Below are 57,671 nucleotides of genomic sequence, written 5' to 3'. Positions count from 1 at the left end.
GGGACTAAGTTTCCGAATGCAGGATATCGACGCTCTAAGTAGTAGTCTCTTTCTTCTTCTGGAATATCATTTCCAGCACGCTTATCATCTTTTTGTTTTGGCACCCAAATTCTACCATCGTTACGCAATGATTCTGACATCAAAGTAAGTTTCGACTGGTGGTCACCTGATACAGGGATACAAGTTGGGTGAATTTGTGTATAACAAGGATTGGCAAAATTTGCTCCTTTTTTATGTGCTTTCCAAGCGGCAGTTACGTTACTACCCATTGCATTGGTTGACAAATAGAATACGTTTCCGTATCCACCTGTACAAAGCAATACTGCGTGTCCGAAATGACGCTCAAGTTCGCCGGTTACTAAATTTTTAGCGATAATTCCACGAGCTTTTCCATCAATCATTACTACATCAAGCATTTCATGGCGAGTGTACATGGTTACGTTACCGATACCCACTTGACGCTCTAAACCAGAATAAGCTCCTAACAATAATTGTTGCCCTGTTTGACCAGCAGCATAAAAAGTACGTTGAACTTGCGTACCACCAAATGAGCGATTAGATAAAAGTCCACCATACTCACGAGCAAACGGAACACCTTGAGCCACGCATTGGTCGATGATATTACCCGAAACCTCTGCTAGACGGTGCACATTTCCTTCTCTTGCACGGTAATCACCACCTTTAATTGTATCATAAAATAAACGGTAAACAGAATCACCATCATTTTGATAATTTTTAGCAGCGTTGATACCACCTTGAGCTGCGATTGAGTGAGCTCGGCGAGGTGAATCTTGAAAACAAAACGCTTTAACTTTATAGCCGAGTTCGGCCAATGTAGCAGCAGCCGAAGCTCCAGCTAAGCCTGTTCCAACCACAATAATTTCCAAACTACGCTTGTTAGCCGGGTTTACTAATGGTACAGTTGAGCGATACTTTGTCCATTTGTCCGATAATGGACCTTCAGGAATTTTGGCATCTAATTTATTTGACATCTTATTATTATCAATTAGTCTATTAAAATCAATTACCCATTAAATGTTTTGCAAAGAAATATATTGGCATTGCTGCAAAGCCCAAAGGAATGGCAATAGCAAAAACCCAAGTACCAATAAATTTTACTAAAGGAGTATATTTAGGGTGATTCCAGCCTAAAGTTTGGAACGCACTTTGAAAGCCGTGATACAGGTGATATGCCACTGCAAACATTCCTAAAATATAAAAAATCACTAATAAAGGATTTTGGAACGAAACCCCAACTTCTTGAAATAAATCTTTCACGATTACAGAATGTGTACCTGCTGCTTCATTGCTCATTTCTACAATTTTCACTTCTTGTGTATAACCAGCGTCCATTGTTTTTGTTACAACTTCTCCTGTTGTTACGTTTTCGGTATATTGTACGTAAGGAAGTGGCTCATTGTGAAATTTATACCAAAAATCACCCATGTGAACAACAATGTAAACTAATAAGATTGTACCAAGGATGGCCATGTTGCGGCTTGAAAATGACGATTGATTTCTTACAACAGCGTAAGCTACTGGGCGAGCCTTTCGGTTCTGAAATTCAAGGTATAAACCCCAAAAAGCGTGAAAAAGAATCAAAGCGTAGTTTACATAAGAAACTATTTTGATAAGAGGAAACGTAGTCATAAAGACCGCATACTTATTGAAAGCATACCCTCCGTCATTTTTGAAAAGTTGTAAGTTTCCTATGAGATGAACCAATAGAAAAGTACAAAGAAATAGCCCTGTGAGTGACATCAGGACTTTCTTTCCAATTGAACTTGATAATGTTTTTGTGAGCCAAGACATAGCCTTATTTAATAATTTTAATGGACAATTGACGAATTTTGTATTCCTTTGAAAAATACAATTATTTTCATTGCCCAAAAGTAAGCCACAAATAGCTTAGAATCAATAAAACTTTTCACTTTTTTGATAATTTGCTATCGAATTAAAAATCCAACAAGTTGTTTTGTAAAATTGTTTTCAAAAAATCCATTCAATCTTAACACAAGGTTTATTTTTTTTCGTTTATATTTATGTAAATCCTAATCAATAGTCTATGAAACCATTGAAGTTTATATTTTTTTTAATCATTTTTAGTGTTTTAGGCCTGTCAAGTGCAATGGCTACCCACATTAGAGCGGGCGAAATTACAGCCAAAAGAATATCAAATACGAGTTTAACTTATCGTGTTACGCTCACAACTTACACTGACCAAATCAATGGAGTACAAGCCAATGAAGGGCAAAACTTTGTAAAGTTTTATTTTGGTGTCACGGGTGTTCCATTATATGATGTTAAACGTAAGAAAAAAACACTTATCAACGCCTCTACAATGTGTAATGTTTATGACACAACATTCACATTTCCTGCTCAAGGACGATACACTATTACTTGTGCAATTACTAATCGAAATGCAAATACAGTAAACCTTCCAGGAAGAACAGATGAAATTAGTTTTTTTGTAGAAACAACCATCGTTGTTAATGGAACTTTGGGGTTAAATAATACACCCGTACTGCTTAATATTCCGATTGATACTGCGGGTGTAGGAAAAAGATTTATACACAACCCTGGTGCTTTTGATGCTGATGGTGATAGTTTAGCTTACCGATTGACCATTCCCAAAAGAGATTTTGGTGAAGGCTCTGGTCTTGGAGAAACAATTACTGGCTATAAAGACCCAGCTACATTAGGACAACCGTTGCTCACTGAAGATGGTTCGGGGGCTTCTTTTTTCAAGATTGATGCAATTACTGGAGATTTAATTTGGGATGCCCCTGGCAAATGGACAACCCCTCAATATCAAATAAATGTTGCTTTCATAATCGAAGAATGGCGGAAAGGAAACAATGGACTTTATTCCAAAATCGGAGAAATTACGAGAGATATGCAAATTATCGTAGTTGAAACGCCCAATAATCGACCCTTATTAACCGTGCCAAATCAGATTTGTGTGGAAGCAGGTGAAAAAGTTGAATTTAAGGTAACAGCCATTGATAAAGATAATAATAATTTAAAAATAACCACAAATGGTGGCGTCTATAATCGTGATGCAGGGGGCCTAAATGCGAGTTACGTTGCTCCTCTCGAAGCCAAATTTACTCCTTTAAATCAAACTCAAAAAAGTCCAGCTTCTGGTACTTTTACATGGGAAACCAACTGTAAACACGTTCGAGGGCAAGCCTACGATGTATTGTTTAAAGTAGAAGATTTCCCTGGAAGGTTTGCTGTGCAGTTGACTGACATTAAGACCGTCAAAATTAAAGTCATTCCACCTAGGCCAAGAGGTTTAAATGCTAAAAATACCGAACGTGGAGTTGAATTGCGTTGGCAGCAATATCCTGATTGTAATATTCAAAACGCAGAAATAGTTGTTTACCGTAAAGAAGGATGTTCAAACTATATTCCTGCTCAATGCGAAATTGGCTTACCTGCTTCATTAGGTTTTGTGGAAGTTGCTAGAGTTTCGGTAAAAGATACTTTCTTCCTCGATACAAAAGCACAAAATGGTAAGATTTATAGTTATAGTTTGGTAGCAAATTTGGCTAGTTCGGAGTTTGTTTCGATTCCGAGTGTACCTTCTAATGAAGCCTGTGTTGGAAGTGAACTCCCACAAAGAGCTCCAGTGATTACGAATGTAAGCGTTGAGAAAACTGATAATCAGACTGGTCGAATTTTGGTAAAATGGACTCGTCCATTAAATTTTGATTCGACCGAACACAAAGGGCCTTATCAATATAAACTTTACCGAGCAACGGGTATAAATGGCGGAACTTTTCAGCTCGTAACTAGTATTTCTACAAAAGTTAACAAAACGGCCGATACTGTTTTTGTTGATGATGGTCTTAATACTGTTTCAAATGGATATACATATAAAGTTGCTTTTATTTACGAAAGCGATAAAGTTTTGGCAGAAAGTCAAGTAGCTAGCAGTGTTCGATTAACTGTAAATTCGGATGCTCAAAAAGTAAAACTGAGCTGGCAAGCAAATGTCCCATGGAACAACGATAATCGTAAACATCGAATTTATAGAGAATCAAAAACCAATCCAGGCACGTTCAATATCATTGCAGAAGTATCAGTGCAAGCAGTCAACACATTCACATATTTTGATGATGGCACTGACAAATTTCCTGATGATGGCATAAATACTATTCCGATGGTAGTTGATACCTCGTATTGTTACAAAGTTGAAACCGTCGGAGCATACGCTCGCTTGCCGCAGCTAGGTTTACTTTATAACTTTTCACAAGTAAACTGTGGAACACCGATTGATAATACGCCACCTTGTCCACCAGTATTTAGTACCGAAGAAATAAACTGCCAAAATCTCGACCGAAAAGCCATTTGTGAATCGAATAGCATTTCAAATAAATTTACTTGGCGAACGCCTATAAGTGCAAGCGGTATTGTCTGTAGAGTTGATATTTTAAAATACAACATTTATTATGCACGTTATAAAGACGAACAACCCAAACTTTTGGCAACAGTTTCAGCACTCGAAAATTCGTTTATTCATGTAAAACCGTTGCAAGATGGTTTTGCGGGCTGCTATTACATCACGGCAGTTAATCGTTTGAATATTGAAAGTGGCCCAAGTAATATTATATGTAAAGATAATTGTCCGATTGTTGAATTGCCGAATGTATTAACACCAAACAGCGATGGCAAAAATGACACATTTACGCCAATGACTTGTTCGGCATTTATCAAATCCATTAGTATTGAAATTTATAACCGCTACGGCACGAAAGTATATCAATCAAGTGGAGAAAGCCTCAATTGGGATGGAAAATCTAATAATGGAGCAGAACTAGCCTCTGGTACATATTATTATATTTCTCAAGTTGTAATTCAGCGATTAGATAAAAATGACGAGATTCCAACAACAATCAAAGGTTGGATTGAGTTGATAAGATAACGGCTCTGTTTTTAGTAAAAATAGTTTGTTCTATTTGACCGATAAAGTTAAACAGAACAAACTATTTTTTTGAATGACACTTTTTAAGAACAAAATACTATCTTTGCCCTCCGTTTTTGGTATAATTTTTGAGATTTGTACTAGAAAACACTAAAATTAAGGCTAAACAAACACTAGATTGAATTTAAAATGAACATTTTACGTAATATTTTGGGCTTCTTCAGCCATGTTTTTCGCAGTATCACTAATGGAATCACTCAGTTTTTTGCTTTTATTAGTAAACAAATCACTGCTTTAGTCTTATCATTAAAAAAACCAATGGCTACTTCCATCAACTCAATTAGAGGATTTATTATTTCTCTTTTAGTGGGTTTGTTTGTTGCTATCGTTGCTATCGGCGTACAACCTTTCGGAATTTCTGAATTTGCTAGCGAATCAAAAACCTTATATTTAATCGGTTTTGGACTAGTTGCTTTTATAGGCATGCTGATTGCAAAATTCGTTTTGCCTGCAATTTTATCAAGTTTTTATAACGACCAACAATGGACAATTAGCCGACAAATCATTCATCTTTCGGCCACAATATTGATTACAGGTTCATTGATTATGATTTATAGTAATGCTTTCAAAATTACATCTTTTGAGTTTTTAGATATTCTAAAAGCGGTAGTTGTTAGTATCATTCCGATTACAATTATTACTTTTATTCAACAAAAACTCTTTCATGCTAAGTTTTCAACTACTGCTGAAGACATCAATAATAGTCTTGATTCGTTGAACCCTCCAACCAGCAAACATTTATTTCCAGTATTAGTTTTTGGTGAAAGCGGGCAAAAGTTAAGTCTTGTTCCGAATCAATTGATTTATGCCGAAACATCAAAAGATTCAACTGATTTTTATTGGCAAAGCCTCTTAGGCGTTGAAAAAACAACCATTCAAACGCCACTAGCCAAAGTAGAAAAGGAATTGGCAGCACATCCACAATTTGTGCGTTTACATAGAAATTTCGTTATCAATTTGCGTGGTATTCATAAAGTTGAAGGAAATGCCAGAGGATATCGTTTACGTATTGCTCGAACAGCACACGAGATTCCTGTTTCTTGGAAATTTCATAAAAAACTAGAAAAAATAGGTCAATAAATAATTGACACACAAACAAAAAGAGCAGCTCTTATTTTTACAGAGCTGCTCTTTTTGTTTGTTTTGATTGTTACAATCTAAGCTTCCATTATCATTCCTGCCACTTCCCTACCCGTTTGCATAGCTGCGTTGAGCGATGGATATGATAAATAATCTCCACAACGATAAAGATTATCCGCTAATTTTAAATCTTGTTTTACACTTCCTGCACGATATTGTACCAACGATTCTGGGATATGATAAGTTTTTAAATGCTTCCATACATTTACTTGAGCTCCAAACCAATCAAATAATTCACGTTTGATTCGACTCGTCAGGTTTCGTTCATCCAATCTATCCAAACCTTGTGTACTCACCGAAATCAATGATTTACCAGCACTACCATAATTTATCGAAATATCGCTCGGAACACAAACATTATGCACAACTCCTCTACGATTTGGATTTAGAGCGATAAACTTTTCTCCTTTAAGCGGTGACGATTCGGCAGAGAAATACGTGCAAGTTGTTATATTATAAGTTCGTTTATTTGTTTCACCCAATAAATCATCGCTTGTATGCGGGTCTGTTGCGACAACTATTTTATCGGCTGTTAGCACTTCTCCTCCTTCTAAAAATATCTGATTTCCTTCAAAACCTTTCACGCGACTATTTTTTCGAATGCGATTATTAGGAATCATTTCAGCAATTTGTTCGGGAATTGCTTGAATTCCATCAGCAGGAATGGCAGCATCTCCTCTAAAAAACTGTTTAAACACAAACTGAAAAAAATTACTCGAAGTCACCAAGTCATTTTCGAGAAAAACTCCACCAAAAAATGGTTTGAAAAAATTATTAATCATTTTATCACTCCAACCATAATTTTTCAAGAAGGTAAGTGTATCGGTTGCATCCATCTTGAAAAAATCTTCATCAGGAATTTCGGCTAAATCATTGGCAAATTTTCTTATTTTAAGTTTATCACTCAACGAACCCACCGAAGAAAAAGCCATTGTGATGTATGCCATTTTATTCCGAAAAGGATTTTCCATTTTCATAAATCCCTTTTCAGCTTTAATCATAGACCCCGAAGTAAAATACTTTAAGTCTAAATTATTATAATTAAGTATTTTTTTTGCTTCTGGATAATTCGTTAACAATACCTGAAAGCCCCTATCTAACAAAAATCCATCTACTTTATCAGTACGAACTCTTCCACCAAGAGCATCAGACCCCTCTAAAAGCATAAAACCATACCCTTTTTCATTAAGATATTTAGCACAAGTTAGCCCTGAAATACCACCACCAATGATTACTGTTGAAAAATCATTCATAAACTTTTATTGAAGGTTTGACGTTTTTAAATTAAAAGTTTTGAAAATTCGATTTTAAAGCCCTATTTTGTCTTTAATAAGCACAAATATACCAAGCATTATTATACCTTTTACCAATTAGGTTCTCAGAATTATCAATTCGTTGTTTAATAAAACAGTATATTTTAAAAATTTAGTACAACACAAACATAATAGTAATTAGAAATTTACATTTATCGAATGAATTACGAAATAAAACAAGAAGGCGAATTCAAATACATTGACGAAGGTCAAGGTGATACTTTACTTATTTTACATGGGCTTTTTGGAGCATTAAGTAATTTTGATGATGTTATTGAAGGATTCAAACACCGTTGCAGAATTGTTATTCCTGTAATGCCGATTTATGATATGCCTATGCGAGAAGCAAGCCTCGAAGGTTTACAATCATTTATCGAGCGATTTGTGGCATTTAAACAATTGGATGACATCATTATTTTAGGAAACTCTTTGGGCGGACACGTTGGCTTACTTTATACACTTGCACATCAAGAAAGTATCAAAGCGTTAGTGTTGACGGGTAGTTCGGGTTTATTTGAAAACACGATGGGTGGTTCTTTCCCAAAACGTGGTAATTATGAATACATCCGAGAAAGAGTCTCATACACTTTTTACGACCCTAATACTGCTACAAAAGAATTGATTGATGAATGTTTTGAAATTACTTCGAGCATTCCAAAATGTATGAATATCGTACAAATTGCTAAATCGGCTCAAAGACATAACATTGCCAAGGAAATCCAAAGTATTCATGTTCAAACCTGTTTAATTTGGGGCTTAAATGATACAATTACACCTCCTCACGTAGGTTTTGAGTTTAATCGTCTAATCAAAAACTCTGAATTATATTTTATTGACAAGTGCTGCCATGCCCCAATGATGGAACGTCCAGTTGAATTTAATATTTATCTCGAAAATTTTCTTGATAAAATTCAAACAGAAGTGGTAGCATAGCGTTTAATTATAAAACTTAGCCTCCAATGACAACTGCTGAAATTATTAACCACGAATTACCAATCTTAAAGCCATCGGATACCGTTGGAAATGCTTTAAATTGGATGGAAGAAAATCGCATTGGGCAATTAGTAGTTGCTAATGAAGGCAAATATTCTGGCATTGTGAGTGAAGAAGTTTTGATGAATTATGACGAAGACAAGCAGCTTTCTGAAGTAATGTTGCAGTTTTCCGAAATATTCTTGTATGATTATCAACACATTTATGAGTGTTTGGGCTTAATCTCAAAATATTATTCGGGAGGTATTCCACTACAAATTGTTGGAGTTGTTGATGAAGAGCAAAATTTTGTTGGAACAATAACTGCAGCAGATTTATATAGCAAATTTGCTGAATTATTAGGAAGTCAAGAGCCTGGTGCTGTTTTGGTTGTTTCTATTAAAAACCGAGATTATTCGCTTGCCGAAATCAGTCGTTTAGTTGAGTCTGATAATGCTAAGATTTTGAGTAGCTATTATTCAGGAAATACTTTTCTAAGTAACGATTCGGCAAGCCTTACACTGAAAATTAATCGAGAAAGTGTTACTTCGATTATTGCTACACTTGAGCGATTTGGTTATATCGTTGAAGCAAGTTACGCTCACGAACCCATCGAAAGTATTGAGCAAGAACGTTATAATATGCTAATGAAATACCTAAGTGTCTAACTTACTCTGTATGACTAGGATTTTTCTTTAAAGTCCTGATTATCAACAACAAACTCATTGCTGTCAATATTGCTCCAGCCATAAATGCAACTCCTGGAAAATAAATTGGAGCATCTTTCGCCGTAAATTTATAAAAAAGAAAAGTCATCAAAATTGGGCCAATAATTGCAGCAACGCTATTTAAACTGGTGAGCGAACCTTGTAATTCACCTTGCTCGTTGGCTGGCACTTGCGATGAAATAATGCCTTGCATGGCTGGCCCTGCTAAACCTCCCAACGAAAATGGAACCATAATTGCGTACATCATCCAACCTTGATTAGCAAAAGCATAAGCAAATGAGCCTAAAATAGAAAAAGTAAAACCCACATAAATGGCATTTTTAGTTCCTAGTTTTGGAATCGCAATTCTTGTGAGACCTCCCTGCACTAAAGCAATCATAAATCCGATGAACGTCAATGACCAGCCAATTTCTTTACTTGACCAATTAAATCTTTCTTTAGCAAAATATGACCAAGTGCCTTGCGTAGAAAAGTTAGAAATATATACCAAAAACAACGCCGTAATCAAACCAATTAACATCGGAAAGCGACGTAAATTTATTAACGCACCAATAGGATTTGCTCTTTTCCAGTCAAATTTCCTTCTATTTTCGGGTTTTAATGATTCAGGAAGTACAAAATAGCCATAAAGCCAATTGATTAAAGTTAAGATTCCTGAAACCATAAAAGGCACTCTGGTACCAAAATCACTTGCAATTCCGCCAATAATTGGTCCAACTATAAACCCTAAACCAAAAGCCGCACCAATCATTCCAAAGTTTTGGGCTCTTTTTTCGGGAGTACTAACATCTGCCATGTAAGCAGCAGCCGTAGTAAAACTAGCTCCCATAATACCTGCAATTATTCTTCCAACAAATAACCAACCAATTGTAGGTGCAAAAGTTAGCAATAAATAATCTAAACCAAATCCAAAAAGTGATGCTAAAAGAATGGGTCTTCGTCCGAACTGGTCACTCAAACCACCCACAATCGGCGAGCAAATAAATTGCATAACTGAATAAGCTGCAAATAAAAAACCTCCATAACGAGCCGCACCGCTTACATCTGTATGAGCCAATTCAGAAATTAATGAAGGCATCACTGGAATAATTATTCCAAAACCAATCGAATCAATTAAAACAGTAATAAAAACAAAAATTGTAGCGGCACTTCGTTTTTCAGACATGAGAGCTTATTTTTAAATTAAAATGAATTATGCTATTTTTTGGCTTTGATTTTTTGTACTTTTTTTCTTTCGCAAATTAAAAAAAGTAATTCCTACCCCAAAAAGTAAAACTGAAAATAATGACAAATAAGTGCCTTCTTTTACGTAAGGTGGCTCAAATGTAAGTTCAATTTTATGATTTCCTTTTTCTAATAAAATCCCCATCAAACCAGCATCAACTTTTTCTATATTAGCCATTTTTCCATCAACTGAGGCCGACCAGCCTTTATCATAAGGAATGGAAAGAAATAATATTTTTGAATTTTTAAGTTGAATCTCTCCTTTAATCTGATTTGGTAGAAATTCTTTAATTTGGAGCGTATCTTGTGTTGCTTTGACTACCCAATTTTTTAAAACTTCAATTGTAACACCTCCCGTCGGTAAATTTGCCGATGTAGTTTCGTTAAAACCTTTCAACCGTGCTTGAAAATCTTTAGTCACAGATACGGTTTGTAACAAAATTGCCTGACGACTTACAGAATCAAGTTTTTCAAAATTTTCATTTGAAATATAACTATCAAATGTAACACCCAAAGGAAAAGTATCTTTTATACGAAAAATCTTCACATCTTTAAACATTGCTACCGAATCTTGGTTCGCATTACGAAGATAAGAAGCATTTATATCCTTTGTTAAAAAATATTTCACCCCGCAAAGTCGCTGGATAATTGGTGAAGCAAAAACACCCAAAAGCCATCGGCTACTATTTTCATCATTTTTTTTAATCAATTTTACGCTTTCTAAAAAATTTACATAATTTAATTGATTAAAGGAATGATACGAACGAGTTCCATAATATTCTTGAATTTTAGCGTCATTCACACTTCCATGAATTGCAGTGCCTGAAGCATAATTTTTTTCTATTCTATAAAAATTCGCATCTTTCTTCTTCAAATAGTCAACGGCTTCGATTGTAGCATCTTTAAAACCTACATTTGTATCATTGAGTTCTTGTTTAGTATAAGCATCACGTTTTTTAAGGGAGTTTGAAGAAAAATATATAACCTCAACTATTACAAAAACGCCTAGCAATACAAAAGCAAAAACTCTAAGTTTGGCATTCCGAGCCGTAACCAATAATCCAGTGTAAAGAATTATAAAAATATTGATTATACTTTTAAGTCCTTTATCAACAATTTGCCCTTCGGAAGCAACTGTATTTATTATCAATAATAGGACTAATGCAGTTATTCCTAAAGCAATTAGGTTAATTTTTCCAGTTTCATACAAATAATTTAACGCTCTCATGCTATAAAAAAGCAAAAGACTAACAATTAGTAGGGAAATTGTTCGGTAATAATCTCCTGTAAACAGCCAAAATGCATAACGGAAATAAGGAAAAATAATAAGTATCAAACAAAGACCTATAAGTGTTCCATATATGATTTTTTGTTTACGGTTTAACTGAAAGAATAACTGTGGTGTTAATAATAAGCTCAAAAAACCACAATAAAATATAGGAGCTTCCATGTAATTTTGCCAGCCACTATAACTTTTTCCATCACCTAAAATATCGCTAGAAAACATTCTCAATAAAACCGTTGAGTATTCTTTCCATTCTGCAAAGCTAAAGATTGGAATATTTTTAAGTGTAGAACCATAAGAATAATTGCCACTTACGCGTGGACTATCAATCATTTGTTGCAAATTGCTCCACGTTTGAAAAGAACCTAAGCCAATACCTAATAATCCTAGTCCTAAGAAAACGCCCGCATACTTCGCGAAACGTAAAGTCTTCAATGAGTTTTTTTCGGCATATCTGGCTGTCACATAAACAAGGAGCATTAGACTATATAAGTACAAATCAAATGGTTGATGAATACCAACTAATGCTATCGCAATTGGAAAAAGTATCCAATTCTTTCTAAAAAGCAATTGTTCGACACTATAAAGCAATAGAGCAACATGTAAAACCTCAAGAGGAAATTTATCAACAGTCCAAGTCCCCCCAATAATTACATAGCCACAAAAAGTAAAAAGAAATCCTCCAATCAATGAAGGGAAATTTTTCAACTGCAAACTTTTCAGGTATAAAAAGAAGAAAATACCTGCTAAAAACATATATATAACCTGCATCCAAATCATTACAGATGCACTATTTGTTTTAAAAATCAGGAATAATACAGAGCTAATGGGGTCGAACCAAAACGGGTGAACATTTTGTCCTAATCCTTGTTGAAACGACCACTTCGGCATCGAACCAAATTTTTCAAGGTAACTGGCGTGATGATAAAACTGAGGATATATTAGATTATATGAATCACTTCCAATATCTCTAAACATATATGCGTACTTACCCCAAATAAAACCTTTATAGATCCAGGCAAGCATCAAGATAATAATACTTGAAAACAATACTAATAGTTTGATTTGTGGTAATTTTTCAAGAAAACCTATCTCCGAAGATAAAGAGGCTTCTACATCCTCCCGCACTTCGTTATTAATATTGTTATTAATATTATTTGTAAGAGTTTTCCCTTGTCCTTTTTTAGTCTTACTCATATTCAAGCATTGGTTTGATTACTTCATTTGCAAAAATAGCAAATGACTTGCCAAATTTTTCATAAATGTATAAAAACAAAAAAGCGTTCTCTTTCGAGAACGCTTTTTATATTTTCAGCTTAAAATAAATTAAGCAAGGATTTCTGTTACTTGACCAGCACCTACAGTACGTCCACCTTCACGAATCGCAAAACGAAGACCTTTATCCATAGCAATTGCACTGATTAATTTAACTTCGATAGTGATATTATCACCTGGCATAACCATCTCTACTCCTGCTGGTAACGTGATTTCTCCTGTTACGTCAGTTGTACGGAAGTAGAATTGAGGACGGTATTTGTTAAAGAATGGAGTATGACGTCCACCTTCTTCTTTGCTCAATACATAAACCTCAGCTTTGAAATGAGCATGTGGTTTTACCGAACCTGGCTTACAAATAACCATACCACGCTTGATATCAGCTTTCTCAATACCACGAAGCAATAAACCTACGTTATCACCAGCTTCTCCACGGTCAAGGATTTTACGGAACATCTCAACACCAGTTACAACTGATTTTAAGTTTTCAGCACCCATACCTAAGATTTCAACTGGCTCAGAAGAGTTAATTACACCTGTTTCGATACGACCTGTAGCAACAGTTCCACGACCAGTGATAGAGAATACGTCTTCAACTGGCATCAAAAATGGCTTGTCAGTTGCACGTGGAGGAAGTGGAATAAATGAGTCCACAGCATCCATTAATTCATCTATTTTAGCAACCCAAGCTGGCTCTCCGTTCAAACCACCAAGAGCAGAACCTTGAATTACAGGGATATTATCACCATCATATTTGTAGAATGATAATAACTCACGAATTTCCATTTCAACTAGTTCTAACAATTCTGGATCATCAACCATATCCACTTTGTTCATGAATACAACTAATTGAGGAACACCTACTTGGCGAGCCAAAAGGATGTGCTCACGAGTTTGTGGCATCGGACCGTCAGTTGCAGCAACTACAAGGATAGCACCGTCCATTTGAGCAGCACCAGTTACCATGTTCTTAACGTAGTCAGCGTGACCAGGACAGTCAACGTGTGCATAGTGACGATTGGCTGTTGCATATTCTACGTGAGCAGTATTAATAGTAATACCACGCTCTTTTTCTTCTGGAGCATTGTCAATTGACGAGAAATCTCTCTTCTCTGCCAAACCTTTTTCTGCAAGTACTTTCGTGATGGCAGCCGTCAAAGTAGTTTTACCGTGGTCAACGTGACCGATGGTACCAATATTTACGTGAGGCTTACTACGGTCAAAATTTTCTTTTGCCATGATTGATAAAGTCTATTATTGTTGTTCTTATATACTTAATTTAAACTAATGCTAATCGGTTGAAACATAATTGTTTCGTTGCTGAGAAGACTCCTTAATTAAACCAAGAAAAGAGCCTTCAAGCAGAATCGGACTGCCGACCTCTTCCTTACCAAGGAAGTGCTCTACCACTGAGCTATGAAGGCTTTTCAGTGAGCAATTTTCAAAAGAGCGGGAGACGGGTCTCGAACCCGCCACCTATAGCTTGGAAGGCTATCGCTCTACCAAATGAGCTACTCCCGCTTGTATTTCATTAAATTAAAGAGTGGGGGCGGATGGATTCGAACCACCGTAAGCGTAAGCTAGCAGATTTACAGTCTGCCCCATTTGGCCACTCTGGTACACCCCCTTTTGTTTACTTTACCCTTTTCAGAAACGATGTTGAATAACTTTGTCGCTGAATTGGAGTGCAAAATTATATCCTTTTTTTGTTTTGTCAAATAGTTGACGATATTTTTTTTAAAATATTTCAAAAAAATATTTTCTACTATCAAAAAAGCACTTTTCAGCGTGCAAAAGTATATAAAACCTCAGATATTTGTTTAAAAATATTCATAAAAACAATTTCCATATCATAATCTGATTTGAACTTAGGTCTGCTTGAATTTAAAAATTGAAAAAGCCATCTGAATTTTTCAGACAGCCTTCTATCTTAATTACTTGTGTAAAACAAAATTCTCAAGTTATAATCTTAGACCAACACTCCATGCTTGTAAACCTTTTGCATTAATTTGCTCCGATTTAAACATTTCACTCAAGTCATATCTAAAAAAGAATGTTACTCCTTTTCGTTTTCCTAATTCGGCAGTTAAACCGTATCTAAAATCATTCAAACTATAACTTCCTTTTAACTTTTCTTTTTTGCCATCATCGTATTTCAACTTGCTATATCCTCCTATTCGATAGCCAACATAACCGCCTAATCCGATTCTGAATTTTGCTTCTTCAAAACCAAAATTTAACATCATCGGAAAATTTAACATGGGTACAACCAGTTTACTTTTCGATAAATTTTGTCCAAAATCTTTGAATACAACTTGTTTTCCTGACATTTGAACGGTATTGTTTTCTTCCAGCATAAAGTTATTCCACGCCACTTCTGGCCCATAGCTAAAAGCTAAATCAACTTGTTTTCCATTGATAAGCGTGGCATTTCGGCGAAATGAAAGGGCAACATACCTTGAGCCCCAAGTGTCAAGTGAAGAGCCTGTTGTTGCTCCTTTTGCCCAATTGTTGAGACCGATATAAAGGCCAAAGTCGCTACGAGAAAAGAAACGTCCTGAACCAGTTTTTTTCTTTTTTACTTCATTTTCTGACTCGGGTTCTTCTTTGTACACTCTTTCTTCATGACTCCAATGGTCGCCATCATTACGAAGGGTATCTTGTTTGACCGATATTTCTTTGGGAGCTTTTAGTACGATTTTAATACTACGCCCATCACGAGCAATGACTAGAATTGTGTCTTGTTTCTCACCCTCATTTCCTGCTAAAACAACAGCTTTTTTTCTTTCAACAGAGTCAACGCCAATGCTTTTCAAGACATTATCAAGGTCAAGCGTTTTGGGTAAATCAAAATCTCGTTTACTGGACGTATATACTGTAACTCTTTTTTTGACTCCTTTGTCTGTAAACTCAACAATAGTCGTATCTGATTTGATATTTGCTTTTACTGATAAAACACTAATCATCAGGAATAAAGCTAGGTATAGTTTTTTCATTGTTTTAATGTATTTTTTCGTCTAAATATTGTTTGGTCTGGCCTGTTGCCAGATATTGATTAATCTCTTTTTTGAAGGCGTCCGACTTTTCTTTGGACAAAATCACGTACATCGGTTATATCTTCTTTCAAAACGCTGTTATCAACTCTTGCCAACACATCTTTTACACCCAATTTTTTCAAATCTACTTTTTCACCATATTTAAAATGCTTGTATTCTCCATAAAGTTTAGCAACAAACGATTTGGCATTTTCTTCCTTCTCGCTGCCCAAGCGTTTGGCCTCAGCGAGCGTTATTTCAGAATCTGAGTCAATTGCAACAATTATTTCAGGTTCACGTTTTTTGGGTTCAAGAACTAGAACTACGGATTCTCCTATATCGGTTTTAAAAAGTCCTTGATTTTTCTCTTCGGTTATGTTCGTATTTTCAATTATTGGATTTGTAAAAATTTGATTCACAGCCACATTGGTCAATACTTCTGGCGAATCATCCATGATTTTATTATCAACTTTATTTGCTTGAATTTCAACTTTAGCGATATTATTTTCAGGAATATAAACAGGCGAAACCCCTGAAGCGTTTTTATTTATTTTGAAATTTTGCTTTATTGATTTTTCTAGCGTTTGATTTTTATTTTCGTTAGAAGCAAGTGCTTGATTATCAATGTTTTTTCTACTATCAACACCCGCTTCTCTTCTTAATTTCAGAACGTGATTGCTAGCTAATGAGCTATTATTTGGCGTATTTGTTTGCGACAAAAACCCTACTGATAGAGCAATTACAACACCTGCGGCAGCAGCATAATAAGCCCAATTACGATTGATTAAGAAAAAGCCACCTTTCGGTTTTTGCTGTTTTTCTGACAAACGTGCCTGAAATTTCTCAAATGCTTTTTGAGAAGGTTCTTGTCGATGTTCTACCAATTTTTTGGCAAAAAGGTCGTCAATCGGATGTTTTTTCATTTTTATTATGGTGTTCATTTATCCCTCTTCATTAATAAATTATCCAAGGGTTTTTCTTTCCAAAGTGCGTGCGTCTTGCGATTTCATTACTTTAGCTTGCAACATTGCCCTTGCTCTACTGAGTTGCGACTTCGATGTTCCTTCTGAAATCCCAAGCATTTCGCCAATTTCTTGGTGATTATAGCCTTCAATGGCATAAAGGTTAAAAACGGTTCGATAACCCACTGGTAATTCTTCAATTATTTGCATCAAATCGGCGGCTTCGAGGTCAGTGCTGAAAGAAGATTCATTTGGTTCTTCGACAGCATATTCTAAATCTACGATAATCATTTTTTTGCTTCTAACATACATTAAAGCTTCGTTTACCATGATTTTGCGTATCCAACCTTCAAAACTTCCTTGAAATGTAAATTGGTCGATTTTATCGAATACTCGCATAAAACCATCAATCATTACATCCTCGGCTTCCATTTTATCACCTACGTAGCGTGTGCAAACCGCCAGCATTTTCGACGAAAACTTTTCGTAAAGTCGCGTTTGTGCTTTGGGGTCTTGACGCTGTACGGCTCTTGCGAGGTCGTATTCGTTCGTAAAAAGTGATAAAAGTTTAGCCATAAAATCTTGTGTTCAATAGCAAGATGCAAAAAAATAAGAATAGGGTTGCATAGCGTTCAAAACTTTTTTAAAAAGTATGATTAAATAAGGCGTATGTAATTTTTTTTTATTTTTTTCGGAAAAGCTTTGGCACTTTGGCACGAGTCTTGTACTTTTGCATTCCGAATTCAAGGCAAGGATAAACAAATCATAAATCTAAGCCTTAACAAAGTAGTATTTGTGATTCGTACATAAAAAATGGTCCTGTGGCCGAGTGGCTAGGCAGAGCTCTGCAAAAGCTTCTACAGCGGTTCGAATCCGCTCGGGACCTCTCAAAACAACAAAAAGCACCTCAAAAGGGTGCTTTTTGTTGTTTTTGGCTTTTGCGGAGAATAAAAATGTATAATTTCGATAAACGCGTTCCTCGTTACTTCAAAATCTTAATCTTAATATCTTTAAAATAGGCGATGCTTTTGGGGTCGTGGCCTTGTAGGGCAACCGTACCCGAACTCAATCTTTTTAGTCCACGGTTTTCAGGGAGCGTGTCGGGCTCGGTATAATCAACCGCTACTTTATCATCAATTTTTATGATGATGTGCTTGTCTTGCACAATGATATGGTATTCGTACCACTCGTTGTCTTTCGCAAAATTTTCTTTTACATCATTTATGCCATACAAACTTCCTGTTTTACGCCAGTCGGTGTGCGTTTGGTTTACTTGCACTTCGTAGCCTTTTTCGAGCCAGCCTTTTGCCTGATAAGCCGTATGAATAAATATTCCTGAGTTTGAGCCAGGTAATGTTTTTGCTTTTATTTTAAGTTCAAAATTCTTAAAATCATGGTTGCCAACAGCTCCTTCATAAAACAAATGGGTTCGTTCGCCAGCTACTTTAATTGTTCCGTCTTCAATAGAAAATGTGGCTGGATGGTCTTCGTTTATATGCCAACCGTCAAAGGTTTTTCCATCAAAAAGTGAAACCCAGCCTTTTTCCTTTTTCTGAGAAAAAGCGAAGTTGATTGACACCAAAAAGCACAATAACAATGATAATTTTTTCATGATTAAATTGATTCGTATGGGTTGAATATTCTTTTAAAGACACTAATTTACACATTCATTTTATCTAACGCTGTGCTATCTGATAATAATTATTCTTGAAATTATTATCAACTCAAATTCTCTGATTTCAAACTATAAACAGCCAGTCCTGTTACCAAAAGAGGCAGCGAGAAAAGGCTAAAAAGCATTTGAATACTTAGTCCAGCATCAGATAAAATGCCAAAAAGTGTCGGTCCAATAATTGCTCCCATACGCCCTACTCCTATCGAAAACCCAACACCAGTTGTGCGAATCTCGGTTGGATAAACCCTCGAAATAGTTGGATACATTCCATTAAAACCGCCTTGTACGAAAATACCAATGAAGAATATCATTACAAAAATCATGGCTGTATTGAGCGTAAAATTGCCATAAATCAACATCACTCCAAATGCCAAAAGCATGAAACTCAACACCGTTTTTTTCAAGCCAAATCTACCTGCTACCCAACCCATCGAGGCCGTTCCGATGGCTGCTCCTGCATTGAGTGCAATACCTACGTAAGTGGCCATTTCAAAAGGTAAACCCGCATCTTTAGCAATGTTTGGCACCCAACTCATGAGCGTGTAGAGCGTAAGAAAACCAAAGAAAATAGCCAGCCAAACCTTAAAAGTAGAGTTTCGGTAAGCTGGTTTGAATAATTCTTTAATTGGTGCGGCAGCTTGTTCTGTAGGTTTTTGCGGCAACGTTTCGATGCCTTGATGCCCCATCTTTTCAAGCAGTTCATTCATTTTTTTATAGGCGTTTTCGGGTTGCTGTTTCGCCAAAAACGCTAATGAATCAGTCATATAAACAAAGACCCCAATAAGCATCAGCAATGAAATACAGCCCGCGAACAAAAAGGCAAATCGCCAACCAAACTCAGGAATGGCATAAGCACAGAAAAAACCCGTAAAAATTGCCCCTACAGGCCAACCCGCTTGCACCAAGCCGACATTAAAATCTCGGTTTTTGTTGTTTGAAAACTCTGATGCTGTTGCAGCCATTGTTGGCAAAATTCCACCAATACCCAAGCCAGTCAAAAAACGCAGCATTAATAATTGGCTGTAAGAATTACAAATGAAAACCAATAACATTCCACTTGTAATCAAAATCAATGAAATTAGAAAAACCTTCCGACGACCAATTTTATCGCCCAAAGGAGCTACAAAAAAAGCTCCCGCCATCATTCCTGCCAAACCTGCACTAAAAACATACCCCAATTCGGTTTTTGAAAGCCCCCATTCTTTAGTAATATCTGAGCCAGAAAACGAAACGACTAACACATCAATACCATCATTCATGTTTAGAACAAAGCAAATAGCCACAATAATGATTTGGAAGGTACTCATTGGACTATTGTCGATGAGATTTTTGAAACGATTTTGTAGGTTAGAATAGATCATAGGGTTGAATTAGAATCAAATCACAAAAATGCTTCATTTCAAATAAATAAGCTATTTTCTCAGTAAAATATATTTTCTTTGCGGCTTATTCTTTTGTTATTTTTTGTTTTCTTGAATATCTTTTGTCAATAAAGCATTGATTAACAATATATTACGAAAACAGAAATACCTTCATAAATGATAGCATGAGTATGCGAGGAGCATTTTTAAACAAACCTAACGAAATACTGATAAAAGAAACCGAAATTCCTGAGCCAAAAGCTGGGGAAGTGCGGGTGCGTTTATCGAAAGTTGGTATTTGCGGGTCGGATGTCCATTTATTTTTAGGACATCGTTTGTTAGCAAATCCAACTATTATTGGACACGAAGGGTTGGGTTTTGTTGATAAAATCGGAGAAGGCGTAATCAATCGAAACATTGGAGAAAGAGTAGCCATTGAACCAAATATCCCATGCCGAAAATGTCAGTATTGCATGAGTGGGCGAGGAAATATCTGCACCAATAAGCGAGTAATTGGCCTAACTGAAGCAGGTTGTTTTGCAGAATATGTCACACTTCCTACTGAATTTGCGTGGAAAATTCCTGATGAAATCTCCGACGAAGATGCAGTTGTACTTGAGCCGTCAGCCGTAGCGATACACGCTCTTTTTATGACAAAAACCAAATCTGGTGATGCCATCGCAGTGATTGGTTTGGGGGCAATAGGTTTGTTGGTTACACATTTAGCTCTTTCGTTGGGCTATCAGGTTTTTGTAAGTGAACTCAACGCTGCAAAAGTAACAATGGCCACTGATATGGGAGCAATTGCAGTTTCACCAGCGGGAGATTTGGATGCTCAAACAGCAGAATTATCAAAAATTTGGCTAGAAAATAATGTTTCGGCTGTATTTGAGTGTGCTGGCTCGGCATTTACGGCTTCGTTGGCAACAGCTGCGGCTCCACGTGGTTCGGAAATTGTTTTGGTTGGACTTTCTGGAAATTTGGCAACTTTCACACCGCTGAAAATAGCTCGTGAAGGTATTCATGTTGTACCTTCAATCATTTATGACCACCCTTTTGACTTTGCTCGAACGATACAACTCATTCGCTCAAAAACTATTTGTCCGAGTTTTATTATATCAAGTTACGCTTCTTTAGAAAATCTTCAAAGTGCTTTAGAAGCAGCCGCAACAGGAAATGAAAGTAAAATCGTAGTAAATATTTTAAATAAATGACTCAAACTAATAATGTTTTTATACTTACCCTTGCCATTATTCTTTTAGGGTTTTTGTTAAAAAAATACAATTATATTACAGAAAAAGAAGGAAAAACAATTTCAAGATTTTTGATGCACACTACTTTTCCCGCTCTGATGATAATCTCTACGGCCAGAGTAGAATTAGACGCTTCTTTACTTTTAATTCCATTATTCTGTATTGTTTTTTGCTCCATAATGATAGCTATTGCGTGGTTTTGGTTTGCAAAATATCCTAATGATTTACGTGGGGTTTTGACAATGGGTGCAGGCGGATTGAACGTAGGGCTTTTTGGTTTTCCGATTATCGAGGGTTTATTCGGAAAAGAGTCTTTGGTTTATGCAGTGATGTTTGATATTGGCAATACAATTATTGTTTTTGGTGTAGTTTATCCTATTGGTAGCTATTTTTCTTCTAATCATAAAGGCTTGCCTGAGTTTAAAACACTTGTAAAAAAAATCTTTAGTTTACCACCTGTCTTAGGAATGGTTATTGGTCTGTCTATTAATTTTTCTTCGGTCGAAATGCCGCCATTATTTTTTGATTTCCTTGACATATTAGCTAAAGCAAACAAACCTTTGGTTTTGCTTTTGATAGGAATTTATCTAAGCTTTGAATTAGACAAAAAACAAATGATGGCAATATCAAAAGTCTTGGTTATTCGTTATTCTGTTGGTTTGCTTTTGGTGATTGTTTTGTATTATACATTGCCCCACGATGCACTTTTATATAGCGTTTTGGTGATTTGCGTAATTTTACCTTCAGGTCTAACAATTTTACCTTTTTCCGACGAACTCAATTACGATTCTCGCATTGCAGGCACGCTCATCAATATTTCGCTGCTCATTAGTTTTGTATTGATGTGGGGATTGGTTTTAGGGTTACACTTAAACTAATTTTTTAGCAAAACTCTTCAAATTATTGCTAATAAAAGTGATAATTCACAGAATTTGGTTACACTATAATTATATTTTGAATTCAGTAATTTGATGGATATATTTGGCTTATCCAAACTAAGCCTTAACATGAAAAACTTCATCAAAACCCTACTTATTTCAATAGTAAGTATCTCTGTATTTGCTCAATCAATTCATATAAAAATTCTGCAACAGCCCGTCGAGGTTTATAAAGACAAATGGGGTGTTTCGCATATTTATGCACAAAATGAGCATGATTTGTTCGTAACACAAGGATATGTAGCTGCCTCTGACCGACTTTTTCAGCTCGAAATATGGCGAAGACAAGCCACAGGAACAGTAGCCGAACTACTCGGCGAACGTGAATTAAAGCGTGATATTGGCACAAGATTATTCAAGTTTAGAGGAAATTTAACCGCCGAATTGCAGCATTATCATCCAAGAAGCAAGCAAGTTATTGAGGCTTTTGTAGCAGGAATAAACGCCTATATTGCCGAAGCACGATTAAAACCCGAAGAACTGCCTTTTGAATTTAAGTTACTCAATACGCTCCCTGACTTTTGGACTCCTGAAGTGGTAATCAGTCGGCATCAAGGGCTTTTGAGCAATATCGAAGACGAAATCAACAATGCTCGTTTGGTCAAGATTTTAGGGGCAGATAAAATGCGAGAACTATCATGGTTTCATCCAAAAAATTCAGACAATGAACCCAATCTCGAGCTTGATAAAATTCTTGATAACGATGTACTTTTTGAACATATTTTAGAATATTATGAAGCTTTTAGAGCTCCATTAAAATTTCCTAAACCCGATAATAAAGTTGGCTTGCTTGATGATTTTCAGGATTGGTACAAAGACGAAAAAGACAATGTTGGCTCAAATAACTGGATAGTTTCGGGAAAACTCACCGAAAGTGGCTACCCAATGCTAGCCAATGACCCACACCGAGCTCAATCTACACCTTCGTTGCGTTATTGGGTACATTTAAATGCACCAAACTGGAATGTAATTGGTGGCGGTGAGCCAACTTTACCAGGCGTTTCGATTGGTCATAACGAATATGGTGCTTGGGGATTAACTATTTTTGAAACCGATAACGAAGATTTGTACGTTTACGAAACCAATCCTAAAAACCCAAATCAGTATAAATATAAAGGTATTTGGGAAAACATAAAAGTCATTTCGGACACAATTAAGGTAAAAGGACAAGCTCCAAAAATAGTTCAATTAAAATATACCCGACACGGGCCAGTTGTGTTTCAAGACATAAAAAATAATCATTTATACGCTGTTCGGGCGGGTTGGCAAGAAGTAGGTTGTGCCCCTTATTTAGCAAGTTTACGCATGAATCAAGCCAAAAGCTGGGAAGAATTTCGTAAAGCCTGTACATTTAGTCGTATTCCAGGAGAGAACATGATTTGGGCTGATAAAAAAGGACATATCGGCTGGCAAGCAGTTGGAATTTCGCCAATTCGTAAAAATTGGTCAGGTTTAGTACCTGTTACTGGCGATGGACGCTATGAATGGGGTGGTTATTTACCAATCGAATCATTACCTAATAAATTCGACCCAAGCGAAGGTTTTGTAGTTACGGCTAATAATAATCTTACACCCGCCAATTTTCCAAATCGAAACGCTATTGGTTGGCGATGGGCTCACCCTGTAAGGGCCAACCGTATCGAAGAAGTTTTAGCTTCGGGCAAAAAACACACTTTAGAAGAATTTGCCTTACTGCAAAGTGATTATGTTTCGCTCACGGCTCGTGTGTTAGTTCCGATGCTAAAAAGATTGCCTATTGATGAAAAGTATCAGTTTATTAAATCAAAACTCGAAAAGTGGGATACTTTTGAATTAAGTCCCGAATCAACCAACACTACGGTTTATGTAGAATGGGAAAGTCTTTTGCAAAAAGCTGTTCATCAACTGGCTGTTCCAGAAAAAGCTCGAAAATACATGAAGACGATTCCGACCAAACGCTTAACTGATTGGCTCGTTACACCACCACCATTTTTGGGAGCAAATCCATTGGTTAGTCGAGATTCGATATTGATTGCATGTTTCAAACAAGCAGTTGATAATATCACCATAAGATTAGGAAAGGATGAAAACCAATGGCAATACGGCCAAGCCAACAATAAACATATCAAACTGACGCATGCCTTGTCTGATTGGGTAACTGACCCTGATTTGAAGGCAAAAGTCAATCTTGGGCCAATTCCTCGTGGTGGTTATGGAGAAACTGTCAATAATTCAAGTAATAATTTAAACCAAACACATGGGGCTTCTTTCAAAATAATTGTTGATACCGAAAACTGGGATAGAACTTTGGGCATTAATAATCCAGGGCAATCAGGCGACCCTCGTTCGGAACATTATGGAGATTTGTTTCATTTGTGGGGAAATGGTGGGTATTTTCCAGTATATTTTACAAAGTCTAAAATTGTAGCAGTTTCGGAGAAAGTAATGGTTTTGAAACCTTGAAAACAAAGAGCCGTAAAATACCTTTATTTTACGGCTCTTTGTTTATTTATCCTAAAATCTCTTTCGCCACTCTTTCACCTGAACGAATTGCCCCATCAATGTAACCATTCCAAATATCGGAAGTTTCTGTTCCTGCCCAATGGATATTTCCAACGGGTTCTCGAAGAGCTTTACCCAATGAAGTCCACCCTCCCGTTGGCATTAGTCCAGCATAACAGCCACGAGTAAATTCTTCGGCCGCCCAACTATGGTCAATATAAGCTAACGGATTTCGGGCTTTTTCGCCATAAAACTTAGCAAATGAATCCAAAATCGATGATTTTCGCTCTTCTTCTGATAGATTTGAAAATGCTTTGGCTTGGTTTCCTAACACAAAACCCATCATAATACCTTTGCTTCCATCTTTAGGTGAGTTATCAAAAGTTACAGTTGTGTAACCGTCATTGGTAGCCGATAAACCATTTAAACCAGCTTCTCGCCAAAAAGGGGTGTCATAAATAGCATACGTTTTCCAAACCGTTCCCATTGGCATTCGTTGTGTCAATTGCTCCCGATTGGCTGGCATTAGCGGATAATAATTGATTCGTCCTGCCAAAGTTGGAGGCAAAGCCACAACCACTTTTTTAGCAGAAAACTCAAAATCATCGCCTTTTACCGTAACAATATCATTTTCTTGTGAAATACTTCTCACAACCGAATTTAGTCGAATATTATCTTTGAAAGTTTCGGCCAAACGCAAAGCAGGCTGCGATGCTCCGCCCAAAATACGTTCTTCTTGAGCTCCATTTTTAACATTCATCAACGTATCTAAATCACGACCCGATTTTGTATAAAATAACGCATGAAGCATCGAAATTTCATTAGGGTCGGCCGCCCAAATTGCTTCGGCAGCGAGTTTAAACATGATTTTGGCTGTTTTGAAACTCATTTGTTTGTCCATCCAAGTGGCCAACGTCATAGAGTCATAATAAGCAGCATTCGGCGATTGCCAAGGATTTTGTAAATCAATGGTTTTCGACAATTTATTCATCCGTTTAATCGCAAAATCTAAACTCAACAATGACCCAATCGGCAATGGCGGAATCAAACCATTATATCTTTTTACTTTTTTATTAAAAAGAAGGGTACTTTTCCCTTCATCATAAGTCGGGAAAGTTTGAACGCCAAACTCTTTTGCCAAAGCATAAATTTTATCTTGCGTAGGGCCAACCCAAGCCGCACCTAAGTCTAAATAACTACCGTCATCGTAATATTTTGTATAAACCCGCCCTCCAACCCTATCACGTGCTTCAAGAAGTAACACCTCTTTTTCGGCTTTGATGAGTTCACGCGTAGCAGTCAGACCAGCATAACCTGCTCCGATTACAATAACATCGTAGTTTTTCATAGTTTAATGCGTTGGAAATTGGGTTTCGGATTTTGCTTTTACAAAGCTGAAATTTAAAAAATAAAATTCACAAAAACCTAAGTCCTAAGCCATAATTCGCATTTTGGCTTTAAAATCTTTTCAAGACCAACTCACTCACAGTTTGACCAATAGAAAGCGACGATGTAGCCGCTGGCGACGGAGCATTACAAACGTTTATTGCTTGTTGATTCTCAAAAATCGCAAAGTCATCCAATAATCCACCTTCACGGTCGCAGGCTTGAGCTCTTACACCCGCTGCACCCGCTACGAGGTCATCAGATTGTATTTCAGGAATCAACTCTTGTAAAGCTTTCGTAAAAGCAGCTTTTGAAAACGAACGATACATTTCGCCCAAACCTGTTTGCCAATATTTTGCTGCAACTTTTCTGAACCCTGGCCAAGCGAGGGTCTCGAACAATTCTCCCAAATGAATATCCAATTTTTTATATCCTTCTCGTCTGAACGCCAAAACAGCATTTGGCCCTGCTTCAACTCCACCATGAATCATACGGGTAAAATGCACGCCCAAAAAAGGAAAATTCGGGTCTGGAACTGGATAAATTAGATTTTTTACCAGATATTGTTTTTCTGGTTTTATTTCAAAATATTCACCTCTAAAAGGTGTGATTCTTAAATTATTTGCTCGTTCGTCAGTCATTTGTCCAACTTTATCCGAATACAAACCCGCACAATTAACAACCAATTTGGTCTCATAATTTCGCTTTGAGGTCTGAATCGTAGAAACCCCCTCTTTAGACGTGATACTTTCTACTTTTTCACCAAAAGCAATTTCACCGCCTAATTTTTGGGTTTTAGCTAAATATTTTTTACAAACATCTGTATAATCAATAATCCCCGTTTGCGGAACAAAGAAACCTTTCAAGCCTTTTACATGCGGTTCATATTCTTTGATTTGTTCAGAATTGAGCATTTTGAAACCATCCAAACCATTTTGTTTGCCACGCTCAAAAAGGCCATCCAAAATCGAGATTTGTTCGGGTTGAGTCGCTACCACAATTTTGCCGCAAAGGTCATATTTAATGTCTTCTTTTTGGCAAAAATCAAGCAGCATATCATACCCTTTGATACAATTTGTGGCTTTTAAACTACTTGGTTTATAATAAAGCCCCGAGTGAATCACGCCACTATTATGGCCTGTTTGGTGTTTTGCAACTACATCTTCTTTTTCGATGATGAGCAATTTTAAACTCGGATTTTGTTCTTTTATTCGTAAGGCCGTTGCCAAACCGACAATTCCTCCACCAATTACAGTTACGTCGTAAATCATTGTTTTTAATTTTTGCTTTTAGCTATTTTAAGCTAAAATTGTTCTTAACGTTTTGACTATATTTCCCTAAAAAGTTTGGTTAATGGATAAAAAACTAGCTACAAACAACCAAATGTCAAGAGTAAAAAGCCCTATTCATTTAAAAAGTACAATTTTTCTTGGCGAATTGAATTACCAAACTTAAATTTGTGCAAATTTAACGACAACATTCAGACATGAAAAAGTTTAGTGTTTTATTATTTGCAGTAGCAGCGGTTTCGTTGGCTTCGTGCGACTATCAAAAAAACAATGTTATAGAACAAAAAGATGTTCGTAAAGGCGATGAGTGGGTTTATGGCGTAAGTCCGGATTCTGCTGCACGTCAATTGAAAAATAAATATACAGCAAATCCTGAGCTTGAAAACCGTACAAACGCCATTCGTGAGAAGTTGTATGGTGCAGGAAAAGTAAATGCAGGGGCTTAATTTTTTAATTCTCTCGTAAATTAGGCAGTTTACAGTTCACTTTGGCTTCAAACGCCACGTTTACTGTAATATGCCTATTTTTATTTTTTAATCCATAATAATTTATAAACGAAACTTCAAAAAATGAACATAGCATTAGTTACAGGCTCGGCGGGTTTGATTGGAAGTGAATCAGTCGCTTTTTTTGCCGAAAAATTTGATTTAGTAATTGGAATTGACAATAATCTTCGCTCATATTTTTTTGGAGCAGAAGCTTCAACCGATTGGAATCGTAAAGGTTTAGAAGAAAAATTTAGTAATTATAGACATTACAAAGCAGACATTCGTTCGGAAGAAGAAATCGGAAAAATCTTTGCAGAATATGGTGCTGACATCAAATTGGTTGTGCATACTGCAGCTCAACCAAGTCATGACTGGGCTGCACGTGAGCCATTTACTGATTTTACTGTAAATGCTAACGGTACGCTCGTGATGTTAGAATCGACACGTAAATATTGCCCAGAAGCCGTATTTATTTTCACTTCAACCAACAAAGTTTATGGTGATACACCAAATTATTTGCCATTAGTTGAATTGGAAACTCGTTGGGAAATTGACCAAAATCATGCTTATTTTGAGCATGGAATCGACGAGTTAATGTCGATTGACCACTCAAAGCACTCAATTTTTGGAGCATCAAAAGTTGCTGCCGATGTAATGGTACAAGAGTATGGTAGATATTTCGGTATGAAAACTGCCGTTTTCCGTGGTGGCTGTTTAACTGGACCAAATCACTCAGGAGCTCAATTACATGGTTTCTTGGCTTATCTAATGAAATGTGCTATTACTGGTAATCACTACACGATTTTTGGTTACAAAGGCAAACAAGTACGTGATAATATACATAGTTGGGATTTAGTAAATATGTTTTGGCATTTTTACCAAAATCCTCGTCCAGGTGAAGTTTATAACGCTGGTGGTGGACGTTTTTCTAACTGCTCAATGCAAGAAGGAATTACCGTTTGTGAAGAAATTACTGGAAATAAAATGAATTTCAGTTATGCTGACGACAACCGTAGCGGTGACCATATTTGGTATATTTCTGACCTTTCTAAATTCAAAGCTCATTATCCAGATTGGACTTGGAAATACGATTTAAAAACAACACTTACTCAAATGTATGATAATATCAGCAAGCGAGTTTAAGTATTGAATAAATATTTTAAAGTCCCTCAAATATCAATTTGAGGGACTTTTTTATGTGATAATGCCATTTTCTCAATAAAACAGTTGTTATTAAGTACCTATCGAAAGATTTTATGTATTTTTGTGCCTTCACAAACAATTTACTTTTGGCAATAAAGGTAAAATTTTACTAATTATTAGAAAACCGTAATCAATGAAATTAAGTGTTGTTATTCCTGCATATAATGAAGAAGAAAGTATTTCTGAAACCCTAAGAAGTTTATACACAACTTTAAAAAAATACGATATCCCACACGAAATTTGGGTGACTAACGATAACTCAAAAGATAATACTTTAGGGGTTTTGCAGGATTTACAAAAAGAAATCCCGACTTTGGTTTTTGAAACCAACAAAGGTCCAAATGGATTCGGATATGCCGTTAGATATGGTTTAGAACGTTTTTCGGGCGATTGTGTGGCGGTATTCATGGCTGACATGTCGGACGACCCTGAAGATTTAGTAAAATATTACCATACAATGATTGAGCAAAATGTTGATGCTGTTTTTGGTAGTCGATGGATAAAAGGTGGTAAAGTAATTGATTATCCTGCTGTAAAAAAGTTTATTAATCGAATTGCTAATTTTATTATCAAAGTCACCATAGGAATTAGCTATAACGATACAACCAACGCCTTCAAACTCTACAAACGTGAAACAATGGAAGGATTGAAACCATTTCTTTCACCACACTTTAACCTGACAGTTGAGCTTCCTCTTAAAACCATCGTTCGTGGCTATTCATACAGTGTTGTGCCTAATAGCTGGACTAATAGAAAATACGGTGAATCGAAGTTGAAAATCAAGGAAATGGGAAGCCGTTATTTCTTTATTTTGGTTTATTGTTTTGTAGAAAAATTCTTCTCAAGAGGTGATTATATGAAAAAATAGTTATTGACTTTTCCTGCTCAACTTTGATTATCAAAGCATAATAAAAAATTAGAATGCAAGACAAAAAACTACTGTCGAAAATAGTATTTTATATTCTATTTTCGATTCCTTTGCTTACTTTTTTGCTAATATTTCGGTCGTATGCTTTGAATATTCCCTTCGAAGATGAATATGGAATTTTAAGAAACTTGTACGACATTGGCATTAAAAGCGATTTTAAAAAGCAATTTGCTATCTTTATCGCTCCATGTAATGAACATCTAATTATTATTTCAAAAATATTCTTTAGTTTATACTTATGGCTTTTCAAAAGTATCAACTTTAAAAGTTTGATGTTTATCGGTAACATCCTTTTCCTCTCTATTTTTATATTCTTTTTTCGATTAATAAAACAACATAAAATTTCGCTTTGGGCTTTATTACCACTGCCTTTTGTCTTACTTTCAGCCTATATTTATGAAAATAGCTTATGGGCAATGTGTTCCTTTGAAAACAATGACGTATGTGTATTTTTATGTTGGTCTATTTTCTTGATTTTCAGTAACAATCCTAACAAAACCAAGTTTTATTTAGGCTTGTTTTTATTGGGCTGTGCCTTAATTTGTAATGGAAATGGCATTTTAGCTTTTATTGTAGTTGGTTTAGGGCTTGCTTATCAGCAACGTTGGCAAGAATTAATAATCGTATTAGCTACTTTATTGGTCTTAAAATTTTTGTTCTTATCAAATAGTTATTACAAAACTCCTAATTCGATATCGACTACAATTTCGAGTTTCAGTATTTTGGTTGGAGGTTTTTTGAAAACAGATTCGCTCAATATCATCATTAAATTGATGGGTTTTTTGATTATTTTATTTATTGCTTTTTCTTCGCTCTTTTACATCATAAAGTTGAGTAAAGACGTTTTCGAGCTAAATATTATACTCATTGCCTTGTTTTGTCTTGGTTCTCTTTTTGGTGTTGCACTTTTTAGAGATGTCACCACTTCCAATTTTCCTGACCGCTATCGTTTATATCCGCAGCTCTTATTGATATGCGTTTATTTATTGTTAATCAAGAAGTTTTCGTATCGAAGCAAGGGTCTAATGCTATTTTCCGCAATTTTTGGCCTATTATACTTTCTACATTCCTATTATGTTTCTTTTCCTAATATTATTCAGGGACATCAAAAACGACTTTTATCTTCAGTCAATTTAGCTCATAATGGTTCTACTTTGAATGGCTCGTTTTATCGTTTGTATTTCGACCAAACTATCAATTTTTACAGGAAAAATAAAGCTTATACCTTTGAAAAACCTATTTTCAATATAAAAAATGCCGAAGTTTCTACAGATAAAATAAGCTTTACATCAGAAGAAACAAAGCAAGGTTTTGCATTTTATTTCAAGAATATTGACAGTAAAAATATTGATAAAGCACATGGCTATTTTATAAGTTTAGAAAATGCAAACCATCAATTTTACTTTTTGCCGCTTTATCATACACGCAATTCTTTGAAAAAAGTACTTTTCGGTGAAGATTTTCTAGGAAATGATGCTTTTGGGATGGTTGCTAATGCTGAAATCCCTGCTGATACTTATCAAGTAGGATTGGTTTCTACGATTGATTCTTCGCCAAAATATTTCAAAACTGATGCAACAATAAGTACACACAAAGTTGGTTACGAACAATAATTAAAGATTGCTTTAGTTATTCACTTACAATTAGAATAAACGTTTTGATAGAATACATGAAACAATTTTTAACATGGCAAATAAAGAGTTATTTTCTGATTTTTGCTTATTTGCTATTGCTGATAGTTCTATTATTTCCTTATTATCAGATTTCGTCAATACCAACTGCTGGAATTGACAATTCATGGAGAATTGCCTTAGAAATGGCTTATCAAAAAGGCTTGGTTTTTGGGAAAGATATTATTTATACTTACGGGCCGCTCGGGCGACTTACACAACGGATTTCGATAGAAACGAGTAATTTTGAACTTTTTTTGTTCGATATTTTTTGTTTTGCCAATGTCGGATTCTTGCTTTTTTACCTTTTACCAAAACCCCTAAAAGTTTATCATTTAGCTATCCATTTTGTGCTATTCATTTTAATTTCCTCAATTTATGGCGAATGGCTAAGTTTTTTATTATTCTACATCAGTATTTTTTCGGGATTACTATTTCTAAAAAGACAAAACCAATGGTTTCTTTTTCATGCTATTTTGATGGGAATCATTAATTTTTACATCAAAGCCAATTATGGAGTTATTGCTTTGGGCTTTGTTTTTATTCTTTTACTTTATGCTTTTTTCTCGAAAAGATTATCACGTCAAAATCTGTTTTTATACTTATTTGGAAGCACAATTGGACTAATTTTATTGGCATTTTTATTAAAAACAGATTTACTGGCTTATCTTTTTGCGAGCATTGAAATCATTAAAGGCTACAACGAATCGCAGTCGTTTTTTCCAGAACACCGTTTTCGAGCAGTTGCCTCTTCTTATGCTATTTTTGCACTTTTTTTGTCCATTTTCATAGGTTTTCTTATCCAAGTATTCCGAAAAAAACTATTTACATTGGCCATTCTCGACTCATTTTTCGTACTTGGCTGCGTTGGTGTTTGTTCTTTTGTATTGATAAAATACGCTTTTGTTAGAGCCGACGATGGGCATTTGATGTCGTTTGTAAGAAGTGCTAGTTTGGCTTTTTTATTGTTACCTTTTTTTAGTACCGAAACTTGGCTTAAACAAAGTGGTTGGTTTTTGATTGCCATCAATTTGTTAAGTTATTTTCTTTTCTATCAGCCAATTTATGGTGAAGTTTCATTTTCAGTAACAAACAATTTACGCATCAAGACTTATATTTTACCACAATATTTTAGAGATATTTTCAAGAAAAACACGCCTCATTATAGTCCAAATTACCCAAAAGACGTTTTAACTATTATTGGCAATAAAACGGTTGATTTAGTGCCGAACGAAACCTCAGAAATATATTTAAATAAACTCAACTATAACCCTCGTCCGATTGTACAATCCTATCAAGCTTATAATGAGTACCTTGACAAAAAAAATCAGGAAAAATATTTATCAAGCACCGCTCCTGATTTTGTAATTTACAGCATCGAAAGTACTGATAATAAATACGCAGTAAGCGACGAAACCCTCACTTTTATTGCGTTACTGCAACGATATGAACCGATAAAAATCTGGGATAATCACTTATTATTAAGAAAAAAAGAGCAAATAAAAACCTTAAAACTCATCAAACAAATAAAACATGATTGGGTTTTAGGAAAACCATTCCCATTAAATTCGTCAATCAAAGCAGATTCATTAAAAAACGACCAATTAACGGTCATAAAAATTAAAACAAAGTATAATTGGTTGGGGAAATCACTAAATTTGTTTTTCCAACCTCCACACCTCAACTTGGAATTAACAACAAATGATGGCAAAAAGACGATATATCGAACCGTACCTATTTTATTAAATAAAGGGATGATTGTCAACTCAAAAATTGATAATGTAAACGACGTAAAACAGTTTTTTGAGCAACAGTTTGTTACTAATAAAGGAATTAAAAGCATAAAATTTGAGGAGATTCTGAGAAGAAAGGCAGGTTTTGATAACTCAATCGAAATTTTAGAGGAATTTTATGAATTAAAATGAAATCAATGAATCGCTTACGAATATTCTTTTTTCTCTTGTTTGGCTCAACTATTTTTTTGGGTTTGTCTAATCAAGCTCTCGCTCAAAAATATGTTTGCCAAGGAGTAGGAAACTTGGACGATGACCCAAATCATGCTCTTCCAGTAATGTCCAAGTTGGTAAACGCTGGTTGTAATGCAGCCATGCTCACCGTTTGGTGGGAACGTGTGTATCCTCAGCCAAATTCAAAACCAAACTGGATTCAACTCGATAATCAAATTAATCATGCCGTCAATAATCTGGGAATAAAGGTCGCGATTCGTATTCATTTAGGACGAAATTATGGCCTTACCAAAGGATTTTGGGAAGAGGAAGAAGCAGTAAAAGATTTTAAAGGAAAGGTTTTAACGAATTATTACGATAACAATCACTTTAGTTTTGCTCATCAACCATCTATCGACAAAGCGAAAGGATTTGTCAGAGAAGTGTGTGAACGCTATAAAAATTATCAAAAAAACGGTAAAATCATTTTCATCACAGTTGTCAATACCCCTCAACAAGAATTGGGTTTTACTTTTCAAAACCAACAATGGCCCGAAAAAGAATATCTTGCCGTTTTTGACCATTCAAAATGGGCAATGATAAAATTTAAAGATTGGGCAAAAGAAAAATATTCAACCATACGAACGCTCAATTCTTACTGGGGTACAAACTATAAAAGCTTTTTGGAAGTCGAACCGTATGTAAATTGGGGAAATCCACAAGATTCATTTAGAGGTCGTCGAGGAAAAGATTGGTATATTTTTCGTCATTTGATGATAAAAAACTATTATGACCAAGTAATTGATGCCATCAAGTCGGTAGATTCTTCGTATAAAGTAGCCTGTGAATTTGGCGGAGTTGCAGATAATATGGCTTTACTCCGCAATACATTTGCATTTAAAGATTTAACAGCCAAAGCTGATATTCTTAAAACTTCAATCGAAGGGTTTCAAGGGGATATTTCATTTAGCAATACACGACCAAATCAGAAGTTTTATACTGAAGTTGCTTTTTTTGACCTACCAACTGCCGAAGACTTAAAAAATTATACCAAACGTGCCGTTGAGTATGGTTGTGAATTTATCATGCTCGGCATCGAATCTGACAACCAAGCCGAATATGATAAACTATTGCCTGCCGTTCAAGAAGCAGTGAAAGGGCTTTATAATCCGAGTTCAGAAGTAGTATTTGCTGACACCGTAAAATACCGGCTTTCGCAGCTAACCGATAGCAGAGAATTGGTTATTAACGATTGGAAAACACGCTCTGAAAATGGCAAAAAAAGAATTCGCGTAGTTTTAGACGAAGATTTGATAACTGAAAACCAAAAAATCGAAAATCCGTTACCTGATATTGTTGAAAATACGCCAATAACACCGCCACCTCCTCCCCCAATAGAAACGACACCACAAAATCCAGATATTCCGAATCAACTTCCAAGAGAGAACATAAAAGATTATACCAAAGAACTTGTTGTAAATCAGAACTTTCAGTTTCGTATTCCTGAAAATTTATACTATGACACCGATGGATTTATAGCATTCATTGAAGTCTTGGAAGCTCCAAAATGGATAGATTTCAACCGATTTGAATTGAATTTTTATGGAAAAGCACCATATTTGGGTAAATACAAAGTAAAATTACGTATTTATGACAATAGAGGTGGAAGTCTTGAATCTTCAATTTTTGTTGAAATAGTTCCACCAATTATTGATTTTGAATTAATCAAAGGCGACTACTTTGATGTACCAATTGAGCCATGGGGATTTATTTATAACAACCGTACGCTTTACTTAGACGCTCTTCCCGAAAAACTAAATGTGCTTGCTCGTTGTAATCTGGACTCAGTCAATTTTATTTTTGAATTAACAGGGCCATATAAATTAAAACGTAGCTCAGACAGACTTCCCTATAACCTTTTTGGCGAAGGTCGTGGATTGTCATTTCCAATCGGTACTTATAAATTGAGTGCCAAAGCTTATAAGAAAGATTCTGTAATTTCATCTAAAATAGTACAGTTTTTTGTAAAAGCTTCCACCAATTCTTCCAATAATACCATCATAGATTGGCAATCTTACCCTAATCCTTTCCAACAAATTTGTAATATAAAGCTGCCCGAAGAAGAAGATGCCGAAAAGCTGATTTTTACTTACTACGACAGTATTGGGAAAAAACAAGCAATCAAAAAAGACTACATTTCGATTGTTGACAAAACGGCTTATATTGATTTGGGTAATTCTAGTATTCCAACAGGAAATTATATTTTGGAAATTAGTAGAGATGGACAAACCTTAAAAACAATCAAAATTTCCAAGTTATGATTGGTTCTATTTGAAAATCAAATCTTTCACGAAGTAAAAAAACAATGTTTGAATGAACGCCCACACAACGGCACTGAAAAACATTTGTCCGAAAATCGCTTTTTTATCATACCTAAAAGCTACCGATAATGTTGCTCCAACAACGGGAGTAAATAATATTGGGGTTAAAAAAGCAATACCAACAAGCCCAAATTTTTGACGAATTTTAACGCCCAAACGAGTCATTTTGGTAAATCGTTTTGCTTTATCTTTTTTGAAAAATTTTCGCAATAAATCGCCCGAATACACAACTAAAACGACGGTAAACATCATTCCAATGACCGAACAAATCGCTGTTTCTACCCAACCAAGCTGCAAGGCTAAACCTGTTAATGGGCCGCCAGCAAACTTCAACATACTTACAGCAATGACAGAAAAATATTTAGCAAAATTCATGTTTTTATTGGCTCAATTATTAGTTTGTGGATGATACACTATATTTATAAATGTACGAATGATTGTTTTATTTACAAAGAAATGCAATTTTTGCCAAATTATAAGATTAAACAATGCATTACATTCCTTATAAATATTAACATAACACGTGATAAAACCAAAATCTATGAAATTAAAACTACTTATTATTTTATTAACTTGTTTTTACCTTCAAACCAAAGCCCAAGATGCTCCTGCAGACACGCTTCAACCAATAAACAACCCTACAATGCCCGCCGATAGCACTTCCGAAGAGAGCGAAGAAGAGGAAGGTGACGACGAAGGTGAAGAGGAGGAAGAAGAAAAAGATACGACTCCTGCAAAGTTTCGTTTCCGCATTGGTGCTGATGGTACTTATACTTCAGGTAACGTAAATCGTGCATTAGCACAGTTTACTTCAAGTTTTGATTGGAACATTAGCAAAATTGTTAAGTTTTCAAGCAGTCCTTCGTATGTTTATGGCCAGCAAAATAAAGCCCTTACAGAACGTGAAACTTTCGTTGACCTGCGTTCGAGTATGCTCTACGAAAAACGGTTTTATTACTTAGCTTTTACTTCCTTTGAACGAAGTAATTTACGGAAAATCAATAACCGTTTTATTGGTGCAGGAGGATTTGGTTTTAAATTGGTTCAGAAAAAAACGGCTTACATTTCAGTAACAAATGTCTTACTTTATGAAAAAACTGACTTTGTTGTGAACGAAAAATTTCCAGACCGTAACCTATGGAGAAATTCTACTCGCCTTTTTGGAGAATACACTTTCGATGAAGGAAAAATGAGCCTTTCGCATACAATTTACGTACAACCTAGTATTACTGAAAAAAACTTCCGTTGGAATGGAAATTTAATTCTTAAATACCAGCTTTCTAAAAATGTAAGTTTCCGTAGCACAATCGAAAACTCTTATGAAAGTATCGTTGTACCAGGCCGAAAAAACAATGATTTCCGTTGGACTTTTGGCGTTGTGTTTGAAGGCAGAAAGTAATTTTTACTTGCTTTGGGGTTGATAATCATTAAAAATTTCTAACCAAATTGAGCGTGAAAGTCGATAAAGCAGTGGCGTTATCAAAACTGTAAAAAGTACATAGCTCCAAATATAGATTCGCCAATCAACTCGAATATCAAAATATACGTAGTAAGCAACCGTTGCTATCACGAAAAACATCATATTGATAATTGAGCTAATGTACATTGCTCCGTAGAAAAAACCCGTTTCACGTTCATATTTCAAGCCACAACTTGAGCAGTTCGTGTGCATTTTGGTTAATTTTCGCCAAGAAAAAGGATTTTTAGTTTCGAATAAATCGCCCTCGTGACAACGGGGGCATTTCATTTTAATGGTAGCTTCTAATTTATTCATACTTTCTTTCTCAACGAGCATTTTAATTAATTTTAATACAACTTGGTCATTGTAGAATTAATTCTTTCACGATAACCCAACAACCCACTACTAAAACCAACCAACCAAAGGCAGGTTTAAGTTTCTCTCCGTCTATTTTTTTGGATAAATATCCACCTAAAAGAATTCCTGCGATGGTGAACCCTGCAAACTTCGTTAAAAAATACCAATCTAGGGCAATTCCTGCGGAAAAATCGCCAATCGCTCCGAAAGTCGAATTGATGGTTATGATTAATAATGACGTTCCAACAGCTTTTTTCATTGGTAACTTTGCAAAAATTACCATCGCAGGAATTATCATAAAACCGCCACCCGCACCAACAAATCCAGTCAAGATTCCGACTAAAATTCCTTCTACAAAAATCATCCAATAGCTTATTTTATGGCTAATTTGCTCAGTCGGTCTCTTATTACTTCTAATCATTGAATATGATGCACCAATCATTAATAATGCAAAAATCAACATGACCATTAAGTTTTTAGAAACAGTCAAAGTACTTGATTCGTAAACGATTTCGGGAATGTGCGGCATCACGAATGTTCGCATCAAAAAAACCATAATAAAAGCAGGAAACGAAAAAAACAAACCTTTTTCTAAGTCAACCAGTCCTTTTCTGAAATAATCAATCGAACCAACAAACGAAGTAATACCTACGATAAACAGCGAATAAGTTGTAGATAATGTGGGTGAAATATTTAATACATACACTAACACTGTGATTGTTAGAATAGAACCACCTGCCCCAACCAGTCCTAAAGTAATCCCAATCAAAGTTGCGAATAAAAAGCCTACCATTTCCATAGATTTTAATAAAAAAAACTATTTATCGAATAGTGCAATTTAAAGATTTTTGAAGCTAAAACACAATTATTATTGTATTTTTCAAATATACTAGCTTGATAGAAAAAGTGTTTTTTTATAGCTTTATTTAAAAAATGAGTCAATTTTTATGAATCCCGCAAATGATGATTAAATTTGCTAAAAACCTACCAAATACTATGTTTAAAAAAATTACACTTCTCCTTCCATTTATTACATCGGTGGCTTTTGCTCAAATTGAGAAAGCACCCAATCGAGCTGAAGGCGAATACGCCAATCGTACCATTATTAGGGGCGTTACGCTCATTAACAGTACTGGAGCTCCGCCCGTTGGCCCAGTTGATATTGTGATTGAAAAAAACAAAATTGCTCAAATCAAGCAAGTGGGTTATCCAGGTGTACCGATTGAGGCTAAAAGTCGACCAAAACTAAACGAAGGCGATAAAGAACTTGATTGTACTGGTATGTACTTAATGCCAGGTTTTGTGGATATGCACGGACATATTGGCGGAAAACAGCAAGGAACTCCTGCCGAATATGTTTTTAAACTTTGGCTTGGACACGGTATCACGACGATTCGTGACCCTTCGGCTGGCAATGGGCTTGATTGGACTTTAGACCAAAAGCGTAGAAGTGAAAAAAATGAAATCACCGCTCCACGAATCAAAGCATATACCGCATTCGGCATGGGAAGTGATAAACCAATTACAACACCCGAAGAAGCTCGTCAATGGGTGCGTGATAACGCAACTAAAGGAGCTGATGGTATTAAGTTTTTTGGGGCCGAACCTGCTGTTTTTAGAGCGGCTTTGGATGAAAACAAAAAAATTGGACTTCGTTCTGCTTGCCATCACGCTCAATTGGAAGTAGCTCGAATGAATGTTTTGGCTACTGCAAAAGCAGGTTTAACTTCGATGGAACATTGGTATGGTTTGCCAGAAGCACTTTTTGATGAACGAACTTTGCAAAATTATCCAGCTGATTATAATTACAACAATGAGCAAAATCGTTTTGAAGAAGCAGGAAAATTGTGGAAACAAGCCGCTGAACCAGGCTCTGAAAAGTGGAATCAAGTAATGGATGAATTATTGAAAATTGATTTTACTCTTGATCCAACTTTTAATATTTATGAAGCAAACCGTGAACTGATGCTCGCTCGTAGAGCGGAATGGCACGACGAATATACTTTACCAGCCGTTTGGCGTTTTTATGGTCCAAGCCGTATTTCTCATGGTTCATATTGGCTCAATTGGGGAACGGAGCAAGAAGTTGCATGGAAAGAGAATTACCGAATTTGGATGCGTTTTGTGAACGAATATAAAAACAAAGGTGGTCGAGTTACAACTGGCTCAGACTCAGGCTTTATTTATCAATTGTATGGATTTGCCTACATTCGAGAATTGGAGCTTCTTCGTGAAGCTGGGTTTCATCCATTAGAAGTGATTCGTGCTGCAACTATCAAAGGAGCGGAAGCACTTGGAATGGCCGACCAAATTGGTTCAGTTGAAGTGGGAAAACTTGCCGACTTTGTGATTACAGAAGAAAATCCTTTGGCAAATCTCAAGACTCTTTACGGCACTGGAGCAATCAAAGTCAATGATAAAAATGAAGTAACAAGAGTTGGTGGAGTAAAATATACAGTAAAAGACGGTATAATTTATGACGCAAAGAAATTATTGGCGGATGTACGTAAAATGGTTGCCGATGCGAAAGTAAAAGAAAATTTTGAAATAACTCAGCCTGGTATTCCGCAAAAAGGAACGCCAAGTAAAATACAAGGCTCTGATAAAAATTAAGATTATCAACCGTCCTTAAAATAAAATCCCGCTAGATTCTTTAGAAACTTAGCGGGATTTTTTATAAATATGAATGATTGTTAAACTACCACCACATCCAAAGGTGTTACGGGTGTTTCTTTCTTTTCTTCGGGTAAAATAAAATGCAAAGGATTATTCACTTTTTCATTCAAAAGAGCAATTTCAAGCACTTCTTCTACATAATCTACATAGTGAAAAGTCAATCCGATTGTATATGCTTCGCCAACTTCTTCTACATCTTTACGATTTTTGTAACACATAATGATGTCTTTTATACCTGCACGTTTGGCCGCCAAAATTTTCTCTTTGATACCTCCAACGGGCAATACTTTTCCTCGCAAAGTAATTTCGCCAGTCATTGCTGTATTTGGTTTAATTTTTCGTTGGGTAAACATCGATGCCATTGAGGTTAGCATCGTAATCCCTGCTGAAGGGCCATCTTTTGGCACAGCTCCTTGTGGAACGTGTACGTGAAGGTCATAATTTTGAAAAATTCGGTAATCAATTCCAATACTATCAGCATGAGATTTTAAGTATGAAAGTGCCGTTATGGCAGATTCTTTCATTACATCGCCTAATTGCCCAGATAATGTAATTTGCCCTTTTCCACGACTTAAACTTGATTCGATGAAAAGTATATCTCCACCAACTGAAGTCCATGCTAAACCTGTTACCACACCTGGCACATCGTTTCCTTCGTACAAATCTCTATCGAAAATTACGCCACCGAGCATTTTTTCAACGTGTTCGGGTTTCACAGTTTTAGGATACTCTTCGTTCATGGCTACTGACTTGGCAATTTTACGAATAAGCGACCCAATTTGCTGTTCTAAACGACGCACGCCCGATTCACGAGTATACCCTTCGATTACTTTTTGAATGGCTTTATCATCAATTTTCAAATCCTTTGCTTTGATTCCATGTTGTTCTAATTGTTTCGGAACAAGATGTTTACGAGCAATTTCTATTTTTTCTTCAACAGTATATCCTGAAATTTCAATGATTTCCATTCTATCACGCAATGGCCCTTGAACGGTATCAAGCGAGTTGGCTGTTGCTATAAAAAGTACTTTCGAGAGGTCATAATCTACTTCCAAATAATTATCCTTGAAAGCGTTATTCTGCTCTGGGTCAAGCACTTCGAGCAATGCCGATGAAGGGTCGCCACGTTGATCTCTGTTAACTTTATCAATTTCATCTAATACAAAAACTGGGTTCGATGATTTTGCTTTTTGTAGATTAACAATCAACTTTCCTGGCATTGCACCGATATAAGTTTTTCGGTGTCCTCGTATTTCAGCTTCGTCGTGCAAGCCACCAAGAGCCATTCTTACGTAATTGCGACCAAGAGCTTTTGCGATTGATTTCCCCAAAGAAGTTTTTCCAACTCCTGGAGGGCCATACAAACACAAAATCGGGGCTTTCATGTCGTTTCTTAACTTCAAAACTGCCAAATATTCAATGATACGCTCTTTTACTTTTTCAAGTCCCGAATGGTCGGCATCTAATATTTTCTTGGCACGTTTGAGGTCAAAATTGTCTTTTGTATATTCATTCCAAGGCAAATCGACCATTGTTTCGGCATAATTCAATGAAACTCCATATTCGGGCGACATCGAATTCATGCGTAAAATCTTGTTCAATTCTTTATTAAAATGGTCATTTGCTTCTTTTGTCCATTTCTTTTTAGAGCCTTTTGCACGAAGTTTTTCTACTTCTTGGTCGGGCGATTCCATGCCCAATTCTTCCTGCAAAACTTTAATTTGTTGACGCAAATAATACTCTTTTTGTTGTTGGTCAATATCAATGCTTGCTTTGCTCTGAATATCTCGCTTTATTTCAAGTACCTGAATCTCCTTCATCATGTGTTCGAGTAGCTTGTGGGCTTGCTCGCCACCATCAAAAGTTTCTAAAAGTAGTTGTTTTTCGCTGATTTCGATATTGAGGTTAGACGACAAAAAGTGTGTCAAGAAACTTGGACTATCAATATTGCTGATAGCCATTTGAGCATCACGGGGAATATCGGGATTTAGATTCAGAATTTTATATGCCGCTTCCTTTAAACTTTGCAACAAAGCCTTCGTTTCTTTCTTTCTTACATTCGGAAAACTCTCAGGAATATACTTCACATTTGCCATCAAATGCGGGTCAGTTTGCGTATATTCCAAAACTTCAAAACGTCTGCGGCCTTGAATAATCACTGTTACGTTACCATCAGGCAACACAATCATTTTTAAAATATGAGCAATTGTACCAACTTTGAAGAGGTCTTCGGGAGTTGGTTCATTAGGTGTATGACGAACCTGAGCAACAACGCCAACGGTACGGTCTGTACGGTAGGCTTTTTTCACCATTTTTATAAATTTCTGGCGAGTTACCGTTACGGGTATCACTATTCCAGGAAACAAAACTGTATTTCTTAAAGATAAAAGAGCCAAATCGCTTGGCAAATTATCTTCATTTTCCATCACTTCTTCTGGTGAAGCAATTTCAATCATTTCAACGTTTTCGACGTCTTGTCTTGCCATTACAAGTTTTGAGAAAGTATCTCTATTCATTTATTCCTCTATATTTTTGACCGTTGATATGAATCTGATGCAATTGATTTCGCTGATTTCCAGATGAGTCTTTATTATCTAATTTTTAAAAAACGGATATTGGTTAGTTTATTGTCGTAATATTTGGTAATCAATGATTTTAATAAAACCTTGATTTGCCTGCCAGAATGTCAGAGTGAAAATACAAAACCTTTCTGACATTCAAAACTTTTATCGGAGAATTTATAGTTCAATACTCATGCCAAGGTGTTGATGTATGGCAGTTTGGCAGGAAAGTGTTATTAGAAGGAGGTTATTGTGCGTCTAATCAAGTATGGTTTTGAAACCTTGCAGGATTTTTGATGATTTTTTATTTACTTTGAATAACGGTTCACAAATCACCAAACCTAATTCATTAATGAAAAAAGTCTTTTTCCTTACGCTATTACTTATCAACACTTTATCAAGTTTTGCACAAAAAGAACCTGATTTCCTGACAAATTACAATAAACGTTGGGTCGATTCGGTCTTTGCAACTTTGACATTAGACGAAAAAATTGGGCAATTACTTATGCCTCGTGGCAATACTTCGGGCAAACCTCACGACGTAGAAAAACTTAAACGTTGGGTAAGCGATAACCGAATCGGTGGAGTTGTGATGTTTGCAGCTCCGCCAACCGTGCAAGCCCGCATTGTGAATGAACTACAAGCCTTATCGAAAGTGCCATTGCTTATTGGAATGGATTTGGAATGGGGATTAGCCATGCGTCTCGATAGCACAGTACGTTTTCCTTACCAAATGACACTCGGTGCGATGCGTGGCAATGAAAAACTACTCTACGAAATGGGTGTTGAAGTAGCCAAACAATGTCGTAGAATAGGCGTACATATCAATTATGCTCCTGTGGTAGATGTCAATATAAATCCTAATAATCCTGTTATTAATTTTCGTTCTTTTGGCGAAAACCAAGAAGAGGTTGCCAGCAAAGCTCTCGCTTATATGCAAGGAATGAATAGCGAACATTTGCTTACCTCGGCCAAACATTTCCCTGGTCATGGAGATACGGGTGTTGATTCTCATCTTGATTTACCTTTGATTCCACACGACCGTAAACGCTTAGATGCAGTTGAATTTTATCCTTATAAAAAACTGATTGACAATGGTTTAAGTGGAATTATGACTTCACATTTGAGTGTTCCCGAACTTGATACGACCAAAAATTTAGCAGCAACATTCTCTAAAAAAATTGTTACTGATGTATTGCGTAAAGACTTGAATTTCAAAGGTTTGACCTTTACCGATGCAATGGATATGCAAGGAGCAATCAAGTATTTCTCGAAAGGCCAAGCAAATGTGCGAGCGGTTTTGGCAGGAAACGATATTCTCGAAACCTTTGAAGATGCTGCAGGTGCTATTTTAGCGATAAAAGACGCCATTACCAATAAAGAGATTTCGATAGAAGAAATTGATTTTCGTGTGCGTAAAATATTAATGGCAAAATCATGGGTTGGTCTTGATAAATACCACCCGACGGAAATCAAAAATTTGGTTGCGGATTTGAACACAACAAAATCAGATTTATTAAATCGTCAGTTGGCTGAAGCAACGATAACATTGGTCAAAAACGATGATAAAATTTTGCCAATCAAAGATTTAACGAAAAAAATTGCTAGTGTTTCAATTGATGCAATTCAGGCAACTACTTTCCAAAAAATGACTGATAATTATACCACAATCACTCATTTCCAGCTTCCGCCCAATGCCCCTGATTCGAGCATCAATAAGGTTTTAGAACAAACCAAAGATTACGATTTAATCTTGGTCAATTTACACCTTAACAATATCCGTCCTGCCGCCAAATATGGCATTACAGATGCCAACAAAAAAGCGTTAAAAGCTCTCTCAAATACAGGGAAAGCAATTACAACTATTTTCGGAAATCCTTATTCGCTTGATAAATTTGAAGATTTAGAAAAATCGAAAGCAATCGTAATGGCTTATCAATTAACTAATTATATGGAAGAAGCCGCCGCTCAAGCAATTTTTGGTGCTACGCCAATTGTTGGAAAATTACCTGTTTCGATCAATTCAACTTATAAATCAGAAATGGGTGAAACCACTCAATCGCTCGGTAGATTGGCTTATGGAATTCCAGAAATGGTTGGTCTTGATGGAGCAGAACTAAACAGACGCATTGACTCAGTAATTAATCTTGGACTTACTCAAAAAGCTTATCCAGGGGCAGTTATGGAAGTAGCCAAAGATGGGCGAGTAATTTACCAAAAAGCGTTTGGATTTCATACTTACGAAGCCGCTAACAACGTTGTTTCAATGAATAATGAAGGAAAATTCAAGGCAGATAATAAAAATGACGTAATGGACGAAGCAGTAAAGAAATCAACTTCTTCGACCAAACAAAATTCGTCTGCCACAAATACAAAAGGCTTGGTTAACTTAACAGACCTTTACGACCTTGCTTCCGTAACCAAAGTAAGTACATCTGCATTGGCAATTATGCAATTGATGAGCGAAGGAAAATTTGATTTGGACAAAACCTTCAAAGATTATTATGCCGAATTTGCCGACGGAAACAAAGCAGATTTGCGTTTCCGAGACATGCTTACCCACAAATCAGGCTTAAAAGCTTGGATTGCATTTTGGACAGATTGTATAGATTCGGTTAAAACTGTAAAAAACAGTCCTATTTTCAAAGAAAAGTATGCTTCTCAATACAAAAAGAAGTTTTTTATGAGCAAAAAGAAATATAATTTGCTACTTGTAAAAGCTATCAAAGAAGATAAAACACTTTGGAAAGATTGCTTTTCGCCAAAAACAATGGTTTGGAAACCAAAAACGTTTTCTAATCAACAAACCCACGACTTTTCGGTACAGATAACCGATTCTCTTTGGCTTCATAAAGATTATCGTAAAAGCATTTTTGATGCTATCGAAAAGTCTGTTGTAAAACCCGAACAAGGCTACGTTTATAGCGATTTGCACTATTATACATATCCCACTTTCGTGGCAGATTTGGTTGGAATGACTTGGGAAGATTACCTCAATCTAACTTACCATAAAATAGGAGCTAACTCTCTCACTTACAACCCTTTGCGTTTTTATTCTAAAGACAAAATTGTTCCGTCAGAAAGAGATACTTTATTCAGAAAAACCTTAGTTCATGGGCGTGTACATGATGAAGGAGCAGCAATGCTCAATGGTATTTCGGGACATGCAGGGCTTTTTGGAAATGCCAACGATTTGACCAAATTGATGCAAATGTACTTACAGAAGGGCTATTATGGTGGTACGCAATTTATTAAACCCGAAGTGCTTGCTGAGTGTACAAAATACCAATTTCCAGCGTTGAAAAACCGTCGAGCGATAGCTTTTGACAAATTAGATTTTAATCCAAAAGTAGGAAATGGTCCAACATCAGCTTCATCTGAAAGTTATGGACATTCGGGTTTTACAGGAACATTCGTTTGGATAGAGCCAAAATATAATTTTGTTTATACGTTTTTATCAAACCGTGTCTATCCAACTCGTGATAATGGAAAAATTAGTACACTCAATATCAGAACCGAGGTTGGCGAGCAGATTTATAAGATGATTATGAAATAATTTTCATTCGATATAAAAAGGCTTAGCAACTCAAAGCTAAGCCTTTTTTACCTACTTCCCTGCCCGCATCAAGCTCAAAGCTTTATTACAGAAAACAAACTCTTCTAATTCAGGAACGGTATCTCCTAAAATCGTTTGGCTGTTACCTTCCCACAATTTCTTGCCTTTGTAAAGAAACATGATATTATCACCAATCGAAAGTACGGAGTTCATGTCGTGCGTAATAACGACGGTAGTAATATCAAATTCATCAGTAATTTCTTTGATCAATTCATCAATTTTTATCGAAGTCAATGGGTCTAGCCCAGAGTTGGGTTCATCACAAAACAAATATTTTGGGTTCATCACAATGGCTCTGGCAATACCGACACGCTTTTTCATCCCACCCGAAATTTCTGATGGCATTCGGCTGCCAGTTCCATCCAAACCGACACGATGCAAACAAAATTCTACTCTGTCTTTTTTTTCTCCTTCACCCATTTTAGTGAGCATGTCAAGTGGAAACTGAACATTTTCATGCACAGTTTTTGAATCAAATAACGCTCCACCTTGAAAAAGAACGCCCATTTCTCGACGAATATCTTTTTTATCTTCTTCGTCTCCTACGTAAAAATCTCGGCCATCGTAGAGCGTTGTTCCTGCTTCTGGACGCACCAAATCAAGCATACATTTCAATAATACGCTTTTTCCAGTACCGCTCGCACCGATAACTAAACTCGTTTCGCCTTTTTTGAAAACACCACTTACATTGTCCAAAACTTGACGACCATTGAAAGATTTTGATATATTTTTTATTTCAATCATAACGCCTCAAACTCCTAATGAGGAGAGAAAAAAAGGTTTTAAAAGAATTTAGCGAAACAGTCTAAATTAAGTTAAAAGTTCCGCCAAAAGATAATCGGCAATTAGCACCGCAATACAGCTATTTGTAACGGCCGATGTACTGGCTTGTCCAACTTCCAATGCACCTCCACGCGTATTATAGCCTTGAAATGCCGAAATTGTTGAAATCAAGAACCCAAAAACAATGGCTTTGATGATAGAAATAAAGACATTGAAAGGAATAAATGAATAACGAATGCCATAAATATAATCTTCAGGTGTAATGATTCCTGATAATGTTCCAGCCAAATATCCGCCCAAAATACCTAAGAAACCAGAGATAATGGCCAACAAAGGAAACGTAAAAACCGATGCCAATAATTTCGGCAAAACCAAATATGATGCCGAATTAATACCCATTACTTCAAGAGCGTCGATTTGCTCCGTAATTTTCATTGTGCCGAGTTCGCCTGCAATATTCGACCCAACTTTTCCTGCCAAAACCACGCACATAAATGTCGATGATAATTCGAGTAAAGTCATGTCTCGCACAATATTACTAACCACATAAATCGGTATGACGGGGCTTACCAAGTTGGCACGTGTTTGCACACAAACTACCGCTCCAATAAAAACCGCAACAATGGCTACGATGAAAACAGAACTAATACCAATGGCGATACATTCGTCAATAAATCGTTCCCAATATACCTTGAATGTTTCTCGTCGGACAAACAATTTCCCGAGAAATATTAAATATCTTCCTACTACTGATAACATATTTTTACCTAAATTTTAACGATATTTGCAAAGATAACGATTTGTTCAAGGTTCATGGTTCAAGATTAAAGGTTTTTCTGATAATTTGCCTTAACTCGTTCAAAACCAATTCTAAATATTACATTAATCAACTTTTATAAATGAGTAAAAAATTAGCAGTAGTTTCGGGTGGCACAAGAGGCATTGGTAGAGCAATAGCCGAACAGTTTGCTAAAAATGGTTTTGATTTAGTGATTTCTGCAAGAAAAGAAGCAGATTTGCTTGATTTACAGGCTTTTATCGAAAAGAAATATGGCGTAAAATGTTTTATCAAACAAGCAGATTTATCAATTAAAACACAAGTTTTTGCTTTCGCTGATTTTATACTTTCACTCAATCAGCCAATCGGTGTTTTGGTCAATAATGCAGGTGCTTTTATTCCTGGAAATGTTCACGAAGAAGCTGATGGAATTTTAGAACAACTCATCGAAACCAATCTTTACAGTGCGTATTATCTCACAAAAGGCTTGTCGAAAACATTGATTGAACAAAAAAATGGACATATTTTTAATATTTGTTCGGTGGCAAGCCTGAAAGCCTATCCTAATGGTGGCTCGTACAGCATTTCAAAATTTGCTTTATTAGGCTTCAGTAAGGTTTTGCGGGAAGAAATGAAGAATTTTGGAGTAAAAGTTACATCAATTATGCCTGGAGCAGTTTATACAGATAGTTGGGCAGGAGCAGGAATTCCAGAAGAAAGATTTATGACCGTTGAAGATGTTGCACAAACCATTTGGAGTGCCTATTCGCTTTCAAAAAATGCCGTAATTGAAGACATCGTTTTACGTCCACAAGAAGGAGATATTTGATTTTTAAGAATAAAAATATGGTTTTAGTCATTGCCTAAGTCTGAAAAATGACAAATAATTGCATATTTCTCAAAACCTAATTTCTAAAAATACTATAATTTTTCAAAAAACATTTATATTTGACTCTTTAAATACTATAATTTTAGGCTAAATGGCAACCGAATACTTAGGAATTGATGTTGGCGGTACTAACGTCAAAATGGGCATTGTTGAAGCTCAAACTGGTAAACTTTCAAATTTTTATAGCCACGACACTGCCAGTTGGCGTAAATCTGGGCATTTTGTTGAGCGTCTTGGCGATGCCATTTCGATTCAATTAGCCGAAAATAAAGCTGTTGAAAAATGTGGTATCGGCGTTCCTGGACTTATCACGCGTGACCGTTCTACATTGGTTGAAATTACGGCAATTCCTGAAATAAACGGAACGCCAATCATCCCGTATTTGAAAGAACGTTTTCCCAAATGTGATTTTTTCTTAGAAAATGATGCAAATGCAGCGGCTTTAGGTGAATATTATTTCGGTGAAGATGAAACTATTCCAGAAGATTATATCATGGTTACGCTCGGAACTGGTGTAGGTGGAGCGGCAATTATTGACAAGCAAGTTTTCAAAGGTGGTGGCGGAAATGCGATGGAACCAGGACACGTTCCATCAAAAAATGGTAAAGTTTTGGAGCGAAATATTGGTAAAAACGAATTGCTTGACTTGGCCAATAACATGAGAAAAGCATTTGTTGGTAAAACTCAACTCCCGAATGACGGTACAATTTCGACCACAGGATTAGTTGCGGCTGCCGCAGAAGGTGACGAATTGGCACAACAAGTATTCGACGAAGTGGGCGAAATGCTCGGTAACTCTCTTGTATCAATGATTCGTATTTTGGATATTACAACTATTTTGGTCGGTGGTGGACTTTCGGCATCTTTTGATTATATCATGCCTTCAATCACGAAACAATTAGAATATTGGTTAACACCTTATTATCTTGATACACTCGTAATCAAAAAAGCAACGTTGGGCAATGACGCAGGCTTACTTGGTGCAGCAAGTTTGTGCTTCTAAAATATATCTTGTTTGACAACTTTTGAAAAATTCATTCAAAAGTTGTCAAATTTTCATTGCTTTTCAACCCTAACCCTTCTCATTAACCTAATTATGGAACTCTCCCACGCTATCTCTGATACTGTGCTAACACTTGTAGGTATATTTGTGTTTTTACAATATTTACGTAAAATCAATTTTGAGATTTGCTTGCTTTGGGAAGCATTCATTTTATCAATTACGGCAGCATCATTCTTTGGCGTGATTCGGTTTTTAGGTTTTACTCAAGCACGTCTTATATCGGAGTTTTTTCAGCATTTGGCAGGTACGGCTGGGGCAATATGCTTGGTATTTGTGTCTTATTTGTTAATTATGAGCAAATCTGCTAATAAAAATACTGTTTATGTTGTACTGTGTTTGGGTTTCAGTCTTTTTATTTATGTGACATTTACTGATAACTTAAGTGTGCTACAATATGTATCCATGATTGCTATTCCTCTCGTATTAATAATCGGGATAGTAGGATTATTTAAAGGTAAAGTGGCAGAAGGCTCTTGGCTCATTTTTAGCGTTTTAGCTTTAGTTTTGGCAACTTATAATAAAAACTTCATGCCAAATACAATACTAGACCCGATTGATATTTATCATTATTTGGTTGCAATAAGCGTTTTTTGTTTTGGAAGAGCCGCTCGGCATCAAATAAAATAAGGTATAAACCATATTAAAAAGGGTTAGATTTATCAAAATCTAACCCTTTTTAAAAACAGGAATCTTCGTTTTCTGAACTTATTCAATCACTTTTGGCACTTGGAAATATTCTCCATTTTGACTTGGTGCATTTTTCAAACCTTTTTCTCTCGAAAGCTCATTTTTAGCCACATCTTCACGAAAAACATTGACTTCCTCACTCATGTGCGTCAATGGTTCAACATTTGTCGTATCGAGTTCTTTTAATTGGTCCATCCAATTCAAAATCTTAGATAAATCTTCCACCATTTTCACTTCTTCTTGCTCGCTCAATTCTAAGCGGGCTAAGTGAGCAATATTTTTAACTGTTTTTTGGTCTATTTTCATTTTTCAATCTTTATATTTATTCAACGTCGGTTGAATAATGTCGTACACTTCTTTTTTCAAATCGTTAATATCTGCTTTTGTTTTACCTTTTGTTTCGATGGGAGCATGAATTATTACGCGTAATTTGTGCCATTTAAACAGAATTTCGGGCATTGCTTTATAATTATCCAACAATGAAATCGGTACAAGTGGCACTTGATTTTCAATGGCCATCGAAAATGCACCATCTTTAAAAGGTTGCACCATTTCAGGAAAATTGGTTGAGTGAATGCCCCCTTCTGGAAAAATCATGATGCTTCTTCCCGATTTTAAAGCTCTTATTGAGCGAGTGAGTGCTTTTATTCGGCTATCTTTTGCGGCTCTATCAACTTGAATGTGCAACTTGGCAAACATATAACCAAATAATGGAATATTTTTAGCCGAACTTTTGCCCACAAAAGCAAAATAATTTTTGATAACAACACCCATCATTGCCACGTCAAGGTAACTAAAATGATTGGCACAAAAAACGTATGCTTTTTTCGGGTCAAGTGTTGTTTCATAAGTAACTTTTACTGGTTGTCCAATAACAAAGAAGAAGATTTTCCCCCAAATTCGGTTACAATAATGAGCAATAGGCTTCCATTCTTCTTTTTGTAGAGCAATAAATACAATCGGAAATAAAAGCAAAAATACTAGCAAAAACCAAAAAACACACCAACCTGTATAGAGCCAAGATAATATTTTCATATAAATATTTAATGAAGAACGTTTTTCAAACGTTCTTTCCTGAATTTATTTTATCTCGTCGTGTAAGTCAACGGGTTTTGCGTTTTTACGCATTTTGATATTGAGCGTTTCTACTAAAAACGAAAATGCCATTGAGAAATAAACATATCCTTTCGGTACATGTACTTTGAATGCTTCCGCAACGAGCAATGTTCCAATCATTACCAAAAACGACAATGCTAACATTTTGATGGTTGGGTGACGTTCCACAAACTCACCAACACTGCCCGCAAAAGCCAACATGGCAAACGTAGAAAGCACCACCGAAACAGCCATTACGATAATGTTATCAGTCATACCGATTGCAGTAATGATAGAGTCAATTGAGAATACAATGTTTATAATCGCAATATCAAAAATGGCTCTTGATAGCTTAGAAGCAGTCTTTTTCCCACTTATATTTTCTTCGTGACCTTCAAGTTTTTGATGTATTTCAGAAGTTGATTTGTAAAGCAAGAAAAGTCCACCCATCAATAATATTATATCTTTTCCACTAAAGCCTAAATCAATAGGTAAGCCAATATCTTTTAAATTAAATAAGTCGGTTTGTAAGCCCAAAATCCAACCCAATACAAATAATAATGCAATCCGAATAGCCATTGCCATCATCAAGCCAATACTACGAGCTTTTTTCTGCTCCGTATGTGGAAGTTTCGACGAAATAATCGAAACAAAAATGATATTATCTACTCCAAGTACTATTTCTAAAAGTGTTAAAGTTAGAACACTCGTCAAAGCTGCCGTAGTAAAAATTTGTTCCATTGAGGTTTAGTTTATTTGTTTATGTGGCGAAATTACTTTTTTTAAGGCTTTCTGCCAAATTCTTAAATGATAAACGGAAAAAATGAAGTCAATGAAACGTGACTTTTATTGATGATGTCTATAAAAATAAAGGTATAATTTCGTTACTTATATCCATTCTTGTATGATTATTCCTATTAAAGTCCTAAATACACAAAAAAGTATTATAATTTAACCGAATTTTAGTTGATGAAACTTAATAAAGTACCTACTTTTGTTATAACTAATCTCTATTAATTGTTTTTGAATGAAACTCACTAAAGATTTACTAACCGAAAGCTCAACTCTTCAATTACCTGAAAAAGTCCTACAATTTGGCACAGGTGTTTTACTTCGTGGACTATGCGACTACTTCATTGATAAAGCCAATAAACAAGGCGTATTTAATGGTAGAATAGTTGTTGTTAAATCGACAGATTCGGGTGGAGCGGATGCTTTTGCTGAACAAGATAATCTTTATACACTTTGTGTTCGTGGCATTGATAAGGGAGTTCCAACAGAAGAAAACATTATTTGTTCGGCAATTAGTAGAGTGCTATCGGCTCAATCGCAGTGGAATGCAATTTTAGAAACGGCTCAAAGTTCTGCTATTCAAGTAGTTATTTCAAATACCACCGAAGTTGGTTTACAATACGTTGAAGAAAGTATTCGCCAAAGTCCGCCAGCTTCATTTCCTGCAAAACTTACAGCGTGGTTATACGAACGTTTTCAAGCAAGACAATCGGGTGTAGTAATTATTCCAACCGAATTGATAGTTGGTAATGGAGATAAATTGAAAGAAATTGTGTTGAAATTATGCTCATTCAATCAGCTACCTACCAATTTTGTTGAATGGCTCGAAAAAGAAAACACTTTCTGTAATTCTTTAGTTGATAGAATTGTGCCAGGAAAACCTAAAGGAGATGCTTTAAATGAAATTCAGCATAAACTTGGCTACGACGACGAACTCTTGGCCGTTGCCGAAACGTATCGTTTATGGGCGATTCAAGGTGAAGAGAAAGTAAAAGATGTTTTGACGTTTGCTACTGTTGATGAAGGCGTAAAAATTGCAAAAGATATTGAACAATACCGCGAGTTAAAACTTCGTATGCTCAACGGTACTCATACGCTCATGTGCGGTATGGCTTTTCTTTCTGGTTTCCAAACTGTAAAAGAAGCCCTTGCTGATGAAATGACTGAGAAATTTATCACTAATTTAATGATGTCGGAAATTGCTCCTGCAATTCCGTACAAAATAGATGCAAAAGTGGCACAACGCTACGGAAGAGACGTTTTAGACAGATTCCGTAATCCGTACCTCGACCACCAATGGATAAGCATCACGCTGCAATATACCATGAAAATGCAGATGAGAAATATTCCTTTATTGGTAAATTATTACAAAGAATTTAGTACCGTTCCGCAATATTTCACCAGAGGATTTGCTGCTTATTTGTTATTTATGAAAGCAACAAAAGAAGAAAACGGCAAATATTTTGGAGAAAAAGAAGGCGTTTATTATCCAATCCAATGTGATTCGGCAAAATATTTTTATGAAGTATGGCAAAATCCAAAAACTAGCGAAGTAGTTGATACTGTTTTGGGTAATCAACAACTTTGGGGAACAGACCTCAGAAAATTGAAAGGTTTTGCAGAAAACGTAACAACGCATTTATCAAATATGATGGCCATTGGCGTCCGTGAAGTTGCTTCTGCACTAAATGTTTATGCGTAAAATAACTTATTTACAAAAAAGCTCCAAAAGAATATTCTTTCGGAGCTTTTTTTATATATTTTAATCGAGCCTTATTTCTTCAAATCTTGAATAATCGCTAAAGCATTTCCAACGATTTCGGTTACTTTGCTAAAATCTTTCGAGGCTAATACATCTTTTGGCACTAATTGTGAGCCTATTCCAACAGCGGTTGTTCCTGCATCAAACCACATTTTCAAACTTTCTAACGTTGGAGAAACGCCACCCGTTACCATGATTTGAACATCAGGCATTGGAGCTTTAATAGCTTTTACAAAACTAGCTCCTAGGACTTCTCCTGGAAAAATCTTGATAAATTCAGCTCCTGCTACTCGTGCGTTATAAATTTCAGTAACTGTCATTACACCTGGCATCCACGGAATACCTGCAGACTGACAAACCTTTCCTACTTCGGGATTCATTACTGGAGCGACGATAAAATTTGTGCCAACTTCAATAAACTTATCTGCCGTTGCGGCATCATAAATTGTTCCGATTCCCAAAATCATTTCAGGCATTTCGTCCTCAGCAATTTTGATTAGTTCGGCAAAGTTTTTAAATGAGTTTTCGGTACGATTCGTAAATTCAAAAACTCGTACACCAGCTTCATAACTTGCTCGTAATACACCCAAGCATAAGTCAAGGTCATTATGCGTAAAAAGAGGCACTAAGCCCGTTGCTGAAACTTGTGTTAATGTTGTATTTTTATCAAAATTTGCCATTTCAGATGTAATTGTAGTTAAAACTTCACCTCTCCTAACTTTTCAAAAGGAGCTATATTTTATTTATTTTATCTTCTTAATCTTCCCGATTTATCACCACTCATTACTGCTTCAACTTCTGCTACCGTCACTAGATTTTGGTCACCTTCAATTGTATGCTTCAATGCAGCGGCGGCAGTTCCAAACTGTAAAGATTGAAAATCATCTTTCAATACAACTTGTCCATAAATAAATCCGCCTAAAAATGCATCTCCTGTGCCAATTCTATCAACAATATGTGTAATGTCCTGATAATCAGTTTCTAACAATTCTTCGCCATTCCACATTTTGGCTGCATATTGATTATGAGAAGCACTTACTTGCACACGGTCAGTATCAATAACTTTCTTTACATTCGGATAATGCTCCATTAATAACTTACATGCTTCAACAAATTTTCCTTTTTCAACAGTCACTTTCAAGCTAAAAATTTCTTCGATATTTTTACGACTTGCCAAAATAATATCAGAATAAGAAGCTAGTTCGGGTAAAATTTCTTGTGGAGTTTTGCCATATTTCCACAAATTACTGCGGTAGTAAATATCTGATGAAACAGTTATACCCATTTTTTTTGCCATTTTTACTGCATCTAAACAAGCCTTTGCCGCACCTTCAGAGATGGCAGGCGTAATGCCACACCAATGAAACCAATCTGCTCCCGCTAATATTTTTTCCCAGTCAAATAAATCTGGATTGAGATTGGCAAATGCCGAATCGGCACGGTCATACACAATCTGACTAGCCCGCATAACGGCTCCAGTTTCCAAGAAAAATACGCCCATTCTGTCACCTTCAAGCACAACATTCGAGGTATCGAAATCTAAATATCTCAAAAATGCCTTTGCTTTTTGTCCAATCAAATTATTTGGAAAAGTAGTGACATGAGTAGCTTCAAAGCCAAATTTTACTAACGAAGCACCAACGTTCATTTCAGTGCCACCAAAATTGGCATTGAATGAATTAGCTTGTTCAAACTTTTGAAAGTTTGGCGTTGTGAGGCGAAGAAGCACTTCGCCGAGAGTTACTATTTTTGGCATATTTGCTGTTTTTTATATTTTGTGTAAGATTAAACACACCTTACAATGACCTTCTAATACCTAACTCTAAACCTCGTAATTCGGCTAAACCACGCAAACGACCGATAGCAGTATAGCCAGGATTGGTTCGTTTGGTAGCGTTCAAATCATCAAGCATTTTATGTCCGTGGTCAGGGCGAAATGGTAATCTATAATCATTTCGGCCCTCACTTATTCTTCTTTGTTGTTCTAAAACCAAAGCTTTCATTACGCCATACATATCTACATCTCCATCCAAGTGGTCGGCTTCATGAAAATTCCCTTCGGCATCACGTTTAGTAGCTCGTAAATGAATAAAGTTGATTCTATCGCCCAAGCGTTCAACCATTCCAACTAAATCATTATCGGCACGCACGCCATAGCTTCCTGTACAGAAACAAAGTCCATTAAACTTGCTTTCGGCAGCTTCGAGCAATAATTTTGCATCGGTTTCATTGCTCACAACTCTTGGCAAACCTAAAATCGGATATGGTGGGTCGTCAGGGTGAATAGCTAATAATATACCCGCATCTTCGGCTGTTGGAGTAATTTCACGCAAGAAAGCATATAAATTTTGGCGTAATTCTTTATCACCAATATATTTATACGTATCTAATGTTTCACGAAAAGCTTCAATCGTAAAACTTTCTTCACTTCCTGGTAAACCTGCAATGATATTTCTCGTTAAGCGAGTTACATCAGCTTCAGTTGCATTTTCAAACCATAGTTTTGCTTGGGCGAGTTGAGCTTCCGAATACGATTTTTCGGCGTTTACTCTTTTTAAAATATACATTTCAAAAGCACAAAATTCGGTCATATCAAACCTTAAACCTGTCGAACCATCTGGCATTGGGAAATCCAAATCTGTACGAGTCCAGTCCAAAATAGGCATAAAATTGTAGCAAACTGTATCAATACCACACGCAGCCAAATTTACAAGACTTTCTTTATAGTTCTCAATATATTGTTTATAATTGCCTGACGCTTTTTTTATATCTTCATGCACAGGTACACTTTCTACCACCGACCAAACTAGTCCATGGCTTTCGATGAGTGCTTTACGAATTTGGATTTCAGATTTTGTCCAAACTTGTCCATTTGGAATATGATGAAGTGCCGAGACGATGCCAGTTGCACCCGCTTGTTTTACATCTGCTAAACTTACTGGGTCGTTTGGGCCGAACCAACGCCACGTTTGCTCAAGAGCCATGATTTTAGGGTTGAAATAATGATTTACAAAATTAAGTTTAATGCGAGTAGTCTCCAACTAATATTTTGTCAGGAATAAATACTTTTTTGACAGTAAATTAGCAAAAAATGGTCAAATACAAATACATTGATTGTACTAATGAAATTTAAAGTATGATTTTACAAAGAATTTGAAAAGGTTTTATTTTTTTTCTAATTAATATTTGGAAATAAAAAAACAGACGTGCATCTTTGCAGTCCCAAACAA

General features: G+C 36.0%; 45 protein-coding genes and 4 tRNA genes (1 of these 49 only partly in view). 21 read left to right on the top strand and 28 right to left on the bottom strand.

All coding sequences use genetic code 11. The features are described from left to right. Positions 1–992: the 5' portion of a fumarate reductase/succinate dehydrogenase flavoprotein subunit gene (locus MJQ71_RS16665; RefSeq protein ID WP_238807834.1), read on the bottom strand. 991 nt of this gene lie to the left of the window's left edge; 992 of the gene's 1,983 nt are visible here — the first part of the coding sequence; its start codon is at positions 990–992; its stop codon lies beyond the left edge, outside the window. Between the two features lie 28 nt (positions 993–1,020). Further along, positions 1,021–1,812: a succinate dehydrogenase cytochrome b subunit gene (locus MJQ71_RS16660; protein WP_238807833.1), complete on the bottom strand. Its 792-nt coding sequence runs from the start codon at positions 1,810–1,812 to the stop codon at positions 1,021–1,023. Between the two features lie 316 nt (positions 1,813–2,128). Between MJQ71_RS16660 and MJQ71_RS16655 the strand changes: the two genes are divergently transcribed. Continuing rightward, complete coding sequence (locus tag MJQ71_RS16655; RefSeq protein ID WP_238807832.1) at positions 2,129–4,930, top strand: T9SS type B sorting domain-containing protein; 2,802 nt, start codon at positions 2,129–2,131, stop codon at positions 4,928–4,930. Between the two features lie 189 nt (positions 4,931–5,119). Next, complete coding sequence (locus MJQ71_RS16650; protein WP_238807831.1) at positions 5,120–6,070, top strand: LytTR family transcriptional regulator DNA-binding domain-containing protein; 951 nt, start codon at positions 5,120–5,122, stop codon at positions 6,068–6,070. A 77-nt stretch (positions 6,071–6,147) separates the two neighbouring features. Here MJQ71_RS16650 and MJQ71_RS16645 read toward each other — a convergent pair whose 3' ends face one another. Next, the gene (locus MJQ71_RS16645; RefSeq protein ID WP_238807830.1) at positions 6,148–7,383 is read right to left on the bottom strand and encodes an NAD(P)/FAD-dependent oxidoreductase; all 1,236 of its coding nucleotides are present in this window, start codon (positions 7,381–7,383) and stop codon (positions 6,148–6,150) included. Positions 7,384–7,602: 219 nt separating this feature from the next. Between MJQ71_RS16645 and MJQ71_RS16640 the strand changes: the two genes are divergently transcribed. Together MJQ71_RS16640 and MJQ71_RS16635 are read left to right on the top strand one after the other, a co-directional pair. Further along, complete coding sequence (locus MJQ71_RS16640; protein ID WP_238807828.1) at positions 7,603–8,376, top strand: alpha/beta fold hydrolase; 774 nt, start codon at positions 7,603–7,605, stop codon at positions 8,374–8,376. A gap of 26 nt (positions 8,377–8,402) precedes the next feature. Continuing rightward, complete coding sequence (locus MJQ71_RS16635) at positions 8,403–9,083, top strand: CBS domain-containing protein (protein WP_238807827.1); 681 nt, start codon at positions 8,403–8,405, stop codon at positions 9,081–9,083. A 1-nt stretch (position 9,084) separates the two neighbouring features. On the opposite strand, the gene MJQ71_RS16630 is transcribed toward MJQ71_RS16635, so the two are convergent. The 9 genes from MJQ71_RS16630 to MJQ71_RS16590 all read right to left on the bottom strand — a co-directional run bounded on the left by MJQ71_RS16630 (position 9,085) and on the right by MJQ71_RS16590 (position 17,500). After that, complete coding sequence (locus MJQ71_RS16630; RefSeq protein WP_238807826.1) at positions 9,085–10,308, bottom strand: TCR/Tet family MFS transporter; 1,224 nt, start codon at positions 10,306–10,308, stop codon at positions 9,085–9,087. 27 nt (positions 10,309–10,335) lie between these two features. After that, positions 10,336–12,849 carry a YfhO family protein gene (locus tag MJQ71_RS16625; protein ID WP_238807825.1) on the bottom strand — a complete coding sequence of 838 codons (2,514 nt, stop codon included), beginning with the start codon at positions 12,847–12,849 and terminating at the stop codon, positions 10,336–10,338. Positions 12,850–12,978: 129 nt separating this feature from the next. Beyond that, entirely contained in the window at positions 12,979–14,166 is a 1,188-nt protein-coding gene (gene tuf, locus MJQ71_RS16620; RefSeq protein WP_238807824.1) for an elongation factor Tu, read from the bottom strand. 113 nt (positions 14,167–14,279) lie between these two features. Next, positions 14,280–14,351: transfer RNA gene (locus MJQ71_RS16615), tRNA-Thr, on the bottom strand. 24 nt (positions 14,352–14,375) lie between these two features. Further along, positions 14,376–14,448: transfer RNA gene (locus MJQ71_RS16610), tRNA-Gly, on the bottom strand. Between the two features lie 23 nt (positions 14,449–14,471). Beyond that, positions 14,472–14,554: transfer RNA gene (locus tag MJQ71_RS16605), tRNA-Tyr, on the bottom strand. A 334-nt stretch (positions 14,555–14,888) separates the two neighbouring features. Beyond that, positions 14,889–15,923 carry a porin family protein gene (locus MJQ71_RS16600; protein WP_238807823.1) on the bottom strand — a complete coding sequence of 345 codons (1,035 nt, stop codon included), beginning with the start codon at positions 15,921–15,923 and terminating at the stop codon, positions 14,889–14,891. A gap of 59 nt (positions 15,924–15,982) precedes the next feature. Beyond that, the gene (locus MJQ71_RS16595; protein ID WP_238807822.1) at positions 15,983–16,885 is read right to left on the bottom strand and encodes a hypothetical protein; all 903 of its coding nucleotides are present in this window, start codon (positions 16,883–16,885) and stop codon (positions 15,983–15,985) included. 39 nt (positions 16,886–16,924) lie between these two features. Continuing rightward, on the bottom strand, positions 16,925–17,500 hold the full coding sequence (locus tag MJQ71_RS16590) for an RNA polymerase sigma factor (protein ID WP_238807821.1): 576 nt from the start codon (positions 17,498–17,500) through the stop codon (positions 16,925–16,927). Between the two features lie 239 nt (positions 17,501–17,739). Between MJQ71_RS16590 and MJQ71_RS16585 the strand changes: the two genes are divergently transcribed. Further along, positions 17,740–17,810 (top strand) — tRNA-Cys (locus MJQ71_RS16585). A 96-nt stretch (positions 17,811–17,906) separates the two neighbouring features. Here the strand turns inward: MJQ71_RS16585 and MJQ71_RS16580 are convergent. Together MJQ71_RS16580 and MJQ71_RS16575 are read right to left on the bottom strand one after the other, a co-directional pair. Then, complete coding sequence (locus MJQ71_RS16580; RefSeq protein WP_238807820.1) at positions 17,907–18,536, bottom strand: 3-keto-disaccharide hydrolase; 630 nt, start codon at positions 18,534–18,536, stop codon at positions 17,907–17,909. Positions 18,537–18,643: 107 nt separating this feature from the next. Continuing rightward, complete coding sequence (locus MJQ71_RS16575; protein ID WP_238807819.1) at positions 18,644–19,906, bottom strand: MFS transporter; 1,263 nt, start codon at positions 19,904–19,906, stop codon at positions 18,644–18,646. Between the two features lie 239 nt (positions 19,907–20,145). On the opposite strand from MJQ71_RS16575, the gene MJQ71_RS16570 reads away from it, so the two are divergent. The 3 genes from MJQ71_RS16570 to MJQ71_RS16560 all read left to right on the top strand — a co-directional run bounded on the left by MJQ71_RS16570 (position 20,146) and on the right by MJQ71_RS16560 (position 24,593). Beyond that, positions 20,146–21,174, top strand: a complete 1,029-nt coding sequence (locus MJQ71_RS16570; protein ID WP_238807817.1) for a zinc-dependent alcohol dehydrogenase — start codon at positions 20,146–20,148, stop codon at positions 21,172–21,174. After that, entirely contained in the window at positions 21,171–22,091 is a 921-nt protein-coding gene (locus tag MJQ71_RS16565) for an AEC family transporter (protein WP_238807815.1), read from the top strand. Before MJQ71_RS16570 ends, MJQ71_RS16565 begins: the two co-directional genes overlap by 4 nt. A gap of 129 nt (positions 22,092–22,220) precedes the next feature. Then, complete coding sequence (locus tag MJQ71_RS16560) at positions 22,221–24,593, top strand: penicillin acylase family protein (RefSeq protein WP_238807813.1); 2,373 nt, start codon at positions 22,221–22,223, stop codon at positions 24,591–24,593. A 46-nt stretch (positions 24,594–24,639) separates the two neighbouring features. Here MJQ71_RS16560 and MJQ71_RS16555 read toward each other — a convergent pair whose 3' ends face one another. Continuing rightward, entirely contained in the window at positions 24,640–25,980 is a 1,341-nt protein-coding gene (locus tag MJQ71_RS16555; protein WP_238807811.1) for a flavin monoamine oxidase family protein, read from the bottom strand. Between the two features lie 109 nt (positions 25,981–26,089). Continuing rightward, on the bottom strand, positions 26,090–27,286 hold the full coding sequence (lhgD, locus tag MJQ71_RS16550; RefSeq protein WP_238807866.1) for an L-2-hydroxyglutarate dehydrogenase: 1,197 nt from the start codon (positions 27,284–27,286) through the stop codon (positions 26,090–26,092). A gap of 218 nt (positions 27,287–27,504) precedes the next feature. Here lhgD and MJQ71_RS16545 point away from each other — a divergent pair, with 218 nt between their 5' ends. From MJQ71_RS16545 to MJQ71_RS16520, 6 genes are all read left to right on the top strand, one after another. Next, positions 27,505–27,753, top strand: coding sequence for a hypothetical protein (locus MJQ71_RS16545; RefSeq protein ID WP_238807809.1), 249 nt, complete (start codon positions 27,505–27,507; stop codon positions 27,751–27,753). 123 nt (positions 27,754–27,876) lie between these two features. Then, a complete protein-coding gene (locus MJQ71_RS16540) occupies positions 27,877–28,938 on the top strand; it encodes an NAD-dependent epimerase/dehydratase family protein (RefSeq protein WP_238807808.1) in 1,062 nt (353 codons plus the stop codon). A gap of 193 nt (positions 28,939–29,131) precedes the next feature. Continuing rightward, positions 29,132–29,866: a glycosyltransferase family 2 protein gene (locus tag MJQ71_RS16535; RefSeq protein WP_238807807.1), complete on the top strand. Its 735-nt coding sequence runs from the start codon at positions 29,132–29,134 to the stop codon at positions 29,864–29,866. Positions 29,867–29,919: 53 nt separating this feature from the next. Beyond that, positions 29,920–31,539 carry a hypothetical protein gene (locus MJQ71_RS16530; RefSeq protein WP_238807806.1) on the top strand — a complete coding sequence of 540 codons (1,620 nt, stop codon included), beginning with the start codon at positions 29,920–29,922 and terminating at the stop codon, positions 31,537–31,539. A 56-nt stretch (positions 31,540–31,595) separates the two neighbouring features. After that, complete coding sequence (locus tag MJQ71_RS16525) at positions 31,596–33,521, top strand: MFS transporter (RefSeq protein ID WP_238807805.1); 1,926 nt, start codon at positions 31,596–31,598, stop codon at positions 33,519–33,521. 5 nt (positions 33,522–33,526) lie between these two features. Continuing rightward, positions 33,527–35,863: a beta-galactosidase gene (locus MJQ71_RS16520; RefSeq protein ID WP_238807804.1), complete on the top strand. Its 2,337-nt coding sequence runs from the start codon at positions 33,527–33,529 to the stop codon at positions 35,861–35,863. 6 nt (positions 35,864–35,869) lie between these two features. On the opposite strand, the gene MJQ71_RS16515 is transcribed toward MJQ71_RS16520, so the two are convergent. Continuing rightward, positions 35,870–36,298 (bottom strand): hypothetical protein, encoded by a 429-nt coding sequence (locus tag MJQ71_RS16515; RefSeq protein ID WP_238807803.1) that lies wholly within the window; start codon positions 36,296–36,298, stop codon positions 35,870–35,872. 166 nt (positions 36,299–36,464) lie between these two features. Here MJQ71_RS16515 and MJQ71_RS16510 point away from each other — a divergent pair, with 166 nt between their 5' ends. Next, positions 36,465–37,322 (top strand): DUF481 domain-containing protein, encoded by an 858-nt coding sequence (locus tag MJQ71_RS16510; protein ID WP_238807801.1) that lies wholly within the window; start codon positions 36,465–36,467, stop codon positions 37,320–37,322. Positions 37,323–37,325: 3 nt separating this feature from the next. Here MJQ71_RS16510 and MJQ71_RS16505 read toward each other — a convergent pair whose 3' ends face one another. Both MJQ71_RS16505 and MJQ71_RS16500 read right to left on the bottom strand, forming a co-directional pair. Next, positions 37,326–37,718 carry a DUF983 domain-containing protein gene (locus tag MJQ71_RS16505; RefSeq protein WP_238807799.1) on the bottom strand — a complete coding sequence of 131 codons (393 nt, stop codon included), beginning with the start codon at positions 37,716–37,718 and terminating at the stop codon, positions 37,326–37,328. Positions 37,719–37,743: 25 nt separating this feature from the next. Further along, complete coding sequence (locus tag MJQ71_RS16500) at positions 37,744–38,532, bottom strand: sulfite exporter TauE/SafE family protein (protein ID WP_310587533.1); 789 nt, start codon at positions 38,530–38,532, stop codon at positions 37,744–37,746. 203 nt (positions 38,533–38,735) lie between these two features. Here MJQ71_RS16500 and MJQ71_RS16495 point away from each other — a divergent pair, with 203 nt between their 5' ends. Continuing rightward, positions 38,736–40,352, top strand: coding sequence for an amidohydrolase family protein (locus tag MJQ71_RS16495; protein WP_238807794.1), 1,617 nt, complete (start codon positions 38,736–38,738; stop codon positions 40,350–40,352). Between the two features lie 80 nt (positions 40,353–40,432). Here MJQ71_RS16495 and lon read toward each other — a convergent pair whose 3' ends face one another. Then, positions 40,433–42,901, bottom strand: a complete 2,469-nt coding sequence (gene lon / locus MJQ71_RS16490; protein ID WP_238807793.1) for an endopeptidase La — start codon at positions 42,899–42,901, stop codon at positions 40,433–40,435. A gap of 427 nt (positions 42,902–43,328) precedes the next feature. On the opposite strand from lon, the gene MJQ71_RS16485 reads away from it, so the two are divergent. Then, positions 43,329–46,532, top strand: a complete 3,204-nt coding sequence (locus MJQ71_RS16485; RefSeq protein WP_238807792.1) for a serine hydrolase domain-containing protein — start codon at positions 43,329–43,331, stop codon at positions 46,530–46,532. A gap of 51 nt (positions 46,533–46,583) precedes the next feature. Here MJQ71_RS16485 and MJQ71_RS16480 read toward each other — a convergent pair whose 3' ends face one another. Both MJQ71_RS16480 and MJQ71_RS16475 read right to left on the bottom strand, forming a co-directional pair. Continuing rightward, on the bottom strand, positions 46,584–47,336 hold the full coding sequence (locus MJQ71_RS16480) for an ABC transporter ATP-binding protein (protein WP_238807791.1): 753 nt from the start codon (positions 47,334–47,336) through the stop codon (positions 46,584–46,586). Positions 47,337–47,402: 66 nt separating this feature from the next. Continuing rightward, positions 47,403–48,134 carry an MlaE family ABC transporter permease gene (locus MJQ71_RS16475; protein ID WP_238807790.1) on the bottom strand — a complete coding sequence of 244 codons (732 nt, stop codon included), beginning with the start codon at positions 48,132–48,134 and terminating at the stop codon, positions 47,403–47,405. 140 nt (positions 48,135–48,274) lie between these two features. On the opposite strand from MJQ71_RS16475, the gene MJQ71_RS16470 reads away from it, so the two are divergent. The 3 genes from MJQ71_RS16470 to MJQ71_RS16460 all read left to right on the top strand — a co-directional run bounded on the left by MJQ71_RS16470 (position 48,275) and on the right by MJQ71_RS16460 (position 50,732). Beyond that, positions 48,275–48,982 (top strand): SDR family NAD(P)-dependent oxidoreductase, encoded by a 708-nt coding sequence (locus tag MJQ71_RS16470; RefSeq protein ID WP_238807789.1) that lies wholly within the window; start codon positions 48,275–48,277, stop codon positions 48,980–48,982. A 151-nt stretch (positions 48,983–49,133) separates the two neighbouring features. Then, the gene (locus MJQ71_RS16465; protein ID WP_238807788.1) at positions 49,134–50,045 is read left to right on the top strand and encodes an ROK family protein; all 912 of its coding nucleotides are present in this window, start codon (positions 49,134–49,136) and stop codon (positions 50,043–50,045) included. Positions 50,046–50,138: 93 nt separating this feature from the next. Continuing rightward, positions 50,139–50,732, top strand: coding sequence for a DUF6962 family protein (locus MJQ71_RS16460; RefSeq protein WP_238807787.1), 594 nt, complete (start codon positions 50,139–50,141; stop codon positions 50,730–50,732). Positions 50,733–50,810: 78 nt separating this feature from the next. Here MJQ71_RS16460 and gatC read toward each other — a convergent pair whose 3' ends face one another. From gatC to MJQ71_RS16445, 3 genes are read right to left on the bottom strand one after another with little or no spacing between them, the layout of a single operon-like run. Then, the gene (gene gatC / locus MJQ71_RS16455; RefSeq protein ID WP_238807786.1) at positions 50,811–51,098 is read right to left on the bottom strand and encodes an Asp-tRNA(Asn)/Glu-tRNA(Gln) amidotransferase subunit GatC; all 288 of its coding nucleotides are present in this window, start codon (positions 51,096–51,098) and stop codon (positions 50,811–50,813) included. Positions 51,099–51,101: 3 nt separating this feature from the next. Continuing rightward, a complete protein-coding gene (locus tag MJQ71_RS16450; protein WP_238807785.1) occupies positions 51,102–51,827 on the bottom strand; it encodes a lysophospholipid acyltransferase family protein in 726 nt (241 codons plus the stop codon). A gap of 45 nt (positions 51,828–51,872) precedes the next feature. After that, entirely contained in the window at positions 51,873–52,628 is a 756-nt protein-coding gene (locus MJQ71_RS16445; protein WP_238807784.1) for a TerC family protein, read from the bottom strand. A gap of 286 nt (positions 52,629–52,914) precedes the next feature. On the opposite strand from MJQ71_RS16445, the gene MJQ71_RS16440 reads away from it, so the two are divergent. Continuing rightward, complete coding sequence (locus MJQ71_RS16440) at positions 52,915–54,381, top strand: tagaturonate reductase (RefSeq protein WP_238807782.1); 1,467 nt, start codon at positions 52,915–52,917, stop codon at positions 54,379–54,381. 71 nt (positions 54,382–54,452) lie between these two features. Here MJQ71_RS16440 and MJQ71_RS16435 read toward each other — a convergent pair whose 3' ends face one another. The 3 genes from MJQ71_RS16435 to uxuA form a co-directional block, all read right to left on the bottom strand. Beyond that, complete coding sequence (locus tag MJQ71_RS16435; RefSeq protein WP_238807779.1) at positions 54,453–55,121, bottom strand: bifunctional 4-hydroxy-2-oxoglutarate aldolase/2-dehydro-3-deoxy-phosphogluconate aldolase; 669 nt, start codon at positions 55,119–55,121, stop codon at positions 54,453–54,455. A 68-nt stretch (positions 55,122–55,189) separates the two neighbouring features. After that, positions 55,190–56,197: a sugar kinase gene (locus MJQ71_RS16430; protein WP_238807777.1), complete on the bottom strand. Its 1,008-nt coding sequence runs from the start codon at positions 56,195–56,197 to the stop codon at positions 55,190–55,192. A gap of 40 nt (positions 56,198–56,237) precedes the next feature. Next, positions 56,238–57,425, bottom strand: coding sequence for a mannonate dehydratase (uxuA, locus tag MJQ71_RS16425; RefSeq protein WP_238807775.1), 1,188 nt, complete (start codon positions 57,423–57,425; stop codon positions 56,238–56,240). Positions 57,426–57,671 lie beyond the last annotated feature (246 nt).

Origin of the sequence: Emticicia aquatica (assembly GCF_923079645.1) — a bacterium.
GTDB lineage: Bacteria > Bacteroidota > Bacteroidia > Cytophagales > Spirosomataceae > Emticicia > Emticicia aquatica.
This window is presented reverse-complemented; position numbering and strand designations above follow the sequence as displayed.

Coding starts and splice junctions, on each gene's coding strand:
- MJQ71_RS16660 (WP_238807833.1), bottom strand. CDS start 1,812: ATGTCTTGGCTCACAAAAACATTATCAAGTTCAATTGGAAAGAAAGTC.
- MJQ71_RS16655 (WP_238807832.1), top strand. CDS start 2,129: ATGGCTACCCACATTAGAGCGGGCGAAATTACAGCCAAAAGAATATCA.
- MJQ71_RS16650 (WP_238807831.1), top strand. CDS start 5,120: ATGAACATTTTACGTAATATTTTGGGCTTCTTCAGCCATGTTTTTCGC.
- MJQ71_RS16645 (WP_238807830.1), bottom strand. CDS start 7,383: ATGAATGATTTTTCAACAGTAATCATTGGTGGTGGTATTTCAGGGCTA.
- MJQ71_RS16640 (WP_238807828.1), top strand. CDS start 7,603: ATGAATTACGAAATAAAACAAGAAGGCGAATTCAAATACATTGACGAA.
- MJQ71_RS16635 (WP_238807827.1), top strand. CDS start 8,403: ATGACAACTGCTGAAATTATTAACCACGAATTACCAATCTTAAAGCCA.
- MJQ71_RS16630 (WP_238807826.1), bottom strand. CDS start 10,308: ATGTCTGAAAAACGAAGTGCCGCTACAATTTTTGTTTTTATTACTGTT.
- MJQ71_RS16625 (WP_238807825.1), bottom strand. CDS start 12,849: ATGAGTAAGACTAAAAAAGGACAAGGGAAAACTCTTACAAATAATATT.
- tuf (WP_238807824.1), bottom strand. CDS start 14,166: ATGGCAAAAGAAAATTTTGACCGTAGTAAGCCTCACGTAAATATTGGT.
- MJQ71_RS16600 (WP_238807823.1), bottom strand. CDS start 15,923: ATGAAAAAACTATACCTAGCTTTATTCCTGATGATTAGTGTTTTATCA.
- MJQ71_RS16595 (WP_238807822.1), bottom strand. CDS start 16,885: ATGAAAAAACATCCGATTGACGACCTTTTTGCCAAAAAATTGGTAGAA.
- MJQ71_RS16590 (WP_238807821.1), bottom strand. CDS start 17,500: ATGGCTAAACTTTTATCACTTTTTACGAACGAATACGACCTCGCAAGA.
- MJQ71_RS16580 (WP_238807820.1), bottom strand. CDS start 18,536: ATGAAAAAATTATCATTGTTATTGTGCTTTTTGGTGTCAATCAACTTC.
- MJQ71_RS16575 (WP_238807819.1), bottom strand. CDS start 19,906: ATGAGTACCTTCCAAATCATTATTGTGGCTATTTGCTTTGTTCTAAAC.
- MJQ71_RS16570 (WP_238807817.1), top strand. CDS start 20,146: ATGAGTATGCGAGGAGCATTTTTAAACAAACCTAACGAAATACTGATA.
- MJQ71_RS16565 (WP_238807815.1), top strand. CDS start 21,171: ATGACTCAAACTAATAATGTTTTTATACTTACCCTTGCCATTATTCTT.
- MJQ71_RS16560 (WP_238807813.1), top strand. CDS start 22,221: ATGAAAAACTTCATCAAAACCCTACTTATTTCAATAGTAAGTATCTCT.
- MJQ71_RS16555 (WP_238807811.1), bottom strand. CDS start 25,980: ATGAAAAACTACGATGTTATTGTAATCGGAGCAGGTTATGCTGGTCTG.
- MJQ71_RS16545 (WP_238807809.1), top strand. CDS start 27,505: ATGAAAAAGTTTAGTGTTTTATTATTTGCAGTAGCAGCGGTTTCGTTG.
- MJQ71_RS16540 (WP_238807808.1), top strand. CDS start 27,877: ATGAACATAGCATTAGTTACAGGCTCGGCGGGTTTGATTGGAAGTGAA.
- MJQ71_RS16535 (WP_238807807.1), top strand. CDS start 29,132: ATGAAATTAAGTGTTGTTATTCCTGCATATAATGAAGAAGAAAGTATT.
- MJQ71_RS16530 (WP_238807806.1), top strand. CDS start 29,920: ATGCAAGACAAAAAACTACTGTCGAAAATAGTATTTTATATTCTATTT.
- MJQ71_RS16525 (WP_238807805.1), top strand. CDS start 31,596: ATGAAACAATTTTTAACATGGCAAATAAAGAGTTATTTTCTGATTTTT.
- MJQ71_RS16520 (WP_238807804.1), top strand. CDS start 33,527: ATGAATCGCTTACGAATATTCTTTTTTCTCTTGTTTGGCTCAACTATT.
- MJQ71_RS16515 (WP_238807803.1), bottom strand. CDS start 36,298: ATGAATTTTGCTAAATATTTTTCTGTCATTGCTGTAAGTATGTTGAAG.
- MJQ71_RS16510 (WP_238807801.1), top strand. CDS start 36,465: ATGAAATTAAAACTACTTATTATTTTATTAACTTGTTTTTACCTTCAA.
- MJQ71_RS16505 (WP_238807799.1), bottom strand. CDS start 37,718: ATGCTCGTTGAGAAAGAAAGTATGAATAAATTAGAAGCTACCATTAAA.
- MJQ71_RS16500 (WP_310587533.1), bottom strand. CDS start 38,532: ATGGTAGGCTTTTTATTCGCAACTTTGATTGGGATTACTTTAGGACTG.
- MJQ71_RS16495 (WP_238807794.1), top strand. CDS start 38,736: ATGTTTAAAAAAATTACACTTCTCCTTCCATTTATTACATCGGTGGCT.
- lon (WP_238807793.1), bottom strand. CDS start 42,901: ATGGCAAGACAAGACGTCGAAAACGTTGAAATGATTGAAATTGCTTCA.
- MJQ71_RS16485 (WP_238807792.1), top strand. CDS start 43,329: ATGAAAAAAGTCTTTTTCCTTACGCTATTACTTATCAACACTTTATCA.
- MJQ71_RS16480 (WP_238807791.1), bottom strand. CDS start 47,336: ATGATTGAAATAAAAAATATATCAAAATCTTTCAATGGTCGTCAAGTT.
- MJQ71_RS16475 (WP_238807790.1), bottom strand. CDS start 48,134: ATGTTATCAGTAGTAGGAAGATATTTAATATTTCTCGGGAAATTGTTT.
- MJQ71_RS16470 (WP_238807789.1), top strand. CDS start 48,275: ATGAGTAAAAAATTAGCAGTAGTTTCGGGTGGCACAAGAGGCATTGGT.
- MJQ71_RS16465 (WP_238807788.1), top strand. CDS start 49,134: ATGGCAACCGAATACTTAGGAATTGATGTTGGCGGTACTAACGTCAAA.
- MJQ71_RS16460 (WP_238807787.1), top strand. CDS start 50,139: ATGGAACTCTCCCACGCTATCTCTGATACTGTGCTAACACTTGTAGGT.
- gatC (WP_238807786.1), bottom strand. CDS start 51,098: ATGAAAATAGACCAAAAAACAGTTAAAAATATTGCTCACTTAGCCCGC.
- MJQ71_RS16450 (WP_238807785.1), bottom strand. CDS start 51,827: ATGAAAATATTATCTTGGCTCTATACAGGTTGGTGTGTTTTTTGGTTT.
- MJQ71_RS16445 (WP_238807784.1), bottom strand. CDS start 52,628: ATGGAACAAATTTTTACTACGGCAGCTTTGACGAGTGTTCTAACTTTA.
- MJQ71_RS16440 (WP_238807782.1), top strand. CDS start 52,915: ATGAAACTCACTAAAGATTTACTAACCGAAAGCTCAACTCTTCAATTA.
- MJQ71_RS16435 (WP_238807779.1), bottom strand. CDS start 55,121: ATGGCAAATTTTGATAAAAATACAACATTAACACAAGTTTCAGCAACG.
- MJQ71_RS16430 (WP_238807777.1), bottom strand. CDS start 56,197: ATGCCAAAAATAGTAACTCTCGGCGAAGTGCTTCTTCGCCTCACAACG.
- uxuA (WP_238807775.1), bottom strand. CDS start 57,425: ATGGCTCTTGAGCAAACGTGGCGTTGGTTCGGCCCAAACGACCCAGTA.